General features: G+C 70.9%; 56 protein-coding genes (2 of these 56 only partly in view). 27 read left to right on the top strand and 29 right to left on the bottom strand.

Annotation, left to right across the window (positions count from 1 at the left end):
• Positions 1–1,626 carry the end of a filamentous haemagglutinin family protein gene (locus tag BM109_RS32685; RefSeq protein ID WP_177239518.1) on the top strand. It extends 10,542 nt beyond the left edge of the window, so 1,626 of the gene's 12,168 nt are visible here — the last part of the coding sequence; its start codon lies beyond the left edge, outside the window; it ends in the stop codon at positions 1,624–1,626.
• A 91-nt stretch (positions 1,627–1,717) separates the two neighbouring features.
• Entirely contained in the window at positions 1,718–2,332 is a 615-nt protein-coding gene (locus tag BM109_RS41370) for an RNA polymerase sigma factor (RefSeq protein ID WP_177239517.1), read from the top strand.
• On the opposite strand, the gene BM109_RS32675 is transcribed toward BM109_RS41370, so the two are convergent.
• The gene (locus tag BM109_RS32675) at positions 2,329–3,021 is read right to left on the bottom strand and encodes a hypothetical protein (RefSeq protein ID WP_143129296.1); all 693 of its coding nucleotides are present in this window, start codon (positions 3,019–3,021) and stop codon (positions 2,329–2,331) included. The two genes, BM109_RS41370 and BM109_RS32675, sit on opposite strands and share 4 nt — an antisense overlap.
• A 290-nt stretch (positions 3,022–3,311) precedes the next feature.
• Here BM109_RS32675 and BM109_RS32670 point away from each other — a divergent pair, with 290 nt between their 5' ends.
• Positions 3,312–4,334 carry a cyclase family protein gene (locus tag BM109_RS32670; RefSeq protein ID WP_093352420.1) on the top strand — a complete coding sequence of 341 codons (1,023 nt, stop codon included), beginning with the start codon at positions 3,312–3,314 and terminating at the stop codon, positions 4,332–4,334.
• Positions 4,335–4,386: 52 nt separating this feature from the next.
• Positions 4,387–5,376: a Bug family tripartite tricarboxylate transporter substrate binding protein gene (locus tag BM109_RS32665; protein ID WP_093352418.1), complete on the top strand. Its 990-nt coding sequence runs from the start codon at positions 4,387–4,389 to the stop codon at positions 5,374–5,376.
• Between the two features lie 18 nt (positions 5,377–5,394).
• Here the strand turns inward: BM109_RS32665 and BM109_RS32660 are convergent, their stop codons facing one another.
• Genes BM109_RS32660 through BM109_RS32625 form a run of 8 tightly spaced genes read right to left on the bottom strand, consistent with a single transcriptional unit; the run spans position 5,395 to position 12,700 of the window.
• Complete coding sequence (locus BM109_RS32660) at positions 5,395–6,468, bottom strand: NAD-dependent epimerase/dehydratase family protein (RefSeq protein WP_093352415.1); 1,074 nt, start codon at positions 6,466–6,468, stop codon at positions 5,395–5,397.
• Positions 6,469–6,472: 4 nt separating this feature from the next.
• Positions 6,473–7,453 carry an NADPH:quinone oxidoreductase family protein gene (locus BM109_RS32655; protein ID WP_093352413.1) on the bottom strand — a complete coding sequence of 327 codons (981 nt, stop codon included), beginning with the start codon at positions 7,451–7,453 and terminating at the stop codon, positions 6,473–6,475.
• Entirely contained in the window at positions 7,450–8,691 is a 1,242-nt protein-coding gene (locus tag BM109_RS32650) for a CaiB/BaiF CoA transferase family protein (RefSeq protein ID WP_093352410.1), read from the bottom strand. Before BM109_RS32650 ends, BM109_RS32655 begins: the two co-directional genes overlap by 4 nt.
• A gap of 11 nt (positions 8,692–8,702) precedes the next feature.
• Positions 8,703–9,563, bottom strand: a complete 861-nt coding sequence (locus BM109_RS32645) for a MaoC/PaaZ C-terminal domain-containing protein (protein WP_093352408.1) — start codon at positions 9,561–9,563, stop codon at positions 8,703–8,705.
• A 7-nt stretch (positions 9,564–9,570) separates the two neighbouring features.
• Positions 9,571–10,731, bottom strand: coding sequence for a thiolase (locus tag BM109_RS32640; RefSeq protein ID WP_093352405.1), 1,161 nt, complete (start codon positions 10,729–10,731; stop codon positions 9,571–9,573).
• A complete protein-coding gene (locus BM109_RS32635) occupies positions 10,728–11,117 on the bottom strand; it encodes a Zn-ribbon domain-containing OB-fold protein (RefSeq protein ID WP_093352403.1) in 390 nt (129 codons plus the stop codon). The genes BM109_RS32640 and BM109_RS32635 overlap by 4 nt, the downstream gene beginning before the upstream one ends.
• 4 nt (positions 11,118–11,121) lie before the next feature.
• Positions 11,122–11,886: a crotonase/enoyl-CoA hydratase family protein gene (locus BM109_RS32630; protein WP_093352400.1), complete on the bottom strand. Its 765-nt coding sequence runs from the start codon at positions 11,884–11,886 to the stop codon at positions 11,122–11,124.
• Between the two features lie 46 nt (positions 11,887–11,932).
• Entirely contained in the window at positions 11,933–12,700 is a 768-nt protein-coding gene (locus BM109_RS32625; RefSeq protein WP_093352397.1) for an SDR family NAD(P)-dependent oxidoreductase, read from the bottom strand.
• Positions 12,701–12,935: 235 nt separating this feature from the next.
• Here BM109_RS32625 and BM109_RS32620 point away from each other — a divergent pair, with 235 nt between their 5' ends.
• The 12 genes from BM109_RS32620 to BM109_RS32565 are packed head-to-tail and all read left to right on the top strand — an operon-like array spanning position 12,936 to position 25,064.
• A complete protein-coding gene (locus BM109_RS32620) occupies positions 12,936–14,102 on the top strand; it encodes an ABC transporter substrate-binding protein (RefSeq protein ID WP_256222913.1) in 1,167 nt (388 codons plus the stop codon).
• A 44-nt stretch (positions 14,103–14,146) separates the two neighbouring features.
• Positions 14,147–15,292: an ABC transporter substrate-binding protein gene (locus BM109_RS32615; protein ID WP_093352392.1), complete on the top strand. Its 1,146-nt coding sequence runs from the start codon at positions 14,147–14,149 to the stop codon at positions 15,290–15,292.
• Between the two features lie 7 nt (positions 15,293–15,299).
• A complete protein-coding gene (locus BM109_RS32610; RefSeq protein ID WP_256222912.1) occupies positions 15,300–16,106 on the top strand; it encodes an ABC transporter ATP-binding protein in 807 nt (268 codons plus the stop codon).
• The gene (locus BM109_RS32605; RefSeq protein ID WP_093352389.1) at positions 16,103–16,849 is read left to right on the top strand and encodes an ABC transporter ATP-binding protein; all 747 of its coding nucleotides are present in this window, start codon (positions 16,103–16,105) and stop codon (positions 16,847–16,849) included. Before BM109_RS32610 ends, BM109_RS32605 begins: the two co-directional genes overlap by 4 nt.
• Positions 16,846–17,718, top strand: a complete 873-nt coding sequence (locus tag BM109_RS32600) for a branched-chain amino acid ABC transporter permease (RefSeq protein ID WP_093352387.1) — start codon at positions 16,846–16,848, stop codon at positions 17,716–17,718. The genes BM109_RS32605 and BM109_RS32600 overlap by 4 nt, the downstream gene beginning before the upstream one ends.
• The gene (locus tag BM109_RS32595) at positions 17,718–18,722 is read left to right on the top strand and encodes a branched-chain amino acid ABC transporter permease (RefSeq protein WP_093352384.1); all 1,005 of its coding nucleotides are present in this window, start codon (positions 17,718–17,720) and stop codon (positions 18,720–18,722) included. The genes BM109_RS32600 and BM109_RS32595 overlap by 1 nt, the downstream gene beginning before the upstream one ends.
• Positions 18,719–19,882 carry an acyl-CoA dehydrogenase family protein gene (locus BM109_RS32590; RefSeq protein WP_093352381.1) on the top strand — a complete coding sequence of 388 codons (1,164 nt, stop codon included), beginning with the start codon at positions 18,719–18,721 and terminating at the stop codon, positions 19,880–19,882. Before BM109_RS32595 ends, BM109_RS32590 begins: the two co-directional genes overlap by 4 nt.
• Before the next feature lie 24 nt (positions 19,883–19,906).
• Positions 19,907–20,590, top strand: a complete 684-nt coding sequence (locus BM109_RS32585; protein WP_093352379.1) for a TetR/AcrR family transcriptional regulator — start codon at positions 19,907–19,909, stop codon at positions 20,588–20,590.
• Entirely contained in the window at positions 20,544–21,878 is a 1,335-nt protein-coding gene (locus BM109_RS32580; RefSeq protein WP_093352376.1) for a phenylacetate--CoA ligase family protein, read from the top strand. Before BM109_RS32585 ends, BM109_RS32580 begins: the two co-directional genes overlap by 47 nt.
• The gene (locus BM109_RS32575) at positions 21,871–22,968 is read left to right on the top strand and encodes a CoA transferase (protein ID WP_093352374.1); all 1,098 of its coding nucleotides are present in this window, start codon (positions 21,871–21,873) and stop codon (positions 22,966–22,968) included. The genes BM109_RS32580 and BM109_RS32575 overlap by 8 nt, the downstream gene beginning before the upstream one ends.
• Positions 22,969–23,017: 49 nt before the next feature.
• Positions 23,018–23,836, top strand: a complete 819-nt coding sequence (locus BM109_RS32570; RefSeq protein WP_177239516.1) for an SDR family NAD(P)-dependent oxidoreductase — start codon at positions 23,018–23,020, stop codon at positions 23,834–23,836.
• A 4-nt stretch (positions 23,837–23,840) separates the two neighbouring features.
• On the top strand, positions 23,841–25,064 hold the full coding sequence (locus BM109_RS32565) for a CaiB/BaiF CoA transferase family protein (protein WP_093352371.1): 1,224 nt from the start codon (positions 23,841–23,843) through the stop codon (positions 25,062–25,064).
• Between the two features lie 6 nt (positions 25,065–25,070).
• On the opposite strand, the gene BM109_RS32560 is transcribed toward BM109_RS32565, so the two are convergent.
• Entirely contained in the window at positions 25,071–26,006 is a 936-nt protein-coding gene (locus BM109_RS32560; protein WP_093352368.1) for a LysR family transcriptional regulator, read from the bottom strand.
• 251 nt (positions 26,007–26,257) lie between these two features.
• Between BM109_RS32560 and BM109_RS32555 the strand changes: the two genes are divergently transcribed.
• The 3 genes from BM109_RS32555 to BM109_RS32545 all read left to right on the top strand — a co-directional run bounded on the left by BM109_RS32555 (position 26,258) and on the right by BM109_RS32545 (position 29,686).
• A complete protein-coding gene (locus tag BM109_RS32555; protein WP_093352366.1) occupies positions 26,258–27,718 on the top strand; it encodes an aldehyde dehydrogenase in 1,461 nt (486 codons plus the stop codon).
• Between the two features lies 1 nt (position 27,719).
• A complete protein-coding gene (locus BM109_RS32550) occupies positions 27,720–28,634 on the top strand; it encodes an NAD(P)-dependent oxidoreductase (RefSeq protein ID WP_093352363.1) in 915 nt (304 codons plus the stop codon).
• Between the two features lie 62 nt (positions 28,635–28,696).
• Complete coding sequence (locus tag BM109_RS32545) at positions 28,697–29,686, top strand: Bug family tripartite tricarboxylate transporter substrate binding protein (protein WP_093352361.1); 990 nt, start codon at positions 28,697–28,699, stop codon at positions 29,684–29,686.
• 33 nt (positions 29,687–29,719) lie between these two features.
• Here BM109_RS32545 and BM109_RS32540 read toward each other — a convergent pair whose 3' ends face one another.
• From BM109_RS32540 to BM109_RS32525, 4 genes are read right to left on the bottom strand one after another with little or no spacing between them, the layout of a single operon-like run.
• Positions 29,720–30,106, bottom strand: a complete 387-nt coding sequence (locus BM109_RS32540; RefSeq protein ID WP_093352358.1) for a type II toxin-antitoxin system RelE/ParE family toxin — start codon at positions 30,104–30,106, stop codon at positions 29,720–29,722.
• A 16-nt stretch (positions 30,107–30,122) separates the two neighbouring features.
• Entirely contained in the window at positions 30,123–30,425 is a 303-nt protein-coding gene (locus BM109_RS32535; RefSeq protein WP_093352355.1) for a type II toxin-antitoxin system Phd/YefM family antitoxin, read from the bottom strand.
• 56 nt (positions 30,426–30,481) lie between these two features.
• On the bottom strand, positions 30,482–31,438 hold the full coding sequence (gene pip / locus BM109_RS32530; protein ID WP_093352353.1) for a prolyl aminopeptidase: 957 nt from the start codon (positions 31,436–31,438) through the stop codon (positions 30,482–30,484).
• Between the two features lie 19 nt (positions 31,439–31,457).
• Positions 31,458–32,276 carry an IclR family transcriptional regulator gene (locus BM109_RS32525; protein ID WP_093352350.1) on the bottom strand — a complete coding sequence of 273 codons (819 nt, stop codon included), beginning with the start codon at positions 32,274–32,276 and terminating at the stop codon, positions 31,458–31,460.
• Positions 32,277–32,408: 132 nt separating this feature from the next.
• Here BM109_RS32525 and BM109_RS32520 point away from each other — a divergent pair, with 132 nt between their 5' ends.
• From BM109_RS32520 to BM109_RS32500, 5 genes are read left to right on the top strand one after another with little or no spacing between them, the layout of a single operon-like run.
• On the top strand, positions 32,409–33,404 hold the full coding sequence (locus BM109_RS32520; RefSeq protein WP_093352347.1) for a tripartite tricarboxylate transporter substrate binding protein: 996 nt from the start codon (positions 32,409–32,411) through the stop codon (positions 33,402–33,404).
• Positions 33,405–33,439: 35 nt separating this feature from the next.
• Positions 33,440–34,249, top strand: coding sequence for an enoyl-CoA hydratase/isomerase family protein (locus BM109_RS32515; RefSeq protein ID WP_093352345.1), 810 nt, complete (start codon positions 33,440–33,442; stop codon positions 34,247–34,249).
• Entirely contained in the window at positions 34,246–36,348 is a 2,103-nt protein-coding gene (locus BM109_RS32510) for an acetate--CoA ligase family protein (RefSeq protein ID WP_093352342.1), read from the top strand. The genes BM109_RS32515 and BM109_RS32510 overlap by 4 nt, the downstream gene beginning before the upstream one ends.
• A gap of 41 nt (positions 36,349–36,389) precedes the next feature.
• Entirely contained in the window at positions 36,390–36,821 is a 432-nt protein-coding gene (locus tag BM109_RS32505) for a GNAT family N-acetyltransferase (protein ID WP_093352340.1), read from the top strand.
• Between the two features lie 18 nt (positions 36,822–36,839).
• Positions 36,840–37,916, top strand: coding sequence for a PDDEXK nuclease domain-containing protein (locus BM109_RS32500; RefSeq protein WP_256222911.1), 1,077 nt, complete (start codon positions 36,840–36,842; stop codon positions 37,914–37,916).
• 21 nt (positions 37,917–37,937) lie between these two features.
• On the opposite strand, the gene BM109_RS32495 is transcribed toward BM109_RS32500, so the two are convergent.
• The 4 genes from BM109_RS32495 to BM109_RS32480 form a co-directional block, all read right to left on the bottom strand.
• Entirely contained in the window at positions 37,938–38,828 is an 891-nt protein-coding gene (locus BM109_RS32495) for an SDR family NAD(P)-dependent oxidoreductase (RefSeq protein ID WP_093352337.1), read from the bottom strand.
• 246 nt (positions 38,829–39,074) lie between these two features.
• Positions 39,075–39,260 carry a hypothetical protein gene (locus BM109_RS32490; RefSeq protein WP_093352335.1) on the bottom strand — a complete coding sequence of 62 codons (186 nt, stop codon included), beginning with the start codon at positions 39,258–39,260 and terminating at the stop codon, positions 39,075–39,077.
• Between the two features lie 94 nt (positions 39,261–39,354).
• Positions 39,355–39,915: a peroxiredoxin family protein gene (locus tag BM109_RS32485; protein ID WP_093352332.1), complete on the bottom strand. Its 561-nt coding sequence runs from the start codon at positions 39,913–39,915 to the stop codon at positions 39,355–39,357.
• Positions 39,916–39,958: 43 nt separating this feature from the next.
• On the bottom strand, positions 39,959–40,504 hold the full coding sequence (locus tag BM109_RS32480; protein ID WP_093352330.1) for a carboxymuconolactone decarboxylase family protein: 546 nt from the start codon (positions 40,502–40,504) through the stop codon (positions 39,959–39,961).
• A gap of 98 nt (positions 40,505–40,602) precedes the next feature.
• On the opposite strand from BM109_RS32480, the gene BM109_RS32475 reads away from it, so the two are divergent.
• Positions 40,603–41,466, top strand: a complete 864-nt coding sequence (locus tag BM109_RS32475; protein ID WP_093352327.1) for an AraC family transcriptional regulator — start codon at positions 40,603–40,605, stop codon at positions 41,464–41,466.
• Between the two features lie 10 nt (positions 41,467–41,476).
• On the opposite strand, the gene BM109_RS32470 is transcribed toward BM109_RS32475, so the two are convergent.
• Together BM109_RS32470 and BM109_RS32465 are read right to left on the bottom strand one after the other, a co-directional pair.
• A complete protein-coding gene (locus BM109_RS32470; protein WP_093352325.1) occupies positions 41,477–42,661 on the bottom strand; it encodes an MFS transporter in 1,185 nt (394 codons plus the stop codon).
• Positions 42,658–43,341: a class I SAM-dependent methyltransferase gene (locus BM109_RS32465; RefSeq protein ID WP_093352323.1), complete on the bottom strand. Its 684-nt coding sequence runs from the start codon at positions 43,339–43,341 to the stop codon at positions 42,658–42,660. Before BM109_RS32465 ends, BM109_RS32470 begins: the two co-directional genes overlap by 4 nt.
• Before the next feature lie 88 nt (positions 43,342–43,429).
• On the opposite strand from BM109_RS32465, the gene BM109_RS32460 reads away from it, so the two are divergent.
• Positions 43,430–44,053, top strand: a complete 624-nt coding sequence (locus BM109_RS32460; RefSeq protein WP_093352321.1) for a TetR/AcrR family transcriptional regulator — start codon at positions 43,430–43,432, stop codon at positions 44,051–44,053.
• Here the strand turns inward: BM109_RS32460 and BM109_RS32455 are convergent.
• The 7 genes from BM109_RS32455 to BM109_RS32425 all read right to left on the bottom strand — a co-directional run bounded on the left by BM109_RS32455 (position 44,037) and on the right by BM109_RS32425 (position 50,716).
• Positions 44,037–44,540, bottom strand: a complete 504-nt coding sequence (locus tag BM109_RS32455) for a hypothetical protein (protein ID WP_093352318.1) — start codon at positions 44,538–44,540, stop codon at positions 44,037–44,039. The two genes, BM109_RS32460 and BM109_RS32455, sit on opposite strands and share 17 nt — an antisense overlap.
• A 67-nt stretch (positions 44,541–44,607) precedes the next feature.
• The gene (locus BM109_RS32450; RefSeq protein WP_256222929.1) at positions 44,608–45,531 is read right to left on the bottom strand and encodes a Bug family tripartite tricarboxylate transporter substrate binding protein; all 924 of its coding nucleotides are present in this window, start codon (positions 45,529–45,531) and stop codon (positions 44,608–44,610) included.
• 106 nt (positions 45,532–45,637) lie between these two features.
• On the bottom strand, positions 45,638–46,672 hold the full coding sequence (locus tag BM109_RS32445) for an alpha/beta hydrolase (protein WP_093352313.1): 1,035 nt from the start codon (positions 46,670–46,672) through the stop codon (positions 45,638–45,640).
• A gap of 36 nt (positions 46,673–46,708) precedes the next feature.
• Positions 46,709–47,575 carry an isocitrate lyase/PEP mutase family protein gene (locus BM109_RS32440; protein ID WP_093352311.1) on the bottom strand — a complete coding sequence of 289 codons (867 nt, stop codon included), beginning with the start codon at positions 47,573–47,575 and terminating at the stop codon, positions 46,709–46,711.
• Positions 47,576–47,577: 2 nt separating this feature from the next.
• Complete coding sequence (locus BM109_RS32435) at positions 47,578–48,570, bottom strand: tripartite tricarboxylate transporter substrate binding protein (RefSeq protein ID WP_093352309.1); 993 nt, start codon at positions 48,568–48,570, stop codon at positions 47,578–47,580.
• Positions 48,567–49,511 (bottom strand): hydroxymethylglutaryl-CoA lyase, encoded by a 945-nt coding sequence (locus BM109_RS32430; RefSeq protein ID WP_093352660.1) that lies wholly within the window; start codon positions 49,509–49,511, stop codon positions 48,567–48,569. Before BM109_RS32430 ends, BM109_RS32435 begins: the two co-directional genes overlap by 4 nt.
• A gap of 8 nt (positions 49,512–49,519) precedes the next feature.
• Positions 49,520–50,716, bottom strand: coding sequence for a CaiB/BaiF CoA transferase family protein (locus BM109_RS32425; protein ID WP_093352306.1), 1,197 nt, complete (start codon positions 50,714–50,716; stop codon positions 49,520–49,522).
• 163 nt (positions 50,717–50,879) lie between these two features.
• Here BM109_RS32425 and prpR point away from each other — a divergent pair, with 163 nt between their 5' ends.
• On the top strand, positions 50,880–52,844 hold the full coding sequence (prpR, locus tag BM109_RS32420; RefSeq protein ID WP_371269025.1) for a propionate catabolism operon regulatory protein PrpR: 1,965 nt from the start codon (positions 50,880–50,882) through the stop codon (positions 52,842–52,844).
• An 18-nt stretch (positions 52,845–52,862) separates the two neighbouring features.
• Here the strand turns inward: prpR and BM109_RS32415 are convergent, their stop codons facing one another.
• Entirely contained in the window at positions 52,863–53,603 is a 741-nt protein-coding gene (locus tag BM109_RS32415; RefSeq protein ID WP_093352301.1) for a cobalt ABC transporter substrate-binding protein, read from the bottom strand.
• Between the two features lie 23 nt (positions 53,604–53,626).
• Positions 53,627–53,953, bottom strand: the end of a protein-coding gene (locus BM109_RS32410; protein WP_093352298.1) for a TonB-dependent receptor. It continues 1,857 nt past the right edge of the window; the window shows 327 of its 2,184 coding nt (coding positions 1,858–2,184); its start codon lies off the right edge, out of view; its stop codon occupies positions 53,627–53,629.

The raw sequence follows: 53,953 nt of genomic DNA, 5'->3' as shown, positions 1-53,953 counted from the left end.
GACGTGCTCGGGCTGCAGCTGGGCCTGGAGCTGGTGACCGACACCAGCGCGCCGAACTCGCCGGGGCCGCTGTACTACCAGGCCTCGAAGCCGGTGCGCGTTCTCGCGGGCGGCGACATCGTCGGCAGCCGCGGCCTGATCGTGCACGACGCGACCACCGACGTGTCGATGATCGCGGCCGGCGGCAGCGTGATCCAGAGCAACTTCGACATCGCCGGGCCGGGCACGCTCGAGGTCAGCGCGGGCCGGCAGATCTACCAGGGCAACAGCGCCAGCCTCACCAGCCTGGGCGGCATCGAGAGCGGCGACCTGCGCCCGGGCGCCAGCATCGTGCTGCAGGCCGGCCTGGGCGCCGGGCTGCCTGGGCAGGGCGCGAGCGATTTCGCGGGCTTCGCGGCGCGCTACCTCGATCCGGCCCATGCCAGCGATGCCTCGCGCGCGCTGGCCGACCAGCCGGGCAAGGTGGCCAAGACCTACGACGCCGAGCTGGCGCAATGGCTGCGGGAGCGCTTCGGCTACGCGGCCGCGTCGGCCGCCGATGCGCTGGCCTACTTCGAGGCCCTGGCGCCCGAGCAGCAGCGCATCTTCGTGCGGCAGGTGTTCTATGCCGAGCTCACGGCCGGCGGGCGCGAGTACAACGACGCGAGCAGCAAGCGCTTCGGCAGCTACCTGCGCGGGCGCGATGCCATCGCGGCGCTGTTCCCGGGCGTCGATGCGCAGGGCCGGGCCATCGTGCACGACGGCGGCATCACGCTGTACCAGGGCGCGAACACCAATGCCGGCGTGCGCACCGTGGCGGGCGGCGACATCCAGACGCTGGCGCCCGGCGGCACGACGCTGGTGGGCGTGGAGGGCATCACGCCATCGAGCCTCTCCGGCGTCACGCCCGCGGGCCTCGTGACGCAGGGCGAGGGCAGCATCGACATGTACAGCGAGGGTAGCATCCTGCTGGGCCTGTCGCGCATCATGACCACCTTCGGCGGCGACATCCTCGCGTGGTCGGCCACGGGTGACATCAACGCCGGCCGCGGCGCCAAGACCACGCTGGTCTACACGCCGCCCAAGCGCGAGTACGACACGCTGGGCAACGTGAAGCTCTCGCCCAACGTGCCGAGCACCGGCGCGGGCATCGCGACGCTGAACCCGATTCCCGAAGTGCCGCCGGGCGACGTCGACCTGATCGCGCCACTGGGCACCATCGACGCGGGCGAGGCGGGCATCCGCGTGTCGGGCAACGTCAACCTCGCGGCGCTGCAGGTGGTCAACGCGGCCAACATCCAGGTGCAGGGAAAGAGCGCCGGTATTCCCGTGGTGGCCGCGGTGAACGTGGGCGCGCTGACCAATGCCAGCGCCGCCGCCTCGCAGGCCGCGATGGCGGCGCAGGACACGGTGCAGCGCGAACGCACGGCCGCGCGGCAGGCCTTGCCCTCGGTCTTCACGGTGCGCGTGCTGGGCTTCGGCAACGAGAGCCCGGCGGGCGGTCCGGACGCGCCGGCGAACGCGCCGCGCAGGGAACCCGTCAGCTACGACGCGACCAGTTCGGTGCGCGTGCTGGGCGTCGGCGACCTGCCCGATTCGGCGCGCCGGCAACTCACGCCGCGGGAGCGCGCCAACCTCGGCCTGTAGCGCGCCGGACCGGCGCGCCTTCGGTGGATTCGGGCAGCCGCGACCGGCAGGCCCGGCCGCCGCATGCCTTCTTCACCCGAGCATCACCACCATGACCCCCTCCCTTCATGCGAGCGCGGCGCGTCCGGCATCCGCTGCCCGCTGGGCCGCGTCCTTCGAGCCATTGGCCTTCGGGCGCGAAGAGGACCGCGGCGCGGCGGGCATCGGCCCCGATCTGCAGGTGTTCCTGGTGGCGAACTACGCGCGCCTGCACCGGCGCCTGATGCATCACCTGGGATGCCCCGACCTGGCCAGCGACAGCCTGCACGATGCGTGGATCCGCCTCGGCGATCGAACCTCCGCGCAGGCGGCGCAAAGCCCCGAGGCCTATGTCTACCGCGTCGCCTGCAACGCGGCGACCGACCGGCTGCGCGCCGACAGATCGTGGCAGTACGCGAGCGACGCCGAGACCGAGCTCGAGCATCTCGTCGATCTCTCGCCGGGCCCCGAGGCCATCGCCGATGCGCGCTCCGAACTCGCGGCGGTGGAGCGCGCCTTGCAGCATCTGCCGCAGCGTCATCGCTCGGTGCTGATCGGGTTGCGCATCGAGGAGATGACGCGCGAGGAGGTCGCCCGGCGCTGCGACCTGAGCCTGCGGCGGGTCGACACGGTGCTGCGACGGACGCTGGACCATTGCGCGTCGTCGATCAGCGTCGACAGGCTCTAGAGCGACGCCACCGCCGTCACGGCTCGCTTGCCCGCATTCGCCGCCTGCGGGTGCGCGTGCGCCGCGCACATCGATGCGATCTCGCGCAGCGCTTCGGCCGGACGCTTCGCGATCTCCACCGCGAGCGCTTCCGTCACGAAGAAGTTCTCGTGCAATGCGAGTTCGCGCAGCAGCCCGGTATCGCGCAGGTCCAGCGAGGGAATGAAGGCAACGGCCGCATCCTCGTCGTCCGCGGAAGCGAGCAGCGAGCGGATCAGCGCGCCCAGGCCCGCCTGGTCGTCGGCGGGCGGCGATACCGAGGGATGGAAGTCCTCGACTTCCCGATCGTCGGCGGCGGCGCGCCGGACCGCGTCGAGAAAGTCCTCGACATCGGCGAACACCACGCGCGAGTCGCCGTCATGGCTCAGGTACAGGACCGCGCCGGCCAGCGGTGGCGCGGTCAGCAGCAGGTGATGGTTGCTCGTCTGCGGATCGTCGAGCACCAGGCCGTCGAGCCGCCGCGGTATCGGGAGCGATTGGAGGTCCAGGCTCCAGCGGACGATGTCGGCGGCGGAAAGCAATGACGCGCCGGAGAAGTCCTGGCCGTCGATTCGCGCGAGGTACGCATCGAGCGTCTGTCGCGCGGTCGCCGAGAGGGCCTCGGGCGGTTCCGGGGCGTGGGGATGAGAGGAGGAGGGATCGCTCGGCATGGACCGATGGTATCGGCGGCGACTGCCATCGCGTCCGTATCGGTGACAGGCCGCTCTCGCACGAGCCATCCCATGCCAGTACATACCGAGTGGTATCTATCGAGAAGAGAGGCAATGATAGGCGCTTGATAGTCAAGGGATCGATATAAAACCTGTCCTCGAGCCCGAGGGTCAGCCTCGATTGACTGCGTGCCATACCTAATAGTATGTTTCGTCTGCTGCCGGCAGACGGGACACGACTCCACGCGCGCAGCCCTTCTTTGGCCTCTCTCTTCAAGAAAGCTCCGCCCATGGACAAGCCACGCTGGCAACACCGCCCCGAAGGATCGAACTGGGGCGATTTCGGCCCCGACGACCAGATCGGCCGCATGAACCTGCTGACACCGGCCACGCGCCTGCGCGCCTTCCGCGAGGTCGAGCACGGCACGGCGTTCTGCCTGAGCTTGCCGCTCGACCATCCGGGCGGCAACACGCTGTTCCAGCACCGCAAGGCGCCGAAGTTCGTCTACGAGAAGCGCGGCGACAGCTTCAACTTCAACTACCGGCTGTCGAACGTGAACGACTGCTTCTGCGACGTGATCTCGGACGACGCGGTGCTGATGTTCCTGCAGTACTCGACGCAGTGGGACGGCCTCGGCCACGTGGGCCAGATGTTCGACGCCGACGGCGACGGCCGGCCCGAGAAGGTCTACTACAACGGCTTTCGCGCCGGCATCGAGATCGTCGGCCCCGACGACGCCGAACGCGGCTGGGGCGCGCGCTCGATCGGCATCGAGCGCATGGCCACGGCCGGCGTGCAGGGCCGCGGCGTGCTGGTCGACCTCGAGCGCATCCACGGCCGCGAGCGCGCGCTGGTGGGCTACGACGGCCTGATGGCCGCGCTCGAGGCGCAGGGCGCGAGCGTGGAGCAGGGCGACTTCCTGTGCCTGTACACCGGCTTCGCCGACCTGATCCTCGAGATGAACAAGCAGCCCGACGGCGAGGTGCTGGCGCGCTCGTGCGCGGTGCTCGACGGCCGCGACGAGAAGCTGCTGCAGTGGATCACCGACTCGGGCATCGTCGCGATCTGCGCCGACAACTTCGCGGTCGAGGCCTATCCGGCCCGCCCCGGCGCGAATGGCTCCTACCCGGGACTGCCGTTGCATGCGCACTGCCTCTTCAAGCTCGGCCTGCACCTGGGCGAGCTCTGGTATTTCGCCGAGCTCGCGCAATGGCTGCGCGAGCACAAGCGCTCGAGCTTCCTGCTGACCGCGCCGCCGCTGCGGCTGCCGGGCGCGGTGGGCTCGCCGGTCACGCCGGTGGCGACGGTCTGAAGCGCGCGCATCGACACGCGCGAACCGACGAAGAACCAAGGAGACAAGAGACATGCGAATCCGATCGAAGACCCTGGCGCTGGCCGCCGTGCTGGCCCTGCCGCTGCTGCCGCTGGCCGCGGCGGCGCAGGCCGATGCCGCGGCCAACTGGCCGACCAAGCCCGTCACGCTGGTCGTGCCGTTCCCGCCCGGCGGCACCAGCGACGTGGTGGGGCGCCAGCTCGCGGTGCAGCTCGGCGAGGCGATGGGCGGCACCTTCATCATCGACAACAAGGCCGGCGCGGCGACAGCGATCGGCGCCTCGTTCGTGGCGCGCGCGCCCAAGGACGGCCACACGCTGCTGCTGTCGGCCGGCAGCACCTTCACCACCACGCCGCACCTGATCGACAAGCTGCCCTACAAGCTCGAGGACTTCGCGCCGGTGGCGGCGGTCGCCACCGTGCCCTTCGCCTTCGTGGTGAAGAAGGACTTCCCCGCGAAGACGGTGGCCGAGTACGTGGCCTATGCCAAGGCCAACCCCGGCAAGATCAACAACGCCACCAACGGGCAGGGCAGCATGGTCCACCTGCTGGGCGAGCTGATCGCCACCGGCCTCGACGTGAAGATGACGCAGGTGCACTACAAGGGCGCGGCGCCGGCCACCATGGACATGATCGGCGGCATCGTCGATTCGAACGTGGAGGCGCTCACGAGCGCGCTGCCGAACGTGAACGCGGGCAAGTACCGCGCGATCGCGGTCCTGAGCGCCGACCGCCAGCCGCTGATGCCCGAGGTGCCGACCTTCAAGGAACTCGGCTATCCCTCGATCGTGGGCGAGACCTGGTATGCGGTGTTCGCGCCGGCCGGCACGCCCAAGCCGGTGATCGACAAGCTCAATGTGGCGCTGCGCAAGGTCACGACCTCGAAGCGCTTCGCCGATGCGATGCACAAGATCGGCAACGAGGCCAAGGCGAGCACGCCCGGCGAGCTGATCGAGGTGACGCAGCAGCAGAGCCAGAAGTGGGGCGAGCTCATCACGCGCCTCAATATCAAGGCGGAGTGAGTCCCTGGCGCTGCCTGCCTAGCCGGGCAGGTAGCGCAAGTCGCGCATCGCCTGCAGGTGCTCGACGATGCATTGCTCGGTGTCGATGCAGTCGCCGAAGCCGGCCTGCCGCAGCTTGACGGTGGACACCAGCGGCGGCAGCGCGAGCGGGCGCCGCGCGGCCCAGGTCGCCTCGGCGTACTGCCACGAGAGGCCGATCAGCGCATCGAGATCGCGCTCGCGCAGGCCCTCGCGCTGCGCGATCCGCTGCCACAGCGCGGCCTGCGCGGGCATCTCCTCGCGCAGGCGCGTGCCCGTGGCTTCGCCGAGCGGCATCTCGAAGAAGGCCGCCAGCCGCTCGAACAGGCTGGCCCAGACCACCACGTCGCCGTTGGCGATGTTGAAGGCCTCGCCGTGCGCGCGCGGCTCGTGCCAGGCCCATTCGATGGCCTTGGCGATCAGGCGCGCGTCGGTGCATTCGGTCAGCAGGTGCGGATGGGCGGGGCAGGCCAGCGGCTGGCAGCGCTCGCGCGCGAGCACCGCGTAGGCGCCGATCGCGGCCACCGGGTTCATCGCGCTGCCGGTCGCCACGCCCAGCACGATCTGCGGCCGGAACACGGTCCAGCCGAAGCCCGCGCGCGCCGCGCGCTCGGCCACCAGGTCCTGCTGGTCGAAGTAGAAGTTGGCGTGGTCGCGCACCGCGTCCTGCTCGCGCGCGGGCACGCGCATGGGCCGGCCCGTGTGCACGCCATAGGCCTTGGTGCCCTGCAGCAGCGTCACGTGTCGCAGGGGCGCGCCCTCGAGCGCATCGAGCGTGTGGCGCAGCATGCGGTTGTTGAGCTCGATGTTCTCGCTCGCGCGCCAGCCCTGCAGCAGGTCGGGCTGCTCGTTGAGCGCGGCATAGACCAGGTGCGTGGCATCGCGGTGCGGCGCCAGCGCCTCGCGCGTGGCCCGGGCATCGCGCAGGTCGGCCGAGACCCAGGTCGCGTCGGGCGCGAAGTCGGGCCGCCTGCGCGCCAGGCCCACGGCACGCAGGCCGGGCCGGGCCGCGAAACGTTCCATCGCGGCGCGCCCGACCACGCCGAGCGCGCCCACCACCAGCACCTTGTCCATGGCCTCAGTCCTCCGTGGTCAGCACGACCTTGCCGTGCACGCGGCGTTGCACCAGGTCGTCGAGCGCATCGGCCGCGCGCTCGAGCGGATAACGCGCCGAGACGTGCGGCCGCAGCCGCCCGTCGCCGACCCATTGCATCAGCTCGCGCAGGTTGGCGGCATTGAGCTCGGGCTCGTTGCGCGTGAAGGCGCCCCAGAACACGCCGAGCACCGCGCAACCCTTGAGCAGCGGCAGGTTCAGCGGCAGGCTCGGGATGCGGCCGGCCGCGAAGCCCACCACCAGGAAGCGGCCGCGCCAGGCCATGCCGCGCAGCGCGGGCTCGCTGTAGTCGCCGCCGACCGGGTCGTAGACCACGTCGACGCCGCGGCCGCCGGTCAGCGCCTTGATGCGCTCGCGCAGGTCCTCGGCGGCGTAGTCGATCAGTTCGTCGGCGCCATGGTCGCGGCACACGGCGAGCTTGGCCGGACTCGAGGCCGCCGCGATCACGCGCGCGCCCATCGCCTTGCCGAGCTCCACCGCCGCCAGGCCCACGCCGCCCGCGGCGCCTAGCACCAGCAGCGTCTCGCCGGGCTGCAGCACGGCACGGTCCTTCAGCGCATGGTGCGAGGTGCCGTAGGTCAGCGTGAAGGCCGCGGCGGTCGCGAAGTCCATGCCATCGGGCATCGGCAGCGTGCGCGCGGCCTCGGCCACCACCTCCTCGGCATAGCCGCCCCAGGTGGTGGCGGCGATCACACGGTCGCCGGGCTTGAACCGCGTGACGCCTTCGCCCACCGCCTTGACGATGCCGGCGACCTCGCCGCCGGGCGAGAACGGCAGCTCCGGCTTGAACTGGTATTGGCCCTGGATGATCAGCGTGTCGGGAAAGTTGACGCCGCAGGCCTTGACCGACACCACCAGCCGGCCCGGGCCGGCCACGGGCGAGGGCACGTCCTCCACCACCAGCGAGGAGGGCGGCCCGAACTGCTTGCAGAGCACCGCCCTCATGGCCGCTCCCCCTGCGCGATCGCACCTTCGGCGCCCAGTTCGGCGAGCTCGGTGTCGCCGACCGCGAGCAGCTCGCGCAGCACCTCGTGCGTGTGCTGGCCCAGCAGCGGCGGCGGCCGCTTGTATTCGACCGGCGTGGCCGAGAAGTTGAGCGGATTGGCCACCACCGACAGCGAGCCCGACAGCGGATGCTCGATCTCGCGCACCATCTCGCGATGCCGGATCTGCGGATCGTCGAACACCTGGCGGAAGTCGTTGATCGGCCCGCTGGGCACGTTGGCCTCGCGCAGCAGCGGCAGCCAGTGGGCGAGCGGCTGCCGGCGCAGGATGTCGGCGATCGCGGGCACCAGCGCCTCGCGGTTCGCCACGCGTTCGGGCGTGGTCGCGAAGCGCGGGTCGGCCGGCCATTCGGGATGGCCGAGCACGCGCGCGAGCGAGGCGAACTGCGAGTCGTTGCCCACGGCGATCATCATCGGCCCGTCGGCGCAGGCGAAGTCCTGGTAGGGGCAGGTCAGCTGCGAGCGGATGCCCACGCGCTGCGGCAATTGGCCGGCCACCAGGTAGCTCATCGCCATCGAGGAGGTGGCGGCCACCTGCGCGTCGAGCAGCGCGAGGTCGATGTACTGGCCCACGCCGCTGACCGTGTCGCGGTGGTGCAGCGCGGCCAGGATGCCGATGGTGGCGTAGAAGCCCGCGGTGGTGTCCGACACCGGGTAGCCCGCGCGCTGCGGTCCCGCGCCGGGCTCGCCGTCGGGAATGCCGGTCAGGCTCATCACGCCGCTCATCGACTGGAAGATCAGGTCGTAGCCCGGCATCGCGCTGTAGGGGCCCGACTGGCCGAAGCCGCTGATGGAGCAATACACCAGCTTGGGATTGACGCGCGCCAGCGAGGCGTGGTCGAGCCCGTAGCGCGCGAGGTCGCCGGCCTTGAAGTTCTCCACCACCACGTCGGCGCAGGCCGCGAGCCGGCGGATCAGCCGCTGGCCCGAGGGCTTGGCCATGTCGATGGCGATCGAGCGCTTGCCGCGGTTGAGCGCGAGGAAGGTCGAGCGCTCCTGCGTCTCGCCGCCCGCGCGGTCCTTGAGGCGCGCACCCTGCTGGCGCACGTCGTCGCCGATGCCGGGGCGCTCGACCTTGATCACGTCGGCGCCGAAGTCGGCCAGCATCTGCGTGGCCCAGGGGCCCGAGAGCACGCGGCTCAGGTCGAGCACGCGGATTTTCGAAAGCAGTCCACTCATCGGGTGTGTCCTCAGGCGGTTTCGAGATGGCCGTTGTCGATGACCACGACGCCGCGCGCGGGCACGCTGGCGCGGAAGGCGGCGCGGGTCGGTCCCTCGCGCCAGAGTTCGAGCCGCACCGTCTCGCCGGGGAACACGGGCGAGGAGAAGCGCCCGCCCATCTCGCGCAGCGCGGCGGGATCGCCGTCGCACCAGCGCTTGACGATGCCGTGGCCCGCCACGCCGAAGGTCGCGAGGCCGTGCAGGATCGGGCGCGCGAAGCCGGCCTCGCGCGCGATCGCCGGCACCGCATGCAGCGGGTTGTAGTCGCCGCACAGCCGGTAGATCAGCGCCGACTGCGGCGAGGTCGGCAACTCGATCGCGGCATCGGGCTCGCGCGCCGGAATGGCGTGCGGCGCGGGCTGCGCGCGGCGCTCGCCGCCGAAGCCGCCGTCGCCGCGGCAGAACACCGTCTGGCGCACGGTGGCCAGCAGTTCGCCGCTGTGCATGTCGGCGACCTCGCGCTCGACGAAGATCAGCGCGCCGCGGCCCTCGCCCTTGTCGATCAGGTCGACGATGCGGCTGGTGCCACGCACCGAGGCCTTGGCCGGCAGCGGCCGGTGGATGCGCGTCGAATGCTCGCCGTGCACCGTGCGCACCCAGTCCAGGCCCAGCGGCAGGTCGCGCATCCAGAAGCCGGGGTAGCCCATCACGTTGGCCATGGTGGGCTGCACCTTGAGCCGGGTCTCGTCGACGAAGGCCAGGTCGGCCTCGTCCATCGGGTCCAGGCCCACGCCGATGCCCAGCGCGTAGACGATGCATTGCTGCCAGTCGTAGTGCTGCTCGATCTGCGGGATCTGGGCGGCCAGCAGCCGTTCGGGGTCGATGGTCATGCGGTCCTCACAAGGTGGCGGCCGTGCCGAGGATGGCGGTGGCCTGGCTCGACAGCACGCCGCCGTTGGCGTGCGCGAGCGAAATCTCGACGCCCTCGACCTGCCGCGCGCCGGCGCTGCCGCGCAGTTGCTCGACCGACTCGATCACGGTGAACAGGCCGTACATGCCCGGGTGGTTGCACGACAGGCCGCCGCCGTTGGTGTTGACCGGCAGCCGCCCGCCCGGCGAGATGGCGCCCGAGGACACCATCGCGCCGGCCTCGCCCTTGGCGCAGAAGCCCAGGTCCTCGAGGAACAGCAGCGTGTTGACGGTGAAGGCGTCGTAGACCATCAGGTGGTCGATGTCCTTCGGGCCCACGCCGGCCATCGCATAGGCGCGCTGGCCCGACTCGACCGCGCAGGTGGTCGTGAGGTCGGGCATGGCCGAGATCTGGCGGTGGCTCACGGCCACGCCGGTGCCCAGCACGTAGGCCGCGGGCCGCGGCATGTCGCGCGCGCGCTCGGCCCGCGTCAACACCAGCGCCGCGCCGCCGTCGGTCACCAGGCAGCTGTCGGCCTTGGTCAGCGGGTCGCTGATCATGCGCGAGGCCAGCACGTCGGCGCGGCTCAGCGGATCGCGCGCGAAGGCATCGGGATTGAGCCGCGCCCAGTCGCGCGCGGCCACCGCCACGTCGGCCAGCTGCTCGCGCGTGGTGCCGTACTGGTGCATGTGGCGCGCCGCGGCCAGCGCATAGCTCGACAGCGGATAGCGCGGGCGAAACGGCGATTCGTAGGGCTGCGGATCGGGCATCGAGGCCAGCTTGCCGCCGGCCGTGAGCTGGTTGGAGCCATAGCAGATCAGCGCGACCTCGCACAGGCCGAGCTCGAGCGCCATCAGCGCCGACTGCAGGTGGAACAGGAAGGAGGCGCCGCCGACCATGGTGCCGTCGGCATGCCGGGGCTTGATGCCCAGGCGCTCCGCGACGTTGAGCACCGGCAGGCCCGAGGTCGACATGGCGCAGAACAGCCCGTCGACCTGCGACATGCGCAGGCCGCAGTCCTCGAGCGCGAGCACGGCCGCTTCCTGCAGCTGGTCGAAGGGCGTGCGGCCGGGCGCGTTCCAGCGCCGCGTGTTGCCGATGCCGACGATGGCGCCGCGGCCGCGCAGGGAATGCGTCGCGCGGCTCATGGCGCGTCTCCCTCGGCCGGCGCGAAGACGACGAAGGGTTCCTCGCCGGCCACGATGCGTGCCCGCACGCGCTGGCCGATGCGCACCGCGTCGGGCGCGACGTCCTCCACGCGGCTCATCATGCGCGCGCCGCCCTCGAGGTCGACCAGCGCCACGTTGTAGTCGCCCGCGCGGTCGCGCACGGTGGTCAGCGAATACACGCTGCCCAGTCCCGGCGAGGCGCGCCATTGCAGCCGCGGGCTGCCGCAGGCGCGGCACACCAGCGCGGGCGGAAAGCGCACGGCCGCGCAATCCTCGCAGTGCTGCAGCATCAGCCGGCGTTCCTGCAGCGCCTGCAGGTACTGAGCATCGGGGCCGGGGCCGTCGAATCGGGTGTCGGTGGCCATGGCGTCACTTGCCCTGCCACACGGGCTTGCGCTTCTCGGCGAAGGCGGCAGAGCCCTCGCGCGCATCGGCCGAGCTGAACACGTGCTCGGTCAGCGCGGCCTGGCGTTCCCACAGCTCGGCGGCGGGCCAGTCCTGCGACTCGACCACCACGCGCTTGCTCGCGGCCACCGACAGCGGGCCGTTGGCCGCGATGGTCTGCGCCAGCCGGCGGGCCTCGGCCAGCGCCTCGCCGGGCGCGGCGAGCCGGTTGACCAGGCCGTAGTGGTAGGCGCGCGCGGCCGGGAACATGTCGCCCGTGAGCGCGAGCTCGAGCGCGATGCGGTAGGGCAGCTGGCGCGGCAGCCGCACCAGGCCGCCGGCCGTCGCGGCCAGGCCGCGCTTGACCTCGGGCACGCCGAACTGAGCGTTCTCGGCCGCCACCACCATGTCGCAGGCCAGCACCAGCTCGAAGCCGCCGGCCAGCGCATAGCCCTCGACCGCGGCGATCAGCGGCTTCACCGGCGGCTTCGCGGTCAGGCCGCCGAAGCCGCGGCCCTCGATGCTCGGGCGCTCGCCGCGCAGGAAGCCCTTGAGGTCCATGCCGGCGCAGAAGGTGCCGCCGGCACCGGTGAGGATGCCGATGCGCAGGTCGTCGCGCCGGTCGAGCTCGTCGAGCGCGGCCGCGATGCCGCGCGCCACCGCGAGGGTGGCCGCGTTGCGCGCTTGCGGGCGGTTGATGGTGATGGTCAGGATGCCGTCGCTGCTGTCGACGAGGACTTCTTCGGTCATGGGTGCTTCCTCTGGGGGAGAAGGGTGAACGGGGAGGGCGGGCGATTCAGCGCGGCGCCATGCGCAGCGCGCCGTCGAGCCGGATGGTTTCGCCGTTGAGCATCGGGTTGCTCACGATGTGCAGCGCGAGCTGCGCGTATTCGTCGGGCGTGCCCAGCCGCGAGGGATGGGGCACCGAGGCGCCGAGCGAGATGCGCGCCGCCTCCGAGACGCGCGCGAGCATCGGCGTGTCGAAGATGCCGGGCGCGATGGTGCACACGCGGATCGCCTTGCTCGCGAGGTCGCGCGCCGCCACGATGGTCAGGCCCACCACGCCGGCCTTCGACGAGGCATAGCCGATCTGTCCGATCTGGCCCTCGTAGGCCGCCACCGAGGCGGTCAGCACGCAGACGCCGCGCTCGCCCTCGGCCGTGTGCTCGTTGCGCGCCATGCGCGTGGCCGCCAGCCGCAGCGTGTTGAAGGTGCCGACCAGGTTGATGCGCACGATGTTCTCGTAGGTTTCGAGCGAACCCGGGCTGCCGTCCTTGTCGACCAGCCGCACCGGGCCGCCGCGGCCCGCGCAGTGCACCAGCACGCGCAGCGGACCGAAGGACTCGGCCACGTCGCAGGCCGCGTTCATGTCGACCTCGCTGGTGACGTCGGCGGGCGCGAAGCGGACCCGTTCGCCGAGGTTCTTCGCGATGGCCTCGCCCTGCGAGGAGGGCAGGTCGGCGATCACCACGCTGGCGCCCGCCGCGTGCAGCCGATGGACCGTGGCCAGGCCCAGGCCCGATGCGCCGCCGGTGACGAGCGCGCTGATTCCTTCTGTGTTCATGAGTGCTTGCCTTGTGCAGTTGGGAAGATGCGTCGGTTCATGATACATACCGATGAGTATCGTTGCAACGAGACCGCGATGGATTCGCGTGGCATGCCACCTGTCCCATAGGGTATTCGCCTAGGGTTCTTTCATCGCGATGGCGTTGACCCGATTAAATACTCAATGGTATGTTCGCTCCGCGGCACGACGCGTGCCGCCTGGCCCGACGTCGCGCACCGCGCAAGGAGACGAGATGGATCCGACACGACGCATGTTTTCGATGGCCGCGATCGCCGCGGCGGCACTGGCTTCGGGGGCGGGCGCGATGGCGCAGTCGCCCGCGCCGATCAAGGTCGGCGTGATCCTTCCGCTGTCGGGCGGCGCGGGGCCGCAGGGCCAGCACGTGACCGAGGCGATCCAGGCCATGGCCGCGCTCATCAACGAGGCCGGCGGCGTGCTCGGGCGGCCGATCGAAGTGCTGGTGCGCGACGACGAATCGACGCCGGCGGTCGGCGTGTCGCGCGCCAACGAGCTGATCGGGCAGGGCGTGGCCGTGATCATCGAAGGCTGGAACAGCCCGGTGGCGCTGGCGATGCAGCCCGTGATCGCGCGCGCCGGCGTGCTCGACATCACGACCTTCGCGAGCGCCGATGCCGTGCTCTCGGGCGAAGGCAATCCGCTCGCGATCCGGCTCAATGCCTCCAACTCGCAGGGCGGCGCCGCGGTCGCGCAGGCCATCGCCACCGGCTTCAAGGGCCGGCGCATCGCCTTCCTGACCGAGAACGACGCCTATGGCATCGGCACGCAGCAGGCGATCGAGGCCGGGCTCAAGGCGCTGAACCACGACTACCAGAAGGTGGCCGAGGAGAAGTTCCCGTTCACGCAGTCGGACTTCCGGATCGCGCTGACCAGCATCCGCGCCGCCAACCCCGACGTGACCGTCGCGATCAATGCCAACGAGGGCCTGGGCATGCCCGCGATCCTGCGCCAGTTCAAGCAGGGCCGTGTGCCTGGCCAACTGCTCGCCGCGCTGGGCACGGTGGCGCCGAGCGTGATCTCGGTGGCGGGCGAGGCCGCCAACGGCGTGGCCGGCGTGGACATCTACTTTCCGGATGTCGAGCCCTTCGCCTCCGATCCCGTCAACAAGCGCTTCGTCGCGCGCTCGCAGGCGATGTTCAAGCGCACGCCCGACAAGTTCATGGCGGTGGGCGCGGCCGCGCTGCAGTTCTGGGCCATGGCGGCGAACGAACTCAAGACGCTGGAGCGCGAGCCGCTGGCGCGCCGCATCCGCGGCGGCAGCTTCAAGGGCACGGTGTTCGGCGACGTGAGCTTCGCGCCCAACGGGCAGCTGCAGCTGCCCACCCATGCCTTCACGGTCAGCAACGGCGCGATCGTCGTGCAGAAGCCGGCCGGCCGATAGACGACGAAGAGCCTTTCCCTTCCATAACGAGCTGGAGACACACCATGAAGCTGATTCGGAACCTGATGACGGCGGCGGGCCTGGGCCTCGCGCTGTTCGGCCTTGCCCAGGCGCAGACGCCGCCGACCGTCAAGGTCGGCACCATCTTCCCGCTGTCGGGCGGCGCGGGCCCGCAGGGGCAGCACGTGACGCAGGCGATCCAGGCGATGGCGGCCGTCATCAACGAGAGCGGCGGCGTGCTGGGCCGGCGCATCGAGATCGTCTCGCGCGACGACGAGTCGACGCCGGCCGTGGGTGTCTCGCGCGCCACCGAGCTCGTGAGCTCGGGCGTCGCGGTGATCATCGAGGGCTGGAACAGCCCGGTCACGCTCGCGATGCAGCCGGTGATCGCGCGCGCCGGCGTGCTCGACATCACGGCGGTCTCGAAGGCCGATCCGATCCTCTCGGGCGAAGGCAATCCGCTGGCGGTGCGGCTCAACAGCTCGAACTCGCAAGACGGCGCGGTGATCGCGAACTACATCGCGAAGGTGGTGAAGGCCAAGCGAGTCGCCTTCCTGACCGAGAACGACGCCTACGGCAACGGCGCGCAGGAATCGATCGAGGGCGAGCTCAAAAAGCTCGGCTACGCCTACGAGAAGGTGGCCGAGGAGAAATTCCCGTTCGCGCAGGCTGATTTCCGCGTGGCGCTGACCAACGTGCGCGCCGCCAATCCCGACATCACGGTGGCGATCAACGCCAACGAGGGCCTGGGCATGCCCGCGATCATCCGCCAGGCCAGGCAGTCGCGGCTGCCGGGCGCGCTGGTGGCCGCGGTGGGCACGGTCGCGCCCAGCGTGATCGACGTGGCCGGCGATGCCGCGCACGGGCTGGTCAGCGCCGACATCTACTTCCCGGCGGTGGAGCCCTTCGTCTCGAATCCCGCCAACCAGCGCTTCGTGGCGAAGACGCAGGAGCTCTTCAAGTACACGCCCGACAAGTTCATGGCGCTGGGCGCCACCTCGCTGCAGGTGTGGGCGATGGCCGCCAACGAGCTCAAGACGCTGGACCGCGAGGCGATCGCCAGGCGCATCCGCGGCGGCAGCTTCAAGGGCACGGTGATGGGCGACCTGACTTTCGAGCCCAACGGCCAGCTGCTGTCGCACCACTACCTGTTCAAGGTGGACGGCCGCAAGATCGTGGTGCAGCAGTGAGCCGGGCATGCACAGCGACGCGATGAACCCGGCGACCGGCAACGCCACCGCCCCGCCCGCGCTGCGCGTGGAAGGCCTGGGCGTGCGCTACGGCGCGCTGGTCGCGCTCGACGGCGTGGGCTGGGAGGTGGCGCCCGGCGAGCTGCTGGGCATCATCGGCCCGAACGGCGCCGGCAAGAGCTCGTGCTACGACGCCGTGACCGCGATGGTGCGGCGCGGCGGCCGCGTGAGCCTGCACGGGCGCGACGTGACGGCGGTGCCGCCCTACGGCCTCGCGGGCCTGGGCCTGAAGCGCGCGTTCCAGCAGAACGCCTTCTTCGACGACCTCAGCGTGCTCGGCAACTTCGTCGCCGTGCTCGGCGCGCAGGCGCACGCGGGCCTGTGGTCGAGCGTGCTCAACCCGGTCGGCGCCGCGCGCCGGCGCGGCGAGGCCGAGGACTTCGCGGCGCGCCAGCTGGTGCGCTTCGGCATCCCGGCGCTCTATCACGCGATGAGCCCGAAGGAGATTCCCTACGGCGTGCAGCGCATGCTGTCGATCGCGCTGGCCTACGGCGCGGGCGCCAGCGTGCTGCTGCTCGACGAGCCGGCCGCGGGCCTGGGCGGCGAGGACATGGCGGCGCTGGTCGCGCTGCTGTCCGCGCTCAAGCGCGAGGGCGTGGCGCTGGTGGTGATCGAGCACCACATGGAACTGATCATGGCCGTGGCCGACCGCATCTGCGTGCTCGACCTGGGCCGTCAACTCGCCTACGGCACGCCGGCCGAGATCCAGCGGGATCCGCGCGTGCGCGAGGCCTACCTGGGGAAGGCGCAATGAGCCGCACGGATCAGGACACGGTGCTCGAGGTGCGCGGCCTCGCGGTCTCCTACGCGGGCAACCGCGCGGTGGCGCTCGACGCGCTGCGCGTGGGACGCGGCGAGATCCTCGGCGTGATCGGTGCCAACGGGGCCGGCAAGTCGACGCTGGTGAACGCGCTCGCGGGCTGGTCGCGCGGCGATCCGCGCGTGGCCGGCGAGGTGGTGCTGAACGGCGAGCGCATCGATGCCTGGCCCACGCACGACCGCGTGCGCGCCGGCCTGCTGCTGGTGCCCGAGGGGCGGCTGGTGTTCTCGCGCATGAGCGTGGAGGAGAACCTCTCGACCGCCTTCGCGCCGCTGGCCGCGCCCGGGCGCAAGGTCTACACGCGCGACGAGATCTACGGCCTGTTCCCGCGCCTGCACGAGCGCCGCGGCCACCTGGGCGCGCAGCTCTCGGGCGGCGAGCGCCAGATGCTGGGCATCGGGCGCGCGCTGATGATGGGCCCGCGCCTGCTGCTGCTCGACGAGCCCTCGATCGGCCTGGCGCCGATGCTGGTCTCGCAGGTGCTGCAGACCATGCGAACGCTGGCCCGCTCGGGCCTTTCCATCCTGCTGGTCGAACAGAACGTGCGCGCTGCCATGGAGGTGGTCGACCGCCTCGTGCTGCTGGAGCGCGGCCGCGTGGTCCTCGAGGGACCGGCGGCCGAGTTCGGCAACGACCCGCGCATCGCGCAAGCCTACCTCGGAGCCCACGCGGCATGAACCTGTTGCAACAACTCATCAACGGCATCGTGCTCGGCCATGCCTACGCGCTGGTCGCGATCGGCTGGACCGTGCTGCTGGGCGTGGCGCGCCTGGTGAACTTCGGCCACGGCCAGATGTACATGCTCGGCGCCTTCGTCAGCTGGTGGGCCGTGACGCGCGCCGGCGTGCCCTACGCGCTGGCGCTGCCGATCGCGATGGCGGTGGGCGCGGCCTTCGGCGTGGCGATGCAGCGCGTGATGCTGCGCGCCACCTTCGAGCAGAACCTGGTCTCGATCATGATCATGACGCTGGGCTTCGGCTACGTGCTGCAGGGCGCGGCGGCGCTGATCTTCGGTTCCACCGGCCAGATCCTCGAGACCGCGCTGTCGCAGCGAGAGATCGACATCGGCGATCTCTGGCTGACCTGGCAGGACGCGGCCATCGTGCTGGCGGCGATCGCGGTCTTCATCGGCCTGAAGTGGACGCTCGACGGCACCCGCACCGGGCGGCTGGTGCGCATGGTGGCGGAGGACCCGAAGCTGGCGCAGCTCGCCGGCGTCAACGTGCGGCGCGTCTACTACGGCGTGTTCGCGTTCGAGGGCGCGGCGGTCGCGTTCGCGGCCGGCATGGTCGCGCCGCGCACGCCGATCCTCACCTCGATGGGATTCGAGGAGGTCATCATGACCTTCGTGGTGGTGGTGCTCGGCGGCATCGGCAGCGTGGCGGGCAGCTACGTGGCGGGCGTGGCGCTGGGCATTTTCACGGCGCTGTTCGGCGCGCTGGTCTCGCCGGCCTACACCACGGCCGCGGCCTTCCTGGTGCTGATCGCGGTGCTGGTATTGCGGCCCGGCGGCCTGGGCGCCGGCGCGCGCGGGGGAGTGCACTGATGGCCCGCCTGCATCCGCAGCGCGCCGCGCTGCCCATCGTCGCCGTGCTGGTGCTGTTCGCGCCGGGCTGGCTCGGCGGCGGCGCCTCGGTCTACAGCGCGGCCGTGCTGATCGCGATCCTGGCCGTGCTGTCCTATGGCCTCGACGTGATCGTCTCCGACCTCGGCGAGGTCAGCCTCGGCCACACCGTGTTCTTCGCGGTCGGGGCCTACACCACGGCGCTGCTGTCCACGCGCGCCGGTGCCGGTTCCTGGGCCACGCTCGGCGCCTCGATCGCGCTGGCGTTGGTGTTCGCCGCGGCCATCGGGCTGGTGACGCTGCGGCTGCGCGAGTTCGTGTTCTCGCTCGTCACCTATGCGATGGCGGTGGTGGCGATGACGCTGGCGGCCAACTGGGCCTTCCTCGGCGGCTCCGACGGCGTGCGCGGGCTGCCGATGCTCGACCTCTCGATCGGGCCGCTGACGCTGACCGCGCGCAACGACAAGGAGCTCTGGCCCTACGCCTTCGCGCTGCTGGTGGCGGTGATCTACCTGGTCGACCGCTTCCGCCATTCGCAGCTCGGCGCGGCGGCCATCATGACCCACCTGAACCCGCGGCTCGCGACCATCGGCGGCATCGACCCGGCGCGCGTGCGGCTGCAGGTGTTCCTGTTCTCGGCGCCGATCAGCGCGCTGGCCGGCTGGCTCTACGCCTACCAGCGCGCCTACGTCAGCGCCGACATCCTGGAGAACTACTTCCTGATCCTGATGCTGACGGCCGTGGTGCTGGTCGGGCGCCGGCAGCTGCTGGGCCCGCTGCTGGCGACCGCGCTGGTGCTGGTGCAGGAGAAGTTCTTCTCGCTCGGCGGCTACGTCGACAAGATCGTGCTGGGCAGCGTGCTGGTGCTGATCCTGGCTTTCTTCCCGCAGGGGCTGATGGGCCTGGCGCGTCCGCTGGGCCGCCTGTTCCGCGCGCGCGCCGCCCCGGCCACACCTTCTTTGACCACCCTGGAGACTCCCAAGTGACCGTGATCTGGACCCCATCGCTCGACGACGCCGCCACCCGCTGGCAACAACTGGCCGACCGCCTCGGGCGCGAACGCTTCGCGCCGCTGGCGCCCGAGCTCGACCGCGACCAGCGCTATCCCTGGGAGACCATCGAGGCGCTGGTGGCGCACCGCTTCACCGGCCTGTTCCTGCCCACGCAGTGGGGCGGCGAGGGCCAGAGCCTGACCGCCACCGTGGCCGCGGTCGAGACGCTGGGCATGCATTGCGCGTCGACCGCCGCGATCATGTGCGCCTACCAGCTCGGCGCCTTCCCGATCCTGCTGGCCGGCACCGACGCGCAGAAGGATTTCTACCTGCGCGAGATGACGCAGGGCCGCGCCACCAGCTTCGCGCTGTCGGAGCGCGTGGCGGGCTCGGATGCCGCGGCCATCGAGGCCACGGCGGTGCGCGAGGGCGATGGCTGGCGCCTGCGCGGCGAGAAGTACTGGATCGGCAATGGCGGCGCCTCGCGCTACTACGTGGTGTTCGCCAAGACCGACCCGGCCGCGGGCGGGCGCGGCATCTCGGCCTTCATGGTCGACAAGGAGAAGCCCGGCGCGGTGGTCGACGAGCTGTCCGACAAGATGGGCATCCGCGGCACCCAGACCTCGAACCTGCGCGTCGACGTGGTGGTGCCCGACAGCGCGCGCATCGGCGAGCTCAACCGCGCGCTGCGGCTGGCGCTGCAGACGCTCAACGTGGGCCGCATCATGGTGTCGGCGCAGTCGATGGGGCTGGCGCTCGCGGCCTTCCGCGAGGCCTCGCAGCGCGCGGTCGAGCGCCGCACCTTCGGCCAGCCGATCGGCGAGAACCAGGGCATCGGCTTCAAGCTGGCCGACATGGCGACCGAGATCTCGGCCGCCCGCATGATGCTGTACGAGGCCGCGCGCGCCTACGACGCCGGCGCCGACGTCTCGAACCTCGGCGCCATGGCCAAGCTCTTCACTTCCGAGGTGGCCCACCGGGCGGCGGACAATGCGGTCCAGATCTGGGGCGGCATGGGCTACTGCAAGCCGACGGTCGCGGAACGGCTGTACCGCGACCAGCGCATCCTCGAGATCTACGAGGGATCGTCCGAAATCCAGCGGCTGGTGTTGTCACGCGCCGTGCGCAAGGAGGCGGAAGATCGGGTGAAGTGAATCACGAAAGAGAAGAGGTTGGCGATGGCGAGTGCACAACAGGCAGTGGTGGATCCGGGCGGCAACGAGTCGCGCAACGAGATCCTGCAGGCGGCGGCGGAACTTTTCATGGAGCTGGGCTATGCGGCGACGTCGATCGACGCGGTGGCGCAGCGCCTGGGCGCCACCAAGGGCCGCATCTATCACCACTACCGCAGCAAGGCCGACCTCTTCTTCGACGTGCAGATCGCCGCGATGAACCGGCTCAACGAGCAGGTCGAGCCGATCGCGCGCGGCGCGGGCGACCCGCTCGAGCGCCTGTCCGCGATGGCGCTGCGCCATACCCAGATCCTGCTGACCGAGCTGCCGATGCAGAAGGTGGCGGTGCAGGGACTGGAGCGGCACCTGCTGGGCGCCTCCTCGGGCGCCAAGCGGCTGCGCTCGGTGGTCAAGATGCGCGACGACTACGAACAGATGTTCGTCGAGGTGATCGACGACGGGGTGCGCGCGGGCCTGTTCGTCGACCAGCCGGCGAAGCTCATCACCAAGCCCTTCTTCGGCGCGCTCAACTGGGCCACCGTCTGGTACAGCCAGCGGCGGCTGCAGAGCGCCGAGGCGGTGGACGACATCGCTCATGCCCTGGCAGCCTTCGCGCTGCGCGGGCTTCTCAAGGATCCAAACCATGAAGCAGCAAGAAAGACAGCCCTTTTCCGAGACCATCTGGGATGAGAGGGAGACCTGGTCGCGCGACCGCATCGAGGCCTTCCAGATCGATGCCCTGCGCCGCCAGCTCGAGCGCGTGGGGCGCACCAGCAGCCACTACCGCAAGGTGTTCGCCGAGGTCGGCTTCGAGCCCGGCGACCTGAAGAGCTTCGCCGACCTGCGCCGGCTGCCGTTCACGCGCAAGGCCGACTACGTCGCCGGCCTCGAGGCGCAGCCCCCGTTCGGCGCCCTGGCCGCCGTCGAACCCGGCGAGGCCGTGCGGGTGCATTTCTCCTCCGGCACCACGGCCCGGCCCGCGCCGGTGCTCTGGACCCAGGCCGACATCGAACGCTGGGCCGACCTCTACGCGCGCTACCTCTATGCGCAGGGCCTGCGGCGCGGCGACATCTTCCAGTGCATGTTCAACTACGCGTGGTTCGTCGGCGGCCTCGGCGCCACGCTCGCGGCCCAGCACCTGGGCGCGCTGGTGATCCCGGCCTCCTCGGGCGACACCGAGCGCCAGATCGAGACCATCTTCCAGTACGGCAGCCAGTGCGTGATCGGCACGCCCTCGTTCATGGCCCACATGGCCGAGGCGGCCGAGAAGCTGGGGCGCGACCTGACCACCTCGCGCGTGAAGATGGTCTGCGTGGGCGGCGAGCCCGGCGCCAGCATCCCCGGCACGCGCGAGCGCATCGAGCGCCAGTGGGGCGCGAAGATGTTCGACTGCTACGGCGCGCTCGAATGCCAGCCGATCGGCTGGGACACCGCCGCGCAGCTCGGCCCGACGCTGGCCGAGGACTTCATCTACGTCGAGGTGCTGCATCCCGACACCAAGGAGCCGGTGGCCGATGGCGAGCGCGGCGTGCTGGTGCTGACCCATCTCGACAAGGAGGCCTGCCCGCTGGTGCGCTGGTGGACCGGCGACATGGTGGTGCGCGACAGCCGCACCGCGCCCGACGGCCGCACCCACGCGCGCCTGGCCGGCGGCGTGCTGGGCCGCGCCGACGACATGCTGATCATCCGCGGCGTGAACCTGTTTCCCTCGGCGGTCGAGGACATCGTGCGCGCCTTCCCAGGCCTGAGCAACGAGTACCTGCTGGTGCTCGACGACAGCGTGAAGGACCCGCACACCGGCTTCCTCACCGGCGTGAAGCTGCGCGTGGAGCGCGCGGCGGGCGCGCCGGCCGACCTCGGCGAGCGGCTGTCGCAGCGGCTGCGCGAGAAGCTGCAGGTGCGCTTCCATGTCGAGGTGGTCGAGTCCGGCACCTTGCCGCGCACCATCCACAAGGCCACGCGGGTGGTGCATGCCTGAGGCGCGGGCCCAGGGCCTGCCGCGCCCGCTGGCCGGCCGGCGCGTGGTCGACCTGTCGCAGTTCATCGCCGGGCCCACGGCGGCCCAGTACCTCGCGGACTTCGGCGCCGAGGTCACGAAGGTCGAGTCGCCGCAGGGCGACGGCGTGCGCACCCTGCCGGGCAACGGCTTCGGCAGCTACTACGCGCGCAGCTTCAACACCGGCAAGACCAGCCGGGTGCTGAACCTGCGCGAGGCCGCCGACCGCGCGGCGCTCGATGTCATGCTCGCGGAGGCCGACGCCTTCGTCTGCAACCTCGCGCCCGCGTCGCTGAGCGGCCTGGGCCTGGACGGGCCGACGCTGCGCGAACGCTTCCCGCGGCTCGTGATCGTGCTGATCTCGGGCTACGGCCAGCAGGACGCACGCATCTGCATGGACACCATCGCGCAGTGCGAGTCGGGCTTCGCGCTGCTCAACGGCGACGAGGATGGCTCGCCGCGGCTGTCGACCAGCTGGCCGATCGACATGTTCTGCGGCATGTACGCCGGCATGAGCTGCGCCATGGCCATGCTCGGCCCCGCGCGCCAGGGCTGCCTGGTCGATCTGTCGATGATGGAGGTCGCGGCCAGCATGCTGATCGGGCCGGCGATGCTCGCGGTCAGCGAGGGCGACCCGCTCGATCCGCCGATGGGCAACCGCGACCGCGCCTCCGCGCCCTCGAGCATCTACCGCTGCGCCGACGGCCACGTCTACATCCTCGGCGGGCTCGATGCCTACTGGCGCCGGCTGCGGCCGCTGGTGGGCGCCGACGACGCGCCGATCAAGGAGCGCATCGCGCGCGCCGCGCATTTCGACGCCCAGGTCGAGGCCTGGACGCTGCCGCGCCGGCGCGACGAGGTGCTGGCGCAGATGCGGGCGCTGCAGATACCGGCCGGCAACGTGCGGCCGCCCGAGGAGGCGCTGGCCATGATCCGCGCGCTGCGCCCCGGCGCGGTCTCCCAGGCGCTGCCCTCGGGCGAGCACGTGCCCGCGTTCCCGGCGCTGTTCGACGGGCAGCGGCTGCCGCGCAGCGCGACGCCGCACGTGGGCGGCGGCCTGCGCTTCGCCTGAAGCCGCGTCCTTTTCCCTTCTTCCATCCTTCCGATCCGAGGAGCCTTCGATGGCCAGCACTTCTTCCCTTCCCGCCGCCGACGCGCTGCGGGTCATGCGGCCCGGCGTCCACCAGGGACGCTCGGCCTTCATCACCGGCGCCGGCTCCGGCATCGGCCGCGCGATCGCGCTGCGGCTGATGGCGCTGGGCATGGACGTCTTCGGCACCGGCCGCCGCGCCGAGGCGCTCGAGGAGACCGGCCAGCTGGCCGAGGGCCTCGCGGGCCGCTTCGGCTTCGAGACCTGCAACGTGCGCGACACCGAGGCGATCGAGGCACTGGTCGCGCGCGTCGGCCAGCGCCAGGGCATCGACCTGCTGGTGAACAACGCGGGCGGCCAGTTCTTCGCGCCCGCCACCGGCATCAGCCGCAAGGGCTGGGACGCCGTGATCGACGTCAACCTGTCGGCCATCTTCGTCGTCACCAAGGCCGCCTATCCCTTCCTCAAGGCGCGCAAGGGCTCGGTGGTCAACATCTCGCTGTCGGGCGTGGACCGCGGCTCGATGGGCATCGCGCATTCGATCGCCGCGCGCGCCGGCGTGCTGGGCCTGATGCGCACGCTGGCGCTCGAATGGGCCAGGGACGACATCGCGCTCAACTGCATCGGCCCCGGCGCGGTGCTGACCGAGGGCCTGGCCGGCGAGGCCGCGAAGGCGATGCTCGACCGGCTGGTCGACGCCACGCCGATGGGCCGCGCCACCAGCGTGGAGGAGGTGGCCGAGCTGGTCGCCTTCCTCGCCACCCCGGCCGCGCACCTCATGACCGGCCAGCTGATCCAGATCGACGGCGCGGCCCACCTGGGCTCGGGCCTGCACATGCTGGCGGCCTGAAGCGATGGACGGCGCTCTCTCGCATGTGAAGGTGCTCGACCTGTCGCGCGTGCTGGCCGGCCCCTGGGCCTCGCAGATGCTCGCCGACCTCGGCGCCGACGTGATCAAGGTCGAGCGGCCCGGCAGCGGCGACGACACGCGCAGCTGGGGCCCGCCCTTCCTGCACGACCGCGACGGCCAGCCCACGCGCGACGCGGCCTACTACCTGTGCGCCAACCGCAACAAGCGCTCGGTCACCATCGACATCACCACGCCCGAGGGCCAGCAACTGGTGCGCGAACTCGCCGCGCGCTGCGACGTGCTGGTGGAGAACTACAAGGTCGGCGGCCTCGCGCAGTACGGCCTCGACTACGACACGCTGCATGCCGAGTTCCCGCGGCTGGTGTACTGCTCGATCACCGGCTTCGGCCAGACCGGCCCCTACGCGCCGCGCGCGGGCTACGACTTCCTGGTGCAGGCCATGGGCGGGCTCATGAGCGTCACCGGCCGCGCGGAATCGGAGCAGGGCGCCGGCCCGCTCAAGGTCGGTGTCGCGGTGGCGGACCTGTTCACCGGCCTGTACGCCTCGAACGCGATCCTGGCCGCGCTGGCCTACCGCGAGCGCAGCGGCACGGGCCAGCACATCGACCTCGCGCTGCTCGACGTGCAGGTGGCCTGCATGGCGAACCAGGGCATGAACTTCCTCTACGGCGGCCGCTCGCCGGGCCGGCTCGGCAATGCGCATCCCAACGTGGTGCCGTACCAGGACTTCCCGACCGCCGACGGCGACGTGATCATCGCGGTCGGCAACGACGGCCAGTTCGCGCGGCTGTGCGCGGCCATCGGCCGGCCGGCGCTGGCCACCGACGAGCGCTTCGCGACCAACCTCGCGCGCATCGCGCACCGCGTCGAGCTGATCCGGCTGCTGCGCGAATGCACGCTGACGCGTTCCACCGACGAATGGGTGGCGGCGCTCGAGGCGGCCGAGGTGCCCTGCGGCCCGATCAACGACCTCGCGCGGGTGTTCGAGGACGCGCAGGTGATCGCGCGCGGCATGAAGATCGAGGTCGAGCACGCCACGGCCGGCACCATTCCACTGGTGGCCAATCCGATCCGGCTGTCGGCCTCGCCGGTGGCCTACCGGCGCGCGCCGCCGACCCTGGGCCAGCACACGCGCGAGGTGCTGGCCGACGAGCTCGGGTGCGATACCGGGCGGATCGACCGGCTCGCTGCGAGCCGCGTCATCTGATCGGCTTCAGGCCAGGCGCAGCTCGGGCGGCGGCACCGCCGACGCCGCGGGCAGCTCCGCGCGCAGGAAGTCGATCAGCGCGCGCAGCTTCGCGGGCACGCGGCGCCGGTCGGGGTAATAGAGCGTGAGGCCCGGCAGCACCGGGCTCCAGTCGGCCAGCAGCCGCACCAGCAGGCCCTGCTCGATCAGCGGCTCGATGTAGCCGTTGATCATGTAGGCGACACCGATGCCGTCGAGCGCGGCGCGCACCAGCGCGGCCGAGTCGTTGAGCACGAGCCGGCCGTCGATCGCGAGCTGCAGCGTCTCGTCGCCGCGCGCGAACTGCCAGCGCTCGACCTGGCCGGTGCTGACGTGGCGAAAGCCGATGCAGTCGTGCGCCAGCAGCTCGGTGGGATGCGCGGGCGTGCCGTGGCGCGCGAGGTAATCGGGCGAGGCGATCAAGTGCGCCTCGATGCGCGGCCCGATCCTGACCGCGATCATGTCTTTCTCGACCAGGTCGCCGAAGCGGATGCCGGCATCGAAGCCCTGGGCCACGATGTCCACCAGCTGGTTCTCGATCCGCAGCTCGAGCTTGACGTCGGGGAAGCGGTCGAGAAAGCGCCGCAGCACCGGCTGCAGGCCGATGGTGTAGCCCGCGCGCGGCACGTTGAGCCGCAGCAGGCCGCTCGGGTGGTCGGCCTCGCGGCCCAGCTCCTCGGACACCGCGGCGAGCTCCGACACCACCGGCCGCACCTTCTCGAGATAGCGCTCGCCGACCTCGGTGAGGCTCACGCTGCGCGTGGTGCGGTTGAACAGCGCGATGCCCAGGCGCCGCTCGAGGCTGCGGATCGACTGGCTCACGGCCGAGGGCGTGACGCCCAGGCGCACCGCGGCGGCCGAGAAGCCGCGCTCTTCCGCCGCCACGATGAAGGCGACGAGTCCATCCAGCAGGTCCTGGCGCATGCGGCGCTCTCCATTGCGATATCGAAGCGCCGAGTCTAGTGGCGGCTTTGCGATCTGTTAGTTGGCCTTGAAAGCCCATGCAGCGCCGGCGCCTTGTCGCCGCGCGCTCTGCTGCGTAGCCTGCGCCGGTCCTCTCACACCATTCCACTGCTTGGAATCGAGCGGTGTCGCGAGCCGCGCGCCCTTCCTACCATGCATCCATTCTTCCTATCCACCGAGACAGCGGCCAGCACGGCCCCAAGGAGACTTCCATGAGCGCGAGCACGCAAAGCGCGGGCGTCAGGCCCTTCCTGATCGGCGCCACCTGGACAACAGGACAGGGCACGCCCTTCGAATCGATCAACCCCGCCACCGGCGCGCTCAACGGCCTGATCGGCAGCGCGAGCCGCGAGGACGTGGACCTCGCGGTGCGCACCGCCAAGGCCGCGCAGGCCCGGCCCGAGTGGCGCGCGATGCTGCCGCACCGGCGCGCGGCGATCCTGCACCGCATCGCCGACCTGATCGAGGCCAACGCCGAGGAGCTGGCCGAGCGCCAGATGCGCGAGAACGGCAAGCTGCGCGCCGAATGCGTGGCGCAGGCGGCCGGCGGCGCGGCGGCCTACCGCTACTTCGCGTCGATCTGCGAGACCATGCCGGCCGAAGTGGCGCCCTCGCGCGGCGACCACCTGTCGATGGTGCTCTACGAGCCCTTCGGCGTGGTGGCCGCGATCACGCCCTGGAATTCGCCGCTCACGCTCGAATCGCAGAAGGTGGCGGCGGCGCTCGCGGCCGGCAACGCGGTGGTGCTCAAGCCCTCGGAGTTCACGCCCACCATCGCGCTGCGCGTGGCCGAGCTCGCGCTCGAGGCCGGCCTGCCGCCGGGCATCCTCAACGTGGTGACCGGCCTCGGCGCCGAGACCGGCTCGGCGCTGGTCGCGCATCCCGAGGTGCGGCTGATCTCGTTCACCGGCGGCACCGCCACCGGCAAGGCGATCGCGCGCGAGGCCGCGGGCCGCATGGCCGCGGTGGCGCTCGAGCTCGGCGGCAAGTCGCCGCACATCGTGTTCGCCGACGCCGACCTCGACAAGGCGCTGCAGGGCGTGCTGCATGGCGTGTTCTCGTCCAGCGGCCAGTCGTGCATCGCGGGCACGCGGCTGTTCGTCGAGCGCGGCATCCACGATGCCTTCGTCGCGCGGCTGGTGCAGGCCGCCAAGGCGCTGCGCGTGGGGCCGCCCGACGATGCGCGCTCGCAGGTGGCGCCGCTGTCGTCCTTCGTGCACCGCGACAAGGTCGAGGCCATGGTGAACATGGCGCGCGAGGACGGCGCCGAGGTACTGGCCGGCGGCAGCCGCCCGGCCGACCCCGCGCTGTCCAACGGCGCCTATTACCTGCCCACCCTCATCGGCGGCGTGACGAACGACGCGCGCATCTGCCAGCAGGAGGTGTTCGGCCCGGTGCTGTGCGTGATGCCCTTCGACAACGAGGAGGACCTCGTCGCGCAGGCCAACGACACTTTCTTCGGCCTGGCCGCGGGCGTGTGGACGCGCGACTTTCCCAAGGCCTGGCGCGTGGCGCGCGCGGTCGAGGCCGGCACGGTCTGGATCAACACCTACAAGACGCTCAGCGTGTCGGTGCCCTTCGGTGGCTTCAAGGAAAGCGGCTCGGGACGCGAGAAGGGCTTCTTCGGCATCCGCACCTATCAAGAGGCCAAGACCGTGATGGTGGGGCTCTGAGATGACGCCACGGACCCTGGGTTTCATCGGCCTCGGCGTGATGGGCGAGCCCATGTGCGCCAACCTCGCGGCGAAGAGCGGTGCGCGCGTGCTGTGCCATGACCTCGATGCCGCGCCGATGCGGCGGCTGGCCGAGCGCGGCGCGGTGCCAGCGGACTCGCTGCGCGCATTGGCGCACGAGGCCTCGGTGGTGTTCCTCTGCCTCGCGAGCGCGCAGGCGGCGGAGTCGGTGGTCGAGGCGCTGGCCGAGGCCTGGCAGGACGGAGAAGGCGGGGAGGGCGGCCGCACCGTGGTCGACATGGGCACCACCTCCGTGCTGGCCACTCGCCGCATGGCCGAGCGGCTCGCGCAGGCCGGCCACCGCTTCGTCGACGCACCGGTGGCGCGCATGCCCGCGGCCGCCATCGCGGGCACGCTGAGCATCATGGTCGGCGGCACGGTCGAGGACGTGAGCGCGCTGATGCCTCACTTCCGCTGCATGGGCAGCGACATCACGCACTGCGGCGGCACCGGCGCGGGCCAGGTGGTGAAGATCCTGCACAACACCGTCCTGTTCGAGGCCGTGCAGGCCCTGGCCGAGGCGATGGCCGTGGCGCGCGCGCATGGCGTGGACGGCGCGGTGCTGCTCGATGCCATCGAACTGGGCTCGGCCGACAGCCGCGCCGCGCGCGTGCAGGGCCGCGAGGCGCTGCTGCCGCGCCACTATCCCGAGGGCCGCTTCGCGACGCGCTATGCGCTCAAGGACGTGAGCCTCGCGCTCGAGCTCGCGCAGGCCGCGGGGCTCGAGGCCGCGATGGCGCGCGAGACCGCGGCTACGCTGCGGCGCACGATCGACGCGGGCTGGGGCGACCGCTACTACCCGGCGCTCTACGAGCTCGTGTCGGCCGCGCCGCCGCGCGACCGCGCGAACGACTGAAGTCCTTCCCTTCTTCTCCCGATTCATCACAACGCATGCCGCACCAGCGGCAGGAGACAGCCATGACCGCTTCCTTCCTCTTTCTTCTCTCGCGGCGCGCCGCCCTCGGCGGCCTGCTTGCGCTGGGCCTCGCCGCCTCCGCGGCCGCGGCCTTCCCCGACAAGCCCGTCACGCTGGTCGTGCCCTTCCCCGCGGGCGGCGCCACCGACGCGATGGCGCGCTTCACCGCGACCCGGCTCTCGAAGGAGCTGGGCCAGCCCGTGGTGGTCGACAACCGCGGCGGCGCAGGCGGTGCGATCGCGGCCGAGGTGGCGCTGGCCGCGCCGAAGGACGGCTACACGCTGTTCTTCACCACCACCGGCACGATGGCGATCAACCCCTTCATCTACCGCAAGCTCAAGTACAACCCGCTGACCGATTTCGAGCCCATCGGCAACGTGGCCTCGGCCTCGAACGTGCTGGTGGTGCATCCCTCGGTGAAGGCGAACACGGTGGCCGAGCTGATCGCGCTGGCCAAGGCCAACCCCGGCAAGCTGACCTATGCCTCGGCCGGCATCGGCGCCTCGAGCCACCTGTCGGGCGCGCTGTTCGAGAGCATGACCGGCACGCAGATGCTGCACGTGCCCTACAAGGGCTCCGCGCCCGCGCTGTCGGATTTCCTCGCGGGCCGCGTCGACATGATGTTCGACACCGCCTCGACCCATGCGCCCTACGTCAAGGCCGGCAAGATCCGCGCGCTGGCCGTGACCAGCCCGCGCAAGTCGCCCGCCTTCCCCGGCGTGCCCTCGATCGCCGAGGCCGGCGTGCCGGGCTACGACGTCTCGATCTGGTTCGGCGTGGCCGCGCCCGCGGGCGTGCCCAAGTCCGCAATCGACCGCCTCTCGGCCGCGCTCGAGAAGGCCTGGCAGGCCTCCGACATCAAGGCCGCGCTGGCCGAGGTGGGGGCCGATCCGCAGTACCTGGGGCCGGCGGAATACAAGCGATTCATCGCGGCGGAGCACCAGAAGTGGGGGCGGATCGTGAAGGCGGCGGGGGCCGAAGGCCAGGACTGACTCGTTGGCCCGGGGCCGCGTGGTCCGATGTACTCAGCGCCGCCACAAGGCCATGAAATCGAAGGAGAGCTGCCGCTGGTGGCGAATCGAGAGCAGATGGATCCGGCCATCGATTCGCGCATAGAGCAGCAGGTAGTGCGTCATCACGTACTCGCGCAGCTCGCCGTCCTTGGCGAGTGCGCCGAGCTGCTTGATCAGCCGTGCCGTGCCATTGGCGACTTCCACCGAGCGGGCCGGTCGCTCGAGGAACAGGCGCCCCATGCCCGGGAAGCTCTCGAGGTTGGGGATGACGGTGTCCGCCAGTTCCTCCAGCAGCGTGTCGAAAGCGTGCGGCGCCTCGGCGTCGATCAGGAAGGCTTCGATCTCTTCGAGGTTTCGCTCGAAGTTCGCTGTGAGCTTGACGGTGCTCTTCGCGGTCACGATGCGGCGTCGTCGGTCACCCGGCGGTCTTGGCCGCGCGGCGACGCTGGATGGCGGACAGAGCGCTTCGCGCGTCCTTGACCTTGCCGGCAGCGACGTCGGCCAGGCCCCGGCTGGCATCTTCGATCAGCAGCAGGTGGATGCGTTCGCGCTCCAGCTGGTGGTAGTAGTCGAGCCGCTGCGCATCGATGATGGCCACATAGCTCTCGCCATTCTTGGTGATGATCTTCTCGGCTCCGGCCTTCACTTCGTCGACCAGTTCGGACAGGTTCGCCCTGGCCTGCGACAGCGGAATCACGTCAGCGGCTGAGATGGCCATGGCCGGCTCCTCGAGGTTGATTTGTACAGAATTCTGCACATTATAGAGATTCCGCCTCAGCGCCCAGCAAACCCATCCGTCGCCCGCAGCAGGCGATCGAGGATCCCGGGCTCCGAATACGCATGCCCCGCCCCCTCGATCAGGTGGAACTCCGCTTCGGGCCAGGCCTTGTGCAGGGCCCAGGCGTAGCGCGCGGGGCAGGGCATGTCGTAGCGGCCGTGCACGATCACGCCCGGGATGCCGTGCAGCCGATGCGCGTCGCGCAGCAACTGGCCGTCCTCGAGCCAGGCGTCGTGCACGAAGTAGTGGTTCTCCAGGCGCGCGAAGGCCAGCGCGAAATGGTCGTCGGCATGCGAGGCGGCGAGCGCGGGGCTCGGCAGCAGCGTGATGGTCTGGCCTTCCCAGACGCTCCAGGCGCGCGCGGCCTCGATCTGCGCCACCGGGTCGTCGCCGGTCAGCCGCTTGCGGTAGGCCGCGATCATGTCGCCGCGCTCGGCCTCGGGGATCGGGGCCTGGAACTGCTCCCAGCGGTCGGGGAACATCTCCGACACGCCGAACTGGTAGTACCAGTCGAGCTCGGCGCGCGTGACGGTGTAGATGCCGCGCAGCACCAGCTCGCTGACGCGCTCGGGGTGCTTCTGCGCATAGGCCAGCGCGAGCGTCGAACCCCACGAGCCACCGAACACCAGCCAGCGCTCGGCGCCCACCAGCTCGCGCAGGCGCTCGATGTCGGCCACCAGGTGCCAGGTGGTGTTGGCCTCGAGGCCCGCATGCGGCTCCGACAGGCCGCAGCCGCGCTGGTCGAACAACAGCAGGTCATAGCGCGCGGGATCGAACAGCCGCCGGTGCTCGGGCGAGATGCCGCCGCCGGGGCCGCCGTGCAGGAACACCGCGGGCTTGGCGCCGGGCGTGCCCACGCGCTCGTAGCGGATGCGGTGGCCGTCGCCCACGTCGAGCATGCCGCTTTCGTAGGGTTCGATCGGGGGATAGAGCTGGCGCAGGGTGTCGGTCATTCGATGCTTCCTTCGGGGTTCATGCAAAGCCGCGCGCGAGCGCGCGTTCCACGTCGGCCACCAGCGCGAGCAGCGCCGGCGAGAGTTCGCGCACCACGCTCGCGAGCGATTCGCTGCTGGAGACGCTGAGGTTGAGCACGTAGCCCGAGGCGCCCGGCGCTTCGTCGGGCTGCGCGGCGGGCAGGCGGATCGGCGCGGCGAGCGCCACCACCTCGGGCTGCCAGGCGGCGGCGCAGAAACCGCGCATGTTCACGCTGGCGATGGCGGCCTCGATCTCCTCGCGCAGGGCGGGCCACTGTTCGCGCCGGCGTTGCTTGAACAGCGCATAGAGCGCCTTGCGCCGCGGTTCGCCGGCCGTGGCCAGCCAGGCGCGCCCGAGCGAGGTGAGCTCCATCGGCACGCGCTGGCCCGAGACCACGTTGCGCAGCGACACGCGCCGGTTGTAGCGGATCGACTCGAGGTAGACCATCTCGTCGCGGTCGGGCGCGGCCAGGCCGACGTTGATGCGGCGCGACTCGGCCAGCGCGCGCATCTTCGGCGCGGCCAGCGACAGCACGCTGGAGCCCGAGCGCATCGCATGCGCGAGGCTCAGCACCGCGGGCGCCAGCCGGTAGGCGCGCTGGCCCGCATCGACCTGCAGCATGCCCGCGCCCACCAGCGTCTGCGTGAGGCGGCTCACGGTGGAACGCGACAGGCCGGTGCGGTCGGCAAGCTCGGCATTGCCCAGCAGCTCCGAGCCCGGACGGAAGGCGCGCAGGATTTCCACGCCGCGTTCCAGCGAACGGTTGGCCGGCGAGATGCCGGGCTTCTGCTCGAGCGAGGGGGTCATGCGGCTCATGCGGGCTCCATGCTGGCCTGGGTTTCGATTCCATTGCTTGGAATTGGGGGAGTGTATGCGTAGGCCCTCGTGCCTATGCTTTTCCCCTATGGCGCGGCGAGCTTTTTCCGCCTGTGCCGAGAAGGAGACAGCATGCAATTTCGAATCGACGGGCGCGCGCGGCGCGTGCTCATGAGCCTGGCAACCGGCCTGGCCCTCGCCCTGGCGATGGGCGGCGCGGCCGCGCAGGCCTTCCCCACGAAGCAACCGATCCGCCTCGTCGTGCCGTTCGCGGCCGGCGGCGGCACCGACGTGATCGCGCGCGTGCTCGGCGCGGGCATCGGCGCCGAACTGAAGCAGTCGGTGATCGTCGAGAACAAGCCCGGCGCCGGCACCATCATCGGCAGCGACTATGTCGCCAAGAGCGCGCCCGATGGCTACACGCTGTTGATGGCGACCTTCGCGCACGCGGTCAACCCCAGCCTGCAGCCCAAGCTGCCCTACGACCAGGCCAAGGCCTTCGCGCCGCTGAGCCTGGTCGGCCGCTCGCCCAACGTGCTGGTGGTGCGCAGCGACCGCGCCTTCCGCTCGGTGGCCGACCTGCTCGCGTTCGCGAAGGCGCATCCCGGCAAGCTCAGCTACGGCTCGTTCGGCAACGGCACCTCGGCGCACCTGGCGGGCGAACTCTTCAAGCGGCTCGCTCAGGTCGACCTCACGCACGTGCCGTACCGCGGCTCGGCGCCGGCGCTGACCGACCTGCTCGGCGGCCAGATCGACCTGATGTTCACCACCGCCGCGAGCGTGGCGCCCTACATCGCGAGCGGCAAGCTGCGCGCGCTGGCCGTGACCTCGCCGCGGCGCTCGCCGGCCATGCCTTCTGTGCCCACGGTGGCCGAGAGCGGCGTGCCCGGCTACGTGGCCGAGAGCTGGTACGGGCTCTATGCGCCGGCCGGCACGCCCACCGAGGTGGTGGCGCGGCTCAATGCCGCGATCCGCAAGGCGGCGCACAGCGAGACCTTCAGCAAGCGCATCGCCGACGAGGGCATCGTGGTGATCGCCTCGCCGCCCGAGGAACTGACGCGCTACGTCGCCGCCGAGCAGGCCCGCTGGGGCCAGCTGGTGCGCGAGGCGCACATCCAGCTCGACTGAGCGAGCCCTCTTCCATTTTTCATCCCCTTGCCGACATGACCACTCCCACCTCATCCATCCAGCTTCGCACCGAGGACGGCGTCGCCATCCTCACGCTCGACCGACCCGAGGTGCGCAACGCCGTCGACGACGTCATGCGCGGCGAACTCATGGCCGCGCTCGAGCGCGTGAACCGCGACGACAGCGTGCGCGCGCTGGTGCTCACCGGCGCGGGCAAGGCCTTCTGCGCGGGCGGCGACATCCGCGCGATGCAGCAGCGCATGCAGGCACCGGCCGGCGAGATCGCCTACAACGGCTGGGCGCGGCAGCAGCGTACCCATCACGCACTGAGCGCGCTGCACGACCTGCCCAAGCCCACCATCGCCGCGGTGAACGGCGCTTCGACCGGCCTGGGCACGGACCTCGCGATGGCCTGCGACTTCGTGATCGCCTCCGAGCCGCATGCCAGCTTCGCCTGGAACTACGTGCTGCGCGGGCTGATTCCCGATGGCGGCGGCATGTACTTCCTGCCGCGCCGCGTGGGCCTGGCGCGCGCCAAGGCGCTGATCTTCACGGGCCGCACCGTGCGCGCCAACGAGGCGATCGAGCTCGGCATCGCCGACCGCCTGAGCACGCCCGAGGCGCTGCTGGCCGACGCGACGCGCTGGGCGCGCGAACTCGGCGCGGGCTCGCGCACCGCGGTCGCCTTGGCCAAGGGCATCCTGAACCAGAGCTTCGAACTGCAGGCCGAACAGGTCTTCGGCCTCGGCAGCCAGGCGCAGGCGATCTGCTACACCTCGAACGAACATCGCGCCTCGGTCGAGGCCTTTCTCGCGAAGTCGGCGGCCAAGGAGGGCGCGCGATGAGCGATGCCATCTCCCCGATCTCCCGCCTGATCCGTCCGCGCAGCGTGGCGGTGATCGGCGCCTCGGCCGACCTCGCGAAGACCTCGGGCCGGCCCGTCGCCTATCTGCAGAAGCATGGTTTCGCGGGCGCGATCTATCCGGTGAACCCGAAGGCCGAGAGCATCGCGGGCCTGCGCTGCTACCCCGACATCGGCGCGCTGCCCGAGGCGCCCGACGTCGCGATCGTGCTGCTGGGCGCCGAGCGTGCGCAGGCCGCGGTGCGCGAACTCGCGGCGCGCGGCTGCGCCGCGGCGATCGTGCTTGCGAGCGGCTACGCCGAGACCGGCGCGCAGGGGCAGCAGCGCCAGCGCGAGCTGCTCGAGGGGGCCGGCGGCATGCGCCTGCTCGGGCCCAACACCATCGGGCTGGTGAACCTCACCGACCGCATCACGCTGTCGGCCAGCGGCGCGCTCGAGGCCGACGACCTCGTGGCCGGCGGCATCGCCGTCGTGTCGCAGAGCGGCGGCATCCTGGGCTCGCTGCTCTCGCGCGGCGCGGCGCGCGGCATCGGCTTCTCGAAGCTGGTCTCGACCAGCAACGAGGCCGACCTCGACCTCGCGGATTTCGTCGACCACCTGGCCGAGGACGAGGCCACGCGCGTGATCGCGCTCTACATGGAGGGCGTGCGCGATGTCGCGAAGTTCCGCGCCGCCGCCGCCAAGGCGCGGCGCGTGGGCAAGCCGCTGGTGGTGTTCAAGATCGGCCGCTCCGAATCGGGCGCGCAGGCCGCGGCCTCGCACACCGGCGCGCTGGCCGGCGCCGACCGCATGTACGACGCGCTGTTCCGCGAGGTGGGCGCGATCCGCGCGCGCGACTTCTCCGACCTGCTCGACCTGCCGGCCGCGCTGGCCACGGGCCGCCGCCTCGGCGGGCGCCGCGTGGCCATCCTCACCTCGACTGGCGGCGCCGGCACGCTGGTGGCCGACAGCCTCGGCGTCGCCGGCTTCGAGGCGCCGCCGCCCGACGCGGCCACCGCCGAGGTGCTGCGCACGCTGCAGGCCGACGGGCCCTCGGTGCTCGACCGCAATCCCATCGACGTGACCCTGGCCGGCCTGCAGCCGCAACTGCTGCGCCGCGCGCTCGGCGCGCTGCTCGACAGCCCGGGCTACGACGCGGTGGTGGTCATCGTCGGTTCGTCGGCGCTGGCCATGCCCGACCTCGTCGCCGATGCGATCCGCGACTGCCTGCCGGGCACGAGCAAGCCGGTGCTGGCCTACGTGAGCCCGCATGCGCCGGCCGTGGCCGCGCTGCTCAACGGACGCGGCGTGCCGGCCTTCAGCGCGCCCGAGAGTTGCACCGTGGCGCTGCAGGGCATGCTGATGCAGGGCGGCGCGACGCCGCCGGAATACGCGTCGACCGGCGCCATCGTCGATCTCGCGGGCCTGCCTGCGCAAGGCTCGTTCGACGAGGCCGAGGCCAAGGCGTTGTTCGCGCGCTTCGGCGTGCCGGGCGTGCGCGAGGTCGCGGTGCGCGATGCGCGGCAGGCGGCCGAGGCCGCGCCCGCCCTGGGCGAGAAGGTGGTGCTCAAGATCCTCTCGCGCCGCATCACCCACAAGACCGAGGTCGGCGGCGTGGCCGTGGCCGTGCCCGCATCGCAGGTGGCCGCGCGCGTGACGCGCATGCACGACGACGTGGCGACCGCCACCGGCCAGGCGCCCGAGGGCTACCTGGTGCAGGAGATGGTCACGGGCGGCACCGAGATGATCCTCGGCCTGCATCGCGATGCGCTCGGCACCGCGCTGCTGATCGGCATGGGCGGCGTGACCGCCGAGCTCGTCGGCGACACCGTGCTGCGCATGGTGCCGCCGGGCGGCGCGCTGGCGCGCGAGGAGGCCGCCGCGATGCTGCGCGAACTGAAGACCTGGCCGCTGCTCGACGGCTACCGGGGCCGGGCGCCGGCCGATGTCGAGGCACTGGTCGACGCGATCGTCGCGTTCTCGCGCATGGCGGGGCAACTGGGCGCGCGGCTCGAGACGGCCGAGATCAATCCGCTGTTCGTGCTCGCGAAGGGGCGGGGGGTGAAGGCGGCCGATGGGGTGGTGGTGCTGGTGGGGGGCTGAAGAGCATTCAATCGGCAGGCCTGCGCTATCCTCGAACGACCATGTCCGAACTGCGCATCACCACCGACAAAGCGGCGATCGACATCGCCCTGGTTCATCGCTTCCTCAGCGAGACCTCGACCTGGAGCCGAGGCGTGCCGCTGGCGACCGTGCAGCGTTCGATCGAGCACTCGCTGTGCTTCAGCGGCTTCGTCGGTGCCGACCAGGTGGCCTTCGCCCGCGTGATCTCCGACCACGCGACCTTCGCGAACCTGGTCGACGTGTTCGTGCTGCCCGAGCATCGGGGGCGTGGATACAGCAAGGCGCTCATGCAGGCGGTGATGGGCTTTCCCGCGCTGCAGGGGCTGCGTCGCTTCACGCTGGCGACGGGCGATGCGCATGGGTTGTACGAGGGGTTCGGGTTCACGGCACCGCTGAGGCCGCAGTCGTTGATGGAGCGGTATTTTCCGAATCTCTATACCTCCCAGGGCTGAGCCAGGCGGATCTTTCCCATGAGCAAGTCCACGAAGCCAGCCCGTCGCACTGCGGAGATGACATCGGAGGCAGCGTTCGGGGAGGTGGTTCAACTGATCCGTGCCGCGCGTCAGCGTGTGGCACGGACCGTCAATGCCGAAGTGATCGATCTCTACTGGCGCATTGGCGAGTATCTGCATCGGCGCATCGAAGCCGACGGTTGGGCCAAGGGAACCGTCGAACATCTGGCGGCCTACATCGCCCGGCGAGAACCGGGCCGGCGCGGCTTCTCGGCGCAGAACCTGTGGCGCATGCGGCAGTTCTTCCAGGCCTATCCGCCGGAATCAAAACTCTCAACGTTGTTGAGAGAAATACCCTGGTCTTCGCATCTGCACATCCTCGGCCGGACGAAGGGCGAGGAGGAACGCGGGTTCTACCTGCGCATGACGGCGCAGCAGGGCTGGCAGGTCCGTGAAGTGGCGAGGCAGATCGACAGCGGCCTGTTCGAGCGCGCCGTGCTCCAGCCGCCGAAAGTCTCAACGGCGTTGAGAGAAATGCAGCCGCAGGCCGCGCAGCATTTCAAGGACGCCTACCTGCTCGACTTCCTGGCCTTGCCCGAGCCGCATTCCGAGGCCGAACTGCATCGCAGCCTGTTGATGAACCTGGGGCGCTTTCTCACCGAACTGGGACGCGACTTCTGCTACATCGGCAGCGAGTACCCGGTGCAGGTGGGTGGGCAGGACTTCGCGCTGGATCTGCTGTTCTTCCATCGCGGTCTGAATTGTCTCGTGGCCATCGAGCTGAAGGTCACGGCGTTCGAGCCCGAGCACCTGGGCAAGTTGAACTTCTACCTGGAGGCGCTCGATCGTCATGTGAAGAAGCCGCACGAGAACCCGGCAATTGGCCTGCTGCTTTGCGCCAGCAAGGACAGCGAAGTCGTGGAGTACGCACTGAGCCGCACGCTGTCGCCCGCGCTGGTGGCGCAGTACCAGATGCAGTTGCCGGACCGCCAGATGCTGGCGGCGAAGCTGCATGAGTTCTATGCGCTCAGTGCCCCGGAGACGGCGCGGCGCGCCGCATCCGGGACACGCAAGAAGAAGACGGGAGCAGGGTAACCCCTCCCGAGCCGGCAAGGTTCAAGCCGCCTTCAGCCCTTCCTGCCCATACGTCCCCGCCGCCCGCACATCCGCCGGATCGAAGCTCGCCCCCGCCCCCTGCTGTTCACGCTGCGTCGCGAGCCGCGCGCCTTCCTGCGCGGCCATATCGAACAGGCGGTTGGGGTCGTGCCGGCGCAGTTGCAGCGCGGCCGCTTCGAGCCCCGCGGCGATCTCGATCTCGCGCTGGCCCGAAGCCATGCCGTCGAGCAGCAGGCCGGCCGCGACCTGGGGCTCCATGCCCTGGTCGATGTTCGCGTCGGAACGGCCGCGCGCGTTGCCGTCGGCGCCGAGCGCATTGATCGACACCGCGGTGCGCACCGAGCCCGGCAGCGCGACGCTGACGCGGATGCCGTAGGCCTGCTCGACCTCGGCGCGCAATGCATCGAAGTAGCCCTGCACCGCGTGCTTGGCGCCGCTGTAGCCGGTGCGCAGCGGCGCGCCGACCTTGCCGGCCACCGAGCCGATCACGGCGATGTGGCCGCTGCGGCGCTCGGCCATGCGCGGCAGCACGAGCTGGGTGAGGGCGACGGGTGCGAGGTAGTCGACCTCGATCAGGCGGCGATAGACGGCGAGGTCGGTGTCGATGGCGAGGCTGCGCTGGGCGATGCCGGCGTTGTTGATCAGCACGTCGATCTGGCCCTGCCAGCCGGCGGCGCGCTCGACGATGGCCGGCAGGGCGTCGTAGTCGGTGGCCTCGAAGGGCAGTACCAGCACGCGCTCGGGGGCGCGCGCCGCGAGGGCGGCCAGCGGCTCGGGGCGGCGGCCGGAGGCGATCACGCGCGCGCCGCGCTCGAGCAGCGCGAGTGCGAGGGCCTCGCCGATGCCGGAGGAAGCGCCGGTCACCCATGCGGTCTTGTTCTCGAAGTACATCTGAAAGCTTTCCTTGACGTGGAGCGGAGTGGGATCCCGCGGCGCGTGTCGGTGTGTTGGATTCGGATGTTCTGCTCCGACGAGGCCGCGGGCGTGGCGTGCGCCTCGGTCATTGTGGGGGCACCGCACGGGCCTGACCATCGGCCAATGGGGGTAATGCAAGAGTGTGCAGTGGCCTCGCGAGGAGTGGTCGAAGGTGGTCGGTGGGCGCGGGCCTTCGGCGCCCCTGGGCGCCAGCGCGGCCCGCTACTTGCCCTTGGCCGGCGCGGTGGCGACGGGCGCGCCCTGCGTCGCGGGCGCGGGCTTGTCCCGCTCGCTGCTCACCCACGTCAGTGCGTAGACGACCAGCACGACGGCGACCGCGGCGATCACGCTCCACATCACGATGCCGGGTTTCTGGTGGTTCTGTCCCTGGCTGGTTCCGGTCGGCATGGTGTCCCTCTCTGTCTGTAGTACCGCGATGCGGGGAATCCCAAGCTAACAGGCCATACGCGCGCGGCTGTCGGACGCGCGCCAGTGCGCGACGTCAGCCAACCGGACAGCCTGTGTCGCCGCAGCCCTCGCCCGCGGCCGCTTCTTCTTCGCGAACCGCATCGGCGATCAACGGCGCGGCCACGTCCTCGGCCGCGAGCTGGCCGATGGCCGCGCCCAGCGACATGTCGTCGAGCAGGCCGAAGTGGCTCAGCCGCAACCGCCCCTGCCTGTCGATCAGCACCACGCTCGGCGTGCCCTGGAACTGATAGGCGCGCATGGTCTGCGGAATGCTGCTGTCGGGCGAGGGCCGGTCGATGCCGATCGGGAACACGTAGCGGTACTCGCGCACGAAGGCCTCGAGCGCCGCGGGCGTCATGGCCTCGTGGTGCTCGAACACCGTGTGCAGCCCGATCACCGCGACGTCCTTCGCGGCGAACAGTTGCCGGGTCTTCTTCGCCTGCGGCAGGCCGTGCGTGGCGCAGGCCGGGCACAGCATCTGGAAGGCATGCAGCACCACGACCTTGCCGCGCAGCGATTCGAGCGTGACGGGGACCTCGGTGTTGAGCCAGCGCTCGACCTGCAGTTCGGGCGCCGGGGGATGGATTCTCGACATGGTTGATGGCTCCAGTGCAATGGCAAGGCCCCGGCGCTCGCGCTCAGGCGGCCACGCGCAGCTTCACGCCCGGGAAGTCGACGGGCACGTCGAAGGCGACATTCACATAGTTCGTGAACAGGTTCAAGGCCACGTGCGCGAGGAGCTCGACGATCTGCCGGTCGTCGAAGCCCGCGTCGCGCAGCGCCTGCACTTCGGCGGCTTCGATCTGGCCGCGCTGCTCGACCACCGCGAGCGCGAAGCGCAGCGCCGCGGCGGTCTGCGGATCGGCGGACTCGCCGTGCTGTGCGGCCGTCATCTCGGCCGACGAGGCGCCGGCCTTGCGGCCCAGCGCCGTGTGCGCGGCCAGGCAGTAGTGGCAGGCATTGCGGTCGGCGATCGCCACCGCGATCTTCTCGCCGAGCTGCGCGGGAATCACGCCGCCGCCGAGTGCGCCGAACGATCCCCACAGGCTCCGGAGCGCGGCCGGCGAGTTGGCGACGGCGCGGAACATGTTGGGCGTGGCACCGAAGGCGCCATGGATCTGCGAGAGCAGAACCTGGGCGTCGCCGGTGGCTTCGGCGGAGGAGACGAGGGGGATGCGGGACATGGTGCTTTCCTTCAGGGGTTGTGTCGGTGAAGGAAGTTTGCTGCCGGTCCTCGTATGATTCGGATCGTTTTATCCATCAAACATATCTTTTCGTCCGAATGGCCGCACCACCTCCCATCGACAGGCTGTCCTCGCTGCTCGAGCGCTTCCGTGTGCGCGCGCACCTGTTCCACAACGGCCCGCTGTGCGGCACCACCAGCTTCGCGGCCGAGTCGGGGCGTGGCTTCCTGCATGTGCTGCGCCGTGGCGAGATGGTGGTCACGCATGCCGCGCGCAGCGGCGCGCCGCGCAAGCTGGTCGTGAAGGAACCAAGCCTGCTGTTCTATCCGCGCCCGCTGTCCCACCACTTTCACAATGCGCCCGTCGAAGGCTCGGACTTCGTCTGCGCGACGCTGGACTTCGATGGCGGCGAGACCCATCCGCTGGCGCGCGCGCTGCCGCCGCTGATCCGCCTGCCGCTGCGCGAGGTCGAGGGGATCGAGCAGTCGCTCGCGCTGCTGTTCTCCGAAACCACGCGCGTGCAGTGCGGCCACCGGCTGCTGGCCGACCGCCTGTTCGAGGTGGTGCTGATCCAGCTGCTGCGCTGGCTGCTCGATCATCCGGAGCACAGCGAACTGCCGCCGGGCCTGCTGACGGGCCTCGGCGATCCGCGGCTCGCGCGCGTGCTGGTCGGCCTGCACGAGCGGCCCGGCGAGCCCTGGCCGCTCGAGCAGATGGCGCGCGAGGCGGGCCTGTCGCGCAGTGCCTTCGCGCAGCGCTTTCGCGAGGTGGTGGGCACCACGCCCGCCGACTACCTCGCGCTCTGGCGGCTCAGCATCGCGCAGGCGCAACTGCGTTGCGGTGCCTCGGTGAAGACCATTGCCGACGAGCTCGGCTATGCCAATGCCTCGGCGCTGTCGCGCGTGTTCGCGCAGAAGCTGGGCGTGTCGCCGCGCGAGTGGCTGGCCACGGTGCGCGGCTGAGGCCGCCGCGTCACTCGCGCGCCGTTGCCAGCGTGGGCAGCGCGAACAGCACCGCGAGCGCGCACAGCAGCGCCGCGAGCACCGCGAACGGCAGCATGCGGTCGAGCGCGTAGAGCGCGGTGCTCGCGGCCGGTGCCGCGATCAGCGCCAGGCCCTGGGTCGCGGCGATCAGTCCGGCGACCGCGCCCTGCCGGTCGGTGGGTACCGCGAGCGAGGCGCCGGCCATCGACCCGGCCATCATGAAACCCGCGCCGGCCCCGAGTACCGCGAAGGCCGCCACGTAGGCCGCGAGCGAGAAGGTGCCCAGCAGCACCAGCAGTCCCACGATCCAGGCCGCGCTGCCGGCGATCACCATGCGTTGTGCCGGCCAGCGCAGCACGCGGGCCTGCAGCAGCTGGCTCGCGATCAGCGCCAGGCCCGTCACCGTGAGGGCCGCGGCCAGCCGAGGACCGACCTGCGCGGTCTCGAGGCCGAGCCGGTCCTGGAAGTAGAAGCCGGCGATGATCTGGATCGTGACGATCGCGGTCCACGACATCAGGCTCGCCGCCAGCCAGCGCCGCAGCTCGGGCCCCCAGGGCGAAACCGGCGGCGACGCGACCGCCGCGCGCATCCGCGTGCCGCGCGGCACCGTGGCCCACACCACGAAGAAGGCCAGCAGGCACAGCGTGCCCGACAGCACCAGCGGCCAGAGGATGCCGCGCAGCGCGAGCAGTCCGCCGAGCGCCGGGCCGACCACGAGGCCGACGCCGTTGGCCGCGCCGATCAATGCCATGCCCGCGGCCCGCTCTCCCGCCTCGGTGTGATCGGCCATCAGCGCCTGCGCCGCGGACGGCACGGCGGGCAGGAAGGCGACCAGCACGGCGCGTGCGCCAGTGACCAGGGCGAACAACCCGGTGCCGGCGAACAGGCCCGACAGGCCCTGCCGCACCACCGCCGTGAACAGCACATAGGCCATGAACATGCCCGCGAAGCCGATCAGCAGCACGCGGCGGCGTCCCCAGCGGTCGCTGGCCAGGCCCCAGGGCGCCGCCATCGCGGCCATGGCCAGCGAGCTGATCGACAACATCCATCCGCCCTGCTGCACCGTCAGGTGCAGCGAGCGCACCAGCGGCGCAAGGATCGGCAGGATCACCGCGCTGGTCAGCGTGGCCAGCGCTACGCTCGCGAACACCACGGGCTTGATGGAGGTCGTCATGCCCGGTCCTTCGGCGCGCGGGAACGCACGCCGCGGTAGAGCGAGATCGACCCCGTCGGCGTCGGGATCACGGCGGTCTCCTCGACCTCGGCGAAGCCCGCTTCCTGCATCAGCCGCGGCACGATGCCGTCGGCATTGGGCTGGGTGTCGGCGAAGCCGTCGACCCACTGCACCAGCTTGAACAGCGTTCGCATGGCCCGGGTGCGCTGCAGGCCGTAGTCGGCGATGTGCAGCTCGCCGCCCGGCACCAGCGCCGCGTGGATGGCGGCGAGGCCCGCGCGCTTTTCGGCCAGCGGCACCTGGTGCAGCACCAGGCTGGTCACGATCTTGGTCGGCTGCAGCGGCCACAGCAGCGCGACCGCGTCGCGCAGGTAGCCGCGGTGCAACTCGCAGCGCACGCCGGTGGCCGCGAGCTTGGCGCGGGCGCGCTCGAGGATGCGCTCGTCGGGGTCGATGCCGATCAGCCGAGGCAGCGACCCTGAACGGCCGAGCAGCGCGAGGAAGGAGCCGGTGCCGCAGCCCACGTCGGCGATCACGTCCGAGGGCCGCGGCGCGACCTGCGCCAGCAGGGCCGAACGCCACTGCCGCTCGCGCGTGAACAGCGACACGATGGGGTCGTAGGCGCCGAGCACCGGCACCGCGGGGGTGAAGTCGCGCGCCGGGCGCAGGGTCTTGTTCATGGCATCTCCAGGGGTGTTCCGCTTCGCGGCGTTGCGATCGATAATCCGAGCAATTGCTCACAATGTCTACTCGCATTCGAGAAATGCCATGGCCCGTGCACCCGTCGTCCACCCGAGAAAGAAGGCCTCGCAGGAGCGCTCGCGCGCGACCGTCGACGCGCTGATCGAGGCCACTGCTCGCGTTCTGGTGCGCGAGGGCTTCGAGCGCGCGAGCACCAACCGCATCGCGGCCGAGGCCGGCGCCAGCATCGGCTCGCTCTACCAGTACTTCCCGACCAAGGAGGCGCTGGTGGCCGCGGTCATCGAGCGGCACAAGAACGACATGATGGAAGTGCTGCGCCGCGCGCTGGTGCGGGTCGCGGGCATGCCGCTCGAGCAGGGCGTGCGCGAACTGGTCGCGCTGATGATCGACGCGCACCGCGTCGATCCCGAGCTGCACCGCGTGCTGGTCGAGCAGATTCCGCGCATCGGCCGGCTGGCGGAGGTGGAGGGCTTCGACCGCGAGGTGCGCGCGCTGGTACGGGCCTACCTCGAGGCCCACCGCGCCGAGCTGCGCCCGCTCGACCTCGATCTCGCGGCCTTCGTCTGCGTCTCCTCGGTCGAGACGCTGGCGCACGAGGCCGTGCTGCACAACCCCGCGCTGCTCGCGAACCGCAAGGTGAAGGCCTTCACCGACGAGGTGACGTTGCTCGTGATCAGGTACCTGACCTAGCCGCGACGCGCTTCGCGGCGGCGCGCAGCAGCACGCGCGAGTAGAGCTTGTGGAAGCCCGTCAGCGCATCGATCGTCCAGCCGAGGCCGCCCTGCGCGCGCGGCAGGACGGCCGAGCCGAAGAACAGCGTGGTCTGCGGCGCCGCACCGTCCGCGCGTGGCGCCACCATGAGCCAGCTGCGCGTGCGCCCGGTCGCCAGCACGATCTGGTCGGCCGCGCGCGCCTCGACGCGCCAGGCCGAGAAGGTCTCGACATGGCCCGCGGCCAGCGCGGCCGCATCGGTATCGTTCGCGCGCCGTCCGAGCACCGCACCGAGCAGCCAGCGCTCGGGCTTGAAGGCCGGCGAGGTGTAGAAGGCCTCGACGTAGCTGGCCAGCGGCACGCGGCCATCGACGGCGAGCGCGTGGCAGTCGGTGTAGGCGCCCGTGCCCTCGTAGCGGGCGAGCAGGGCATGCGCGGGCAGGGCGCGGATCTCGATCGGGTTCATGGGGCGGCGGCGGTCGCACGAGGATGCGTGCCCGTGCATTGTGCGGTGCCGTGCCCCGCGTCCGGCGTCAATCGACGCGGACCTTGGCCGCCTTCACGATCTGGTCGTACTTCGCGAGGTCGGCGCGGATCTGCTGGCCGAACTCCGCGGGCGTGTTGCCCAGCGCCGAGATGCCCAGCGACGCGAGCCGCTCGCGCACCTCGGGCGACTGCACCACCGCATGCAGCTCGCGCTGCAGCCGCTCGACGATGGGCTGCGGCGTCTTCGCGGGTGCGAGGATGCCGATCCACGAGCTCGACTCGAAGCCCGGCACGCCCGATTCGGCGACCGTGGGCACCTCGGGCAGCGAGGCCAGCCGCTGCGCGCTCGACACGGCGATCGGGCGGATCTGGCCCTTCTGCACGAAGGGATAGGCGCCAGCCACCGCGGTGTAGAGCATCGGCAGCGAGCCGCCGACGAGGTCGGTCATCGACTGGCCGCCGCCCTTGTAGGGCACGTGCACGAAGTTCGCGCCGGTGCGGGCCTTGAGCAGCTCGCCGGCCAGGTGCGGCGTGCTGCCGGTGCCCGCGCTGCCGTAGGACACGCCGCCCGGGTTGGTCTTCGAATAGGCCACCAGCTCGGACAGCGTCTTCGCGGGCACCGAGGGGTGCACGACGATGATCAGCACCGCGTCGCCGATCTTGCTGACCGGCACGAAGTCCTTGAGGGTGTCGAACGGCACCTTGGCATAGACGTGCGGGTTGATGACCAGCGTGCCGTCGAAACCCAGCAGCAGCGTGTAGCCGTCGGGCGCCGCGGTGGCCACCATCTGCGTGCCGATGTTGCCCGAGGCGCCGGGCCGGTTGTCGACCACCACGCTCTGGCCCAGGCGCGCGCCGAGTTTGTCGGCCACCACGCGCGCGCCGGTGTCTGTCACGCCGCCGGGCGTGAAGGGCACGATCAGGCGGATCGGCTTGTTCGGGTAGTCCTGCTGCGCGGTCGCGGGGCCCATGGCCAGCGCGAGCGGCAGTGCGGCCGCGAGCAGGCGCGCCAGCGTGTTCTTCCATGCATTCATCGCTTGTCTCCTTCGTTCGTTCTTGGTTTCGTTCTCGTGTCGCTCAGCGCTTCAGGCCCTGCTTCGCGAGCCACTGGTCGACGCGCTCCGCAATCGCATCGGAGTTGCGGTCCATCATCAACATGTGCGAGTTGCCGCGCCAGCCGAGCTCGGGCAGCAGCAGTCGGTCGCCGGTGCCGCCGGCCGCGATCAGCCGCTGGCGGAAGTTCTCCTGCTGCGCCGTGATGCGGGCCCAGAACGGATAGCGCTCGAGGTTGTCGCCCCACACCCACAGCATGGGCACGCCCTTGAGGCGCGCGAAGTCGGTGGTCTCGGGATTCGGCGAGCCCGAGGTCTCGACGGCGACGATGGCCTTGACCTTGTCGGGGTACCTGAGCGCCGAATTGAAGGCGAAGTTGCCGCCCTGGCTGTGGACCACGATCACGCAGGGGCAGGCCTTCTGCACATAGGCGTCGTAGGCCGCCTGCGTGGCCGCGTCGTTGGTGCTCCAGCGCGGGATCGACTGCTTGGCGAACTGGTCGAAGCTGGCCACCGGGAACTGCGTGCCCGGCAGCGCGCGGCGCTTCGCGGGATCGGTGTCGTACGAGCCGGTCTCGCCGATGCGGAACAGCTCCCAGCCTTCCTTCTTCGGCCGGAAGAAGGGCTCGCTCTTGAAGATCTCGGGATAGCGCGCCCACGAGGCGCGGCCGCGCTCGACCGCGTCGCTCACGTACACGTCCCAGCCGGCGCGCAGGAAGTGGTTCTCCCAGCCCGGCTGGCCGTCGGGCTTGGTCTCCCAGGTCACGCCCGAGAGGCCGCCGCCATGCCACAGCAGCAGCGGATAGCGGCCCGCGGGATTGGCCAGGCGCGTGTAGCGCGCATAGAGCCCCTCGACCTCGAAGTCGCCGTTGGGGTCGAACTTCAGCGGCGGCGCGCCGGGCGTGAACACCAGCTCCTTCTCGGGCAGGCCCGAGAGCGTGACGGCGCGTCCGCCCACGTGATAGCTGCCGACGTCGGCCACCTGCAGCGCGCCCGTCGAGCAGCCGGCCAGCGCCGCGGCGGCGATGCCGAGCAGCGCGAGCTTCCATGCATGTCTCATTTCTTGTCTCCGTTGTTGTTGGTGTGAAGGAGCGGGCTATCGTGCCCAGCGTTTCTCGAAGTCCCAGACCTCCTCGAAGCCGATGCGCCGGCAGAACTCGTTGAAGTCGAACAGGTCGTCGCCCGGTGCCAGGCTGCCGCCGCTGGCCTTCAGGTGGCGCAGCGCGCGTTCCATCGCGGCCGCGGCCGCGAGGCTGGTCATCGACGGATAGATGGCGAGCGAGAAGCCGATCTCCTGCAGCGCCTGCGCGTCCAGCATCGGCGTCTTCCCGCCATCGGACATGTTGGCCATCATCGGCAGCTCGAAGGCCTCGCAGGCGCGGCGCATCTCGTCCTCGGACTGCGGCGCCTCGAAGAACAGGATGTCGGCGCCCGCGCGCGCATAGGCCTCGAGTCGGCGCAGCGCCTCGTCCACGCCGAGCTCGGCGCGTGCGTCGGTGCGCGCGATGATCAGGAAGTTCTTCCTGTCCTCGCGCGCCTCGGCGGCCACGCGGATCTTGTCGACCATGTCCTGCACCGGCACGCAGCGCTTGAACGGCGTGTGGCCGCACTTCTTCGGGAACTCCTGGTCCTCGAGCTGGATGGCCGTGACGCCGGCCGCCTCGTAGCCGCGCACCGTGTGGTGCACGTTGAGCAGGCCGCCGTAGCCGGTGTCGGCATCGGCGATGACGGCCGCGCCGCCGCTGCTGCGCACCAGCGTCGCCATGCGGTCGAGCATCTGCGTGTAGGTGGCGATGCCCGCATCGGGCAGCCCGAGGCTCGAGGCCGTGAGCCAGAAGCCCGAGCCGTAGACGATGTCGAAGCCGACCTTGGCCGCCATGGTGGCGGCGATCATGTCCTGCAGGCCGGGGATGACGATGAACTCGCGGCGCTCGAGCTTCTCGCGAAGGAGGGGGCTGGCCATCGTCACTCGGCCCGGATGCCGCCGCGTTGCGCGACCAGCGTCCACTTCTTCGTCTCGGCCGCGAGGAAGCTGCGGAACTCGGCCGGCGGCGTGAGCGTGATGTGCGCGCCCTGGTCCTCCATCTGCTTGAGCACGGCCGGGTCGGCCGCCACCTTCTTCAGGTCCTGGTTGATCTGCGCGACGATCGGCGCGGGCAGGCCGGCCGGGCCGAACAGGCCGTACCAGCTCAGCGATTCCACGCCGTCGAGGCCGGCCTTCTTGAAGGTCATGGCATCGGGGAACAGCGCCATGCGCTGCGTGTCGGCCACGCCGACCACGCGCAGCGCGCCCGAGCGCACGTGGGGCAGGGCGGTCAGCACGCTGGTCACGCCCATCGGCAGGTGGCCGCCGATGATGTCGACCATGATCGGCGCGCCGCCCTTGTAGGGCACGCCGGTCGATTGCAGCTTGCCGGCCTGGCGGATCATCTCGCCGGTCAGCCGGGTCTGGCCCTCGGAGTAGCCCACGCCCAGCGGCTCCTTGCGCGCGGCATCGATCACGTCGCGCAGCGTCTTGTAGGGGCCGTTGGCCTGCACCACCAGCACCGAGGGCGAGTTCGCGATGTTGGTGATCGGCGTGAAGGCCTTGTCGGTGTCGTAGGGCAGGCTCTTCATCAGCACCGGGTTGACAGCGTGCGAACCCACCACCAGCAGCAGCGTGTGGCCGTCGGCCGGCGCGCGCGCGACGAAGTTCGAGCCGATCACGCCGTTGGCGCCGGTGCGGTTGTCCACCACCACCGATTGGCCCCACAGGTCCGACAGGCGCTGCGCCATCAGCCGGCCCACGATGTCGGTGCCGCCGCCCGCGGAGTAGGGCACGACCAGCGTGACGGGCTTGGTCGGGAACTTGGCCGCCGGTGCTTGCGCCCAGGCACCGGCCGAGGCCATGGCCGCCAGCGCGGCGAGTGCCGTGCGGCGGGTCGGATGCGCGGTGAAGGGAGTCGATGGATTCGTCATGTCCTTGCTGTCTCCGGGAATGTGTTGTTGGATGAATTCGTCTTCTCGCGCTGGCGCCGCAGCCAGGCGATCGCGCGGCCGCCGAGCGGGCGCTGCAGCCGTTCCTGCGCGAAGTCGATCGCCTCGAGCAGGCCGTCGAGCGAGATGCCGGTCGCGAAACCGCTGCGCTCGGCCATCAGCACCAGGTCTTCGGTGGCGAGGTTGCCGGCGGCACCGGGCGCGAACGGGCAGCCGCCGATGCCGCCCACGCTGGCGTCGAAGCGGCGGATGCCGGCCTCGAGCGCGGCCCAGGCATTGGCGACCGCCATGCCGCGCGTGTCGTGCAGGTGGATCGCGAGCCGCTCGGGTGCGATGGTTTCGGCGAGCACGCGCATGCGTTGCTTCACCATGCCCGGCGAGGCCGAGCCGATGGTGTCGGCGATCACGATCTCGCCGGCGCCCGCGGCCTGCATGCGTTGCGCGAGGCGCAGCACCTCGGCCAGCGGGGTCTCGCCCTCGAACGGGCAGTCGAAGGCCACGGCCACGTAGGCGCGCGTGCGCAGGCCCAGCGCTTGCGCCGCGGCCAGCGTGCGTTCGCTGACCTCGGTCGCCTGCTCCAGACCCATGTTGATGTTGCGCTGGTTCATGGTCTCGGTGGCCGAGAGCACGACCGCGATCTCGGCCGCGCCGGCCGCATGCGCGCGCTCCAGCCCCTTGAGGTTGGGCACCAGCACCGAGCAGCGGAGCTCGGGCAGCGCCGCGTGCACCAGCGGCAGCAGCTCGGCCGCGTCGGCCATCTGCGGCACGGCCTTGGGCGACACGAAGCTGGTGGCCTCGACGCTGCGCACCCCGGCGGCCGCGAGCAGTTGCACCAGGCGCAGCTTGTCGTTGGCGCCCAGGTGCACCGGCTGGTTCTGCAGGCCGTCGCGCGGCGCGACGTCGGTGATGTGGATGGCTTCCATCGTCATCTTCAGGCGATGGTGCCGGCCTGGCGCAGCGCGTCCAGCTTCGCGTCGGAATAGCCGACCCAGTCGCCGAGCACGCGGCGCGTGTGCTCGCCGAGCGACGGCGGGCTGCCGTAGGCCTGGGGCGCGGCGGCCGAGAGCTTGATCGGGTTGCCCGGCATGCGCACGGTCTCCCCGGTGTGCAGCGGCACCTCGACCACCATGTCGCGCGCCAGCACCTGCGTGTCGCCGAGCGCCTGCGCGAAGTCGTTGACCGGCCCGCATGGAATGCGCGCCTCGCGCAGCCGTTCGAGCCAGTGCGCGGTCGGCTGCTTGCGCAGTTCGTCGGCGATCAGCGCGTCGATCTCGGCCTTGGCCGCGAAGCGCACCGGCTGCTGCCGGTAGGCCGGGTCGCGCAACGCCGGCAGGTCGATGAACTCGACGAAGCGCTCGAAGAAGGGATCGCCGATGCAGGCGATGATGATGTGGCCGTCGGCCGTGGGATAGCTGTTGTAGGGCACGTGCACGAAGTGGCCGTTGCCGATGCCCGCGGGCACGTGGCCCGACATCAGGTGCATGGTCGCCATGTAGTTGAGCAGCGAGATCTGCGCGTCGAGCATCGAGATGTCGACGTGCTGCCCGCGCCCGGTGCGCTCGCGCTCGGCCAGCGCCGCCAGCACGCCCATCGCGCCGAACATGCCGCCGCCGAGGTCGCCGATCGGGATGCCGCTGCGCGTGGGGCCGCTCTCGGGCGTGCCGGTGATCGACATGCCGCCGCCCATCGCCTGCACCACCTGGTCGAAGGCCGGGCGCTGCGTCTCGGGGCCGGTCTGGCCGAAGCCAGTGACCGAGCAGGTCACGATGCGCGGGTTGACCTGCGACAGCGATTCGAAGTCGATGCCCAGGCGCTGCGTGACGCCGACGCTGAAGTTGTCGAACACCACGTCGGCCCGGCGCACCAGGTCGAGGAACACGGCCTTGCCCTCGGCGCTCTTGAGGTCCACGCAGACGCTCTCCTTGTTGCGGTTCAGCGTGAGGTAGTAGGCGCCCATGCCGCCGCGCGCGTAGTCGGGATCGTTCTCCAGCAGGCGTCGGGTGCCTTCGCCGCTGCCGGGCGGCTCGACCTTGATGGTGCGCGCGCCGAGGTCGGCCAGCAGCATGGTGCCGTAGGGGCCTGACAGCATGTGCGTCAGGTCGAGCACCGTGATGTGTTCGAGTGCCAAGTCGTGTGTCTCCTGAAAGACCTTCGTGTTGCACGGCATGTGCCAGCGCGCGGGCCTGGAGGCAAGTCATTGATGCGAAAGGAGATTTTTCAGGAGGCTCGGGTTTTTACTGTGTCTTGTGCGACATCAATGAAACGTGAGGCGTGTTTCAATGCGACGCATGATGGAACGCCAGCTCCCCGCCGATCCGGCCTCACCCGCGCGCCGCGGCCTACCGCGCCTGTGCTTCCTGAGCTACCGCCAGATCCGCGAATTCGCGCTGCCCGTGGTGGCCGAGTACGTCGGCCGCGCCGAGATCGAGGTGGTCGACGGCACCTTCGGCGACGCGCTCGCGATCGCGCGTGACCGCCTCGAGCGCGGGCTGGTCGATGCCTTCGTCAGCGCGGGCTCGAACGCGAGCATCCTGCGCGCCGGCCTCGAGGCGCCGGTGGCGACGATCCAGCTCGGCGGCTTCGACCTGATGCAGGCGCTGATCAAGGCGCGGCGCATCGCCAAGCGCGTGGGCGTGGTGATGTATGGCCAGACCATTCCCGAGCTCGACGAGGTCAAGGACCTGCTCAACATCGAGGTCAGCCAGTACGCCTACCGCACGCCCGACGACGCGCGCCAGCGCTTCGAGTCATTGCGCCGCGAGGGCTTCGACGTGATCGTGGGCTCGAGCCTGGTGGTCGAGCTGGCGCAGCAGGCGGGGCTGCACGGCCTGCTGGCCTATTCGCTCGCAAGCATCCGCAAGGGCTTCGAGGACGCGATGGAGCTCGCGCGCGTGGCGCGGCTCGATGCCGGGCGCTACGAGCAGCTCAACGGCGTGCTGCACAACCTGCAGGAGGCGGTGCTCGCGGTCGACCGCGACAACCGCATCATCGCGGTCAATCCGCCGATGCAGCTGCTGCTGGGCCATGCGCCCGCGCGCCTGCTGGGCCGTTCGCTCGAGCTGATGCAGCCCGAGCTGTCGCTGCAGGCCACGCTCGACCAGGGCCTGGAGGAACGCGCGCTAGTGCAGCGCTTCGCGCAGCGCGACTGGGTGGTCAACCGCACGCCGATCCGCGAGCACGGCGAGATCGTCGGCGCCGCGCTCACGCTCTACGACGCACGCGCGATCCAGGAAGCCGACACCAGCCTGCGCATGCAGCACGGCCGCCGCCAGAGCGCGGCGCGGCACCGCTTCGCGAGCCTGGTGGGCCACAGCCCGGCCTTCCAGCGCGCCGTGCAGACCGCGCAGCGCTTCGCGCGCAACGACCTCACGGTGCTGATCGCGGGCGAGAGCGGCGTGGGCAAGGAACTGTTCGCGCAGTCGATCCACAACGAGAGCACCCGCGCGGGCCGGCCCTTCGTGGCGGTGAACTGCGCGGCCTTTCCCGAGGCGCTGCTCGAGAGCGAGCTGTTCGGCTACGAGGAGGGCGCCTTCACCGGCTCGCGGCGCGGCGGCAAGCGCGGCCTGTTCGAGACCGCGCACACCGGCACCCTGTTCCTCGACGAGATCGGCGACATGCCGCTGCACCTGCAGACGCGCCTCTTGCGCGTGCTGCAGGAGCGCGAGATCACGCGGCTGGGCGCGACCGCGCCGATTCCTGTCGACGTGCGCGTGATCGCCGCCACGCACCAGCCGCTGCAGCAGATGATCGCCGAGCGGCGCTTTCGCCAGGACCTCTACTACCGCATCAACACCCTGCGCCTGGTGCTGCCGCCGCTGCGCGAGCGGCGCGAGGACGTCGCGCTGCTGGCCCAGGTGCTGGTGGAGCGTTGCCTGCAGCGGCAGGGCCATGGCGTGCTCGATGCGCGGCGTGCGCTGGCACCGCTGATGCCGCGCCTGCTGGCCTACGGCTGGCCCGGCAACGTGCGCGAACTCGAGAACGTGGGCGAGCGCATCGCCGTGTTCCTCATGCAGTTCGAGCGGGTCGAGGAGATCCGGTGGGAGGAGCTGCGGCACGAGTGCCCGGAGCTGTTCGCGGACGAGAGCGCCGCGCCGGTCGAGGTGAGTGGCGTGCCCGCGAAGTCGCAGTGGCGCGAACTGTTGGCTGCGAACGGCGGCAACCGGCAGCAGACCGCGCGGCAACTTGGCGTGAGCCGGTCGACCTTGTGGCGGTGGGTGCGGGAGACGGAGGGCGCGCTCGATGATCCGCCCGCGTAGAACTCGGGCGGGGATCGATCACTTGTTCGGCGCCGCCGCGGGCCCCGCCGGCAGCGCCGCGATGCCGTCCGCCTTCACATAGGTCAGCGTCGTCACGTAGCTCACGCTGTCGAACTTCTCGGGTCCGTTGGCACCGGGCCGCTCGCCGGCCACGGCGTCGCTGACGCTGACCTCGGCCACGTAGGTGCCCTGCCACGGCAGGTCGAACTTCACCAGGCCCTGTTCGTCGGTGTGGCCTTCCTTGGCCCAGCCCGACTGCGTGACCAGCGCGACCTTGGTCTTGGCCTTGGGCTGGCCCTTGAAGAACAGCTTGAACTCGCCGGCGTTGCCCGCGGGCACGAGGTCGAGCACCAGCTTCGGCTGCAGCGGCGCGAAGCCGGTGACCAGGCGCGCGGCCGGGTGGTAGCGGCCGACGGTCTGCTTGTCGCCCTGCTTGCGGTTGAACAGCGGATAGCCCGCATCCTCGGCCACGATGCTCTCGCCGGCCGCGGCGCCGAAGGGCAGCGCGAAGCCGCTGGCGGTCTTCTGCGCGTCGACGCTCTGCTCGCCCTTGGCCGACACCAGGGTGGCGGTGGGCTTGCCGAACTTGTCGAGAAGGCCCGGCGAGACCTCGCGCAGGTTCTCGCCGAATTCGCCGAAGCGCACGATGGCGGTCTTCTCGCCGGCCGGCTGCTCGATCCAGATCTGGTGCGCCTGCGCGGCACCCGCGAAGCCCAGCAGGGCGAAGGCGGCGGTGGCGATGGCGGTGATGCGGTTCATGCGTAAAGCTCCTTGGTTCAGGTTCAGAAATCGACGGTGGCCGACAGCATCAGCGTGCGCGGCGCGCCCACGGTGACGTAGGTGCTGGTCACCCAGTAGTTCTTGTCGAACACGTTCTCGAGGTTGGCGCGGAAGGTCACGGGCTTGCCGCCCATCTTCGTGGCGTAGCGCGCGCCGATGTCGAGTCGCGTCCAGCCCGGCACGCGCAGGATGTTGGCGGCGTCGGCATACACGGAAGACGTGTGGATCACGCGGCCGTTCAGGCTCAGGCCCGCCATCCACGGCGTGTCCCAGTCCAGGCCCAGGTTGAAGGTGCGGTCGGGCACGCCGGCCGCGTCCTTGCCCTGGTT

The organism is Variovorax sp. PDC80 (genome assembly GCF_900115375.1).
Classification (GTDB): domain Bacteria; phylum Pseudomonadota; class Gammaproteobacteria; order Burkholderiales; family Burkholderiaceae_C; genus Variovorax.
The sequence above is the reverse complement of the archived record's forward strand: the minus strand, read 5'-3'. Positions and strand labels throughout refer to the sequence as shown.

What these genes read in the sequence shown, in the direction of transcription:
- BM109_RS41370 (WP_177239517.1), top strand. Translation starts at nt 1,718, where the DNA reads ATGACCCCCTCCCTTCATGCGAGCGCGGCGCGTCCGGCATCCGCTGCC.
- BM109_RS32675 (WP_143129296.1), bottom strand. Translation starts at nt 3,021, where the DNA reads ATGCCGAGCGATCCCTCCTCCTCTCATCCCCACGCCCCGGAACCGCCC.
- BM109_RS32670 (WP_093352420.1), top strand. Translation starts at nt 3,312, where the DNA reads ATGGACAAGCCACGCTGGCAACACCGCCCCGAAGGATCGAACTGGGGC.
- BM109_RS32665 (WP_093352418.1), top strand. Translation starts at nt 4,387, where the DNA reads ATGCGAATCCGATCGAAGACCCTGGCGCTGGCCGCCGTGCTGGCCCTG.
- BM109_RS32660 (WP_093352415.1), bottom strand. Translation starts at nt 6,468, where the DNA reads ATGGACAAGGTGCTGGTGGTGGGCGCGCTCGGCGTGGTCGGGCGCGCC.
- BM109_RS32655 (WP_093352413.1), bottom strand. Translation starts at nt 7,453, where the DNA reads ATGAGGGCGGTGCTCTGCAAGCAGTTCGGGCCGCCCTCCTCGCTGGTG.
- BM109_RS32650 (WP_093352410.1), bottom strand. Translation starts at nt 8,691, where the DNA reads ATGAGTGGACTGCTTTCGAAAATCCGCGTGCTCGACCTGAGCCGCGTG.
- BM109_RS32645 (WP_093352408.1), bottom strand. Translation starts at nt 9,563, where the DNA reads ATGACCATCGACCCCGAACGGCTGCTGGCCGCCCAGATCCCGCAGATC.
- BM109_RS32640 (WP_093352405.1), bottom strand. Translation starts at nt 10,731, where the DNA reads ATGAGCCGCGCGACGCATTCCCTGCGCGGCCGCGGCGCCATCGTCGGC.
- BM109_RS32635 (WP_093352403.1), bottom strand. Translation starts at nt 11,117, where the DNA reads ATGGCCACCGACACCCGATTCGACGGCCCCGGCCCCGATGCTCAGTAC.
- BM109_RS32630 (WP_093352400.1), bottom strand. Translation starts at nt 11,886, where the DNA reads ATGACCGAAGAAGTCCTCGTCGACAGCAGCGACGGCATCCTGACCATC.
- BM109_RS32625 (WP_093352397.1), bottom strand. Translation starts at nt 12,700, where the DNA reads ATGAACACAGAAGGAATCAGCGCGCTCGTCACCGGCGGCGCATCGGGC.
- BM109_RS32620 (WP_256222913.1), top strand. Translation starts at nt 12,936, where the DNA reads ATGGATCCGACACGACGCATGTTTTCGATGGCCGCGATCGCCGCGGCG.
- BM109_RS32615 (WP_093352392.1), top strand. Translation starts at nt 14,147, where the DNA reads ATGAAGCTGATTCGGAACCTGATGACGGCGGCGGGCCTGGGCCTCGCG.
- BM109_RS32610 (WP_256222912.1), top strand. Translation starts at nt 15,300, where the DNA reads ATGCACAGCGACGCGATGAACCCGGCGACCGGCAACGCCACCGCCCCG.
- BM109_RS32605 (WP_093352389.1), top strand. Translation starts at nt 16,103, where the DNA reads ATGAGCCGCACGGATCAGGACACGGTGCTCGAGGTGCGCGGCCTCGCG.
- BM109_RS32600 (WP_093352387.1), top strand. Translation starts at nt 16,846, where the DNA reads ATGAACCTGTTGCAACAACTCATCAACGGCATCGTGCTCGGCCATGCC.
- BM109_RS32595 (WP_093352384.1), top strand. Translation starts at nt 17,718, where the DNA reads ATGGCCCGCCTGCATCCGCAGCGCGCCGCGCTGCCCATCGTCGCCGTG.
- BM109_RS32585 (WP_093352379.1), top strand. Translation starts at nt 19,907, where the DNA reads ATGGCGAGTGCACAACAGGCAGTGGTGGATCCGGGCGGCAACGAGTCG.
- BM109_RS32580 (WP_093352376.1), top strand. Translation starts at nt 20,544, where the DNA reads ATGAAGCAGCAAGAAAGACAGCCCTTTTCCGAGACCATCTGGGATGAG.
- BM109_RS32575 (WP_093352374.1), top strand. Translation starts at nt 21,871, where the DNA reads ATGCCTGAGGCGCGGGCCCAGGGCCTGCCGCGCCCGCTGGCCGGCCGG.
- BM109_RS32570 (WP_177239516.1), top strand. Translation starts at nt 23,018, where the DNA reads ATGGCCAGCACTTCTTCCCTTCCCGCCGCCGACGCGCTGCGGGTCATG.
- BM109_RS32565 (WP_093352371.1), top strand. Translation starts at nt 23,841, where the DNA reads ATGGACGGCGCTCTCTCGCATGTGAAGGTGCTCGACCTGTCGCGCGTG.
- BM109_RS32560 (WP_093352368.1), bottom strand. Translation starts at nt 26,006, where the DNA reads ATGCGCCAGGACCTGCTGGATGGACTCGTCGCCTTCATCGTGGCGGCG.
- BM109_RS32555 (WP_093352366.1), top strand. Translation starts at nt 26,258, where the DNA reads ATGAGCGCGAGCACGCAAAGCGCGGGCGTCAGGCCCTTCCTGATCGGC.
- BM109_RS32550 (WP_093352363.1), top strand. Translation starts at nt 27,720, where the DNA reads ATGACGCCACGGACCCTGGGTTTCATCGGCCTCGGCGTGATGGGCGAG.
- BM109_RS32545 (WP_093352361.1), top strand. Translation starts at nt 28,697, where the DNA reads ATGACCGCTTCCTTCCTCTTTCTTCTCTCGCGGCGCGCCGCCCTCGGC.
- BM109_RS32535 (WP_093352355.1), bottom strand. Translation starts at nt 30,425, where the DNA reads ATGGCCATCTCAGCCGCTGACGTGATTCCGCTGTCGCAGGCCAGGGCG.
- pip (WP_093352353.1), bottom strand. Translation starts at nt 31,438, where the DNA reads ATGACCGACACCCTGCGCCAGCTCTATCCCCCGATCGAACCCTACGAA.
- BM109_RS32525 (WP_093352350.1), bottom strand. Translation starts at nt 32,276, where the DNA reads ATGAGCCGCATGACCCCCTCGCTCGAGCAGAAGCCCGGCATCTCGCCG.
- BM109_RS32520 (WP_093352347.1), top strand. Translation starts at nt 32,409, where the DNA reads ATGCAATTTCGAATCGACGGGCGCGCGCGGCGCGTGCTCATGAGCCTG.
- BM109_RS32515 (WP_093352345.1), top strand. Translation starts at nt 33,440, where the DNA reads ATGACCACTCCCACCTCATCCATCCAGCTTCGCACCGAGGACGGCGTC.
- BM109_RS32510 (WP_093352342.1), top strand. Translation starts at nt 34,246, where the DNA reads ATGAGCGATGCCATCTCCCCGATCTCCCGCCTGATCCGTCCGCGCAGC.
- BM109_RS32505 (WP_093352340.1), top strand. Translation starts at nt 36,390, where the DNA reads ATGTCCGAACTGCGCATCACCACCGACAAAGCGGCGATCGACATCGCC.
- BM109_RS32500 (WP_256222911.1), top strand. Translation starts at nt 36,840, where the DNA reads ATGAGCAAGTCCACGAAGCCAGCCCGTCGCACTGCGGAGATGACATCG.
- BM109_RS32495 (WP_093352337.1), bottom strand. Translation starts at nt 38,828, where the DNA reads ATGTACTTCGAGAACAAGACCGCATGGGTGACCGGCGCTTCCTCCGGC.
- BM109_RS32490 (WP_093352335.1), bottom strand. Translation starts at nt 39,260, where the DNA reads ATGCCGACCGGAACCAGCCAGGGACAGAACCACCAGAAACCCGGCATC.
- BM109_RS32485 (WP_093352332.1), bottom strand. Translation starts at nt 39,915, where the DNA reads ATGTCGAGAATCCATCCCCCGGCGCCCGAACTGCAGGTCGAGCGCTGG.
- BM109_RS32480 (WP_093352330.1), bottom strand. Translation starts at nt 40,504, where the DNA reads ATGTCCCGCATCCCCCTCGTCTCCTCCGCCGAAGCCACCGGCGACGCC.
- BM109_RS32475 (WP_093352327.1), top strand. Translation starts at nt 40,603, where the DNA reads ATGGCCGCACCACCTCCCATCGACAGGCTGTCCTCGCTGCTCGAGCGC.
- BM109_RS32470 (WP_093352325.1), bottom strand. Translation starts at nt 42,661, where the DNA reads ATGACGACCTCCATCAAGCCCGTGGTGTTCGCGAGCGTAGCGCTGGCC.
- BM109_RS32465 (WP_093352323.1), bottom strand. Translation starts at nt 43,341, where the DNA reads ATGAACAAGACCCTGCGCCCGGCGCGCGACTTCACCCCCGCGGTGCCG.
- BM109_RS32460 (WP_093352321.1), top strand. Translation starts at nt 43,430, where the DNA reads ATGGCCCGTGCACCCGTCGTCCACCCGAGAAAGAAGGCCTCGCAGGAG.
- BM109_RS32455 (WP_093352318.1), bottom strand. Translation starts at nt 44,540, where the DNA reads ATGAACCCGATCGAGATCCGCGCCCTGCCCGCGCATGCCCTGCTCGCC.
- BM109_RS32450 (WP_256222929.1), bottom strand. Translation starts at nt 45,531, where the DNA reads ATGGGCCCCGCGACCGCGCAGCAGGACTACCCGAACAAGCCGATCCGC.
- BM109_RS32445 (WP_093352313.1), bottom strand. Translation starts at nt 46,672, where the DNA reads ATGAGACATGCATGGAAGCTCGCGCTGCTCGGCATCGCCGCCGCGGCG.
- BM109_RS32440 (WP_093352311.1), bottom strand. Translation starts at nt 47,575, where the DNA reads ATGGCCAGCCCCCTCCTTCGCGAGAAGCTCGAGCGCCGCGAGTTCATC.
- BM109_RS32435 (WP_093352309.1), bottom strand. Translation starts at nt 48,570, where the DNA reads ATGACGAATCCATCGACTCCCTTCACCGCGCATCCGACCCGCCGCACG.
- BM109_RS32430 (WP_093352660.1), bottom strand. Translation starts at nt 49,511, where the DNA reads ATGGAAGCCATCCACATCACCGACGTCGCGCCGCGCGACGGCCTGCAG.
- prpR (WP_371269025.1), top strand. Translation starts at nt 50,880, where the DNA reads ATGGAACGCCAGCTCCCCGCCGATCCGGCCTCACCCGCGCGCCGCGGC.
- BM109_RS32415 (WP_093352301.1), bottom strand. Translation starts at nt 53,603, where the DNA reads ATGAACCGCATCACCGCCATCGCCACCGCCGCCTTCGCCCTGCTGGGC.